Annotated in this window: 56 protein-coding genes; 27 read left to right on the forward strand and 29 right to left on the reverse strand. The window is 73.3% G+C overall.

The window, feature by feature from the left end:
• Positions 1–8 precede the first annotated feature (8 nt).
• Positions 9–224, forward strand: coding sequence for a hypothetical protein (locus tag IE94_RS39960; RefSeq protein WP_157849371.1), 216 nt, complete (start codon positions 9–11; stop codon positions 222–224).
• Between the two features lie 166 nt (positions 225–390).
• On the opposite strand, the gene IE94_RS0123310 is transcribed toward IE94_RS39960, so the two are convergent.
• Positions 391–1416, reverse strand: a complete 1026-nt coding sequence (locus tag IE94_RS0123310) for a lytic polysaccharide monooxygenase auxiliary activity family 9 protein (RefSeq protein WP_030187584.1) — start codon at positions 1414–1416, stop codon at positions 391–393.
• 177 nt (positions 1417–1593) lie between these two features.
• On the opposite strand from IE94_RS0123310, the gene IE94_RS0123315 reads away from it, so the two are divergent.
• The gene (locus IE94_RS0123315; RefSeq protein ID WP_030187587.1) at positions 1594–2061 is read left to right on the forward strand and encodes a GNAT family N-acetyltransferase; all 468 of its coding nucleotides are present in this window, start codon (positions 1594–1596) and stop codon (positions 2059–2061) included.
• Between the two features lie 24 nt (positions 2062–2085).
• Here the strand turns inward: IE94_RS0123315 and IE94_RS41570 are convergent, their stop codons facing one another.
• Positions 2086–2220, reverse strand: a complete 135-nt coding sequence (locus IE94_RS41570; protein WP_003977094.1) for a hypothetical protein — start codon at positions 2218–2220, stop codon at positions 2086–2088.
• 151 nt (positions 2221–2371) lie between these two features.
• Here IE94_RS41570 and IE94_RS0123325 point away from each other — a divergent pair, with 151 nt between their 5' ends.
• Complete coding sequence (locus tag IE94_RS0123325; RefSeq protein WP_030187589.1) at positions 2372–2989, forward strand: class I SAM-dependent methyltransferase; 618 nt, start codon at positions 2372–2374, stop codon at positions 2987–2989.
• 13 nt (positions 2990–3002) lie between these two features.
• Here IE94_RS0123325 and IE94_RS0123330 read toward each other — a convergent pair whose 3' ends face one another.
• Positions 3003–3503, reverse strand: coding sequence for a ribonuclease FAU-1 family protein (locus tag IE94_RS0123330; protein WP_030187592.1), 501 nt, complete (start codon positions 3501–3503; stop codon positions 3003–3005).
• Positions 3484–4410: a GNAT family N-acetyltransferase gene (locus IE94_RS0123335; protein ID WP_030187594.1), complete on the reverse strand. Its 927-nt coding sequence runs from the start codon at positions 4408–4410 to the stop codon at positions 3484–3486. The genes IE94_RS0123330 and IE94_RS0123335 overlap by 20 nt, the downstream gene beginning before the upstream one ends.
• 71 nt (positions 4411–4481) lie before the next feature.
• Here IE94_RS0123335 and IE94_RS0123340 point away from each other — a divergent pair, with 71 nt between their 5' ends.
• On the forward strand, positions 4482–4847 hold the full coding sequence (locus IE94_RS0123340) for a GntR family transcriptional regulator (RefSeq protein ID WP_030187598.1): 366 nt from the start codon (positions 4482–4484) through the stop codon (positions 4845–4847).
• Positions 4848–4927: 80 nt separating this feature from the next.
• On the opposite strand, the gene IE94_RS0123345 is transcribed toward IE94_RS0123340, so the two are convergent.
• Positions 4928–5698, reverse strand: a complete 771-nt coding sequence (locus IE94_RS0123345) for a DUF72 domain-containing protein (RefSeq protein ID WP_030187602.1) — start codon at positions 5696–5698, stop codon at positions 4928–4930.
• A 20-nt stretch (positions 5699–5718) separates the two neighbouring features.
• Positions 5719–6813 (reverse strand): DUF5925 domain-containing protein, encoded by a 1095-nt coding sequence (locus tag IE94_RS0123350; RefSeq protein WP_030187604.1) that lies wholly within the window; start codon positions 6811–6813, stop codon positions 5719–5721.
• 186 nt (positions 6814–6999) lie between these two features.
• Here IE94_RS0123350 and IE94_RS0123355 point away from each other — a divergent pair, with 186 nt between their 5' ends.
• Positions 7000–7806: an SGNH/GDSL hydrolase family protein gene (locus tag IE94_RS0123355; RefSeq protein WP_030187607.1), complete on the forward strand. Its 807-nt coding sequence runs from the start codon at positions 7000–7002 to the stop codon at positions 7804–7806.
• Positions 7807–8973: 1167 nt separating this feature from the next.
• Positions 8974–9243, forward strand: a complete 270-nt coding sequence (locus IE94_RS0123360; RefSeq protein ID WP_030187618.1) for a hypothetical protein — start codon at positions 8974–8976, stop codon at positions 9241–9243.
• Between the two features lie 215 nt (positions 9244–9458).
• Here IE94_RS0123360 and IE94_RS0123365 read toward each other — a convergent pair whose 3' ends face one another.
• Positions 9459–10289 (reverse strand): ABC transporter permease, encoded by an 831-nt coding sequence (locus IE94_RS0123365; protein WP_030187622.1) that lies wholly within the window; start codon positions 10287–10289, stop codon positions 9459–9461.
• Positions 10286–11311, reverse strand: coding sequence for a daunorubicin resistance protein DrrA family ABC transporter ATP-binding protein (locus IE94_RS0123370; RefSeq protein ID WP_030187627.1), 1026 nt, complete (start codon positions 11309–11311; stop codon positions 10286–10288). The genes IE94_RS0123365 and IE94_RS0123370 overlap by 4 nt, the downstream gene beginning before the upstream one ends.
• 63 nt (positions 11312–11374) lie before the next feature.
• Here IE94_RS0123370 and IE94_RS0123375 point away from each other — a divergent pair, with 63 nt between their 5' ends.
• Positions 11375–12079 carry a TetR/AcrR family transcriptional regulator gene (locus IE94_RS0123375; RefSeq protein ID WP_030187628.1) on the forward strand — a complete coding sequence of 235 codons (705 nt, stop codon included), beginning with the start codon at positions 11375–11377 and terminating at the stop codon, positions 12077–12079.
• A 28-nt stretch (positions 12080–12107) separates the two neighbouring features.
• Here IE94_RS0123375 and IE94_RS0123380 read toward each other — a convergent pair whose 3' ends face one another.
• The 3 genes from IE94_RS0123380 to hmgA are packed head-to-tail and all read right to left on the reverse strand — an operon-like array spanning position 12108 to position 15392.
• Positions 12108–13268 carry a type ISP restriction/modification enzyme gene (locus tag IE94_RS0123380; RefSeq protein WP_030187630.1) on the reverse strand — a complete coding sequence of 387 codons (1161 nt, stop codon included), beginning with the start codon at positions 13266–13268 and terminating at the stop codon, positions 12108–12110.
• A gap of 22 nt (positions 13269–13290) precedes the next feature.
• Positions 13291–14040, reverse strand: coding sequence for a GntR family transcriptional regulator (locus IE94_RS0123385; protein WP_030187631.1), 750 nt, complete (start codon positions 14038–14040; stop codon positions 13291–13293).
• 26 nt (positions 14041–14066) lie between these two features.
• Positions 14067–15392 (reverse strand): homogentisate 1,2-dioxygenase, encoded by a 1326-nt coding sequence (gene hmgA / locus IE94_RS0123390; RefSeq protein ID WP_030187632.1) that lies wholly within the window; start codon positions 15390–15392, stop codon positions 14067–14069.
• A 191-nt stretch (positions 15393–15583) separates the two neighbouring features.
• Between hmgA and IE94_RS0123395 the strand changes: the two genes are divergently transcribed.
• The 9 genes from IE94_RS0123395 to IE94_RS0123435 all read left to right on the forward strand — a co-directional run bounded on the left by IE94_RS0123395 (position 15584) and on the right by IE94_RS0123435 (position 26591).
• Positions 15584–16153: a hypothetical protein gene (locus IE94_RS0123395; protein ID WP_030187633.1), complete on the forward strand. Its 570-nt coding sequence runs from the start codon at positions 15584–15586 to the stop codon at positions 16151–16153.
• 103 nt (positions 16154–16256) lie between these two features.
• Positions 16257–16874 (forward strand): TetR/AcrR family transcriptional regulator, encoded by a 618-nt coding sequence (locus IE94_RS0123400; protein WP_030187636.1) that lies wholly within the window; start codon positions 16257–16259, stop codon positions 16872–16874.
• A 154-nt stretch (positions 16875–17028) separates the two neighbouring features.
• The gene (locus IE94_RS0123405; protein WP_030187638.1) at positions 17029–19272 is read left to right on the forward strand and encodes a molybdopterin-dependent oxidoreductase; all 2244 of its coding nucleotides are present in this window, start codon (positions 17029–17031) and stop codon (positions 19270–19272) included.
• A 123-nt stretch (positions 19273–19395) separates the two neighbouring features.
• Entirely contained in the window at positions 19396–20880 is a 1485-nt protein-coding gene (locus IE94_RS0123410) for a CitMHS family transporter (RefSeq protein WP_030187640.1), read from the forward strand.
• A gap of 57 nt (positions 20881–20937) precedes the next feature.
• Complete coding sequence (locus IE94_RS0123415; protein WP_030187642.1) at positions 20938–22206, forward strand: MFS transporter; 1269 nt, start codon at positions 20938–20940, stop codon at positions 22204–22206.
• 2 nt (positions 22207–22208) lie between these two features.
• On the forward strand, positions 22209–22400 hold the full coding sequence (locus IE94_RS0123420) for a hypothetical protein (protein ID WP_030187643.1): 192 nt from the start codon (positions 22209–22211) through the stop codon (positions 22398–22400).
• 222 nt (positions 22401–22622) lie between these two features.
• Positions 22623–23960, forward strand: coding sequence for an ABC transporter ATP-binding protein (locus IE94_RS0123425; RefSeq protein WP_030187644.1), 1338 nt, complete (start codon positions 22623–22625; stop codon positions 23958–23960).
• Positions 23961–24082: 122 nt separating this feature from the next.
• The gene (locus tag IE94_RS0123430) at positions 24083–25471 is read left to right on the forward strand and encodes an aldehyde dehydrogenase family protein (protein WP_030187645.1); all 1389 of its coding nucleotides are present in this window, start codon (positions 24083–24085) and stop codon (positions 25469–25471) included.
• A 22-nt stretch (positions 25472–25493) separates the two neighbouring features.
• Complete coding sequence (locus IE94_RS0123435; protein WP_030187648.1) at positions 25494–26591, forward strand: zinc-binding dehydrogenase; 1098 nt, start codon at positions 25494–25496, stop codon at positions 26589–26591.
• Positions 26592–27010: 419 nt separating this feature from the next.
• Here the strand turns inward: IE94_RS0123435 and IE94_RS0123440 are convergent, their stop codons facing one another.
• Both IE94_RS0123440 and IE94_RS0123445 read right to left on the reverse strand, forming a co-directional pair.
• Entirely contained in the window at positions 27011–27985 is a 975-nt protein-coding gene (locus IE94_RS0123440) for a DMT family transporter (protein WP_425337980.1), read from the reverse strand.
• A gap of 78 nt (positions 27986–28063) precedes the next feature.
• Positions 28064–28771 carry an ArsR/SmtB family transcription factor gene (locus IE94_RS0123445; protein ID WP_030187659.1) on the reverse strand — a complete coding sequence of 236 codons (708 nt, stop codon included), beginning with the start codon at positions 28769–28771 and terminating at the stop codon, positions 28064–28066.
• Positions 28772–28916: 145 nt separating this feature from the next.
• On the opposite strand from IE94_RS0123445, the gene IE94_RS0123450 reads away from it, so the two are divergent.
• Together IE94_RS0123450 and IE94_RS0123455 are read left to right on the forward strand one after the other, a co-directional pair.
• The gene (locus IE94_RS0123450) at positions 28917–29747 is read left to right on the forward strand and encodes an alpha/beta fold hydrolase (RefSeq protein WP_037923348.1); all 831 of its coding nucleotides are present in this window, start codon (positions 28917–28919) and stop codon (positions 29745–29747) included.
• A complete protein-coding gene (locus tag IE94_RS0123455; RefSeq protein ID WP_037923351.1) occupies positions 29725–31119 on the forward strand; it encodes a SpoIIE family protein phosphatase in 1395 nt (464 codons plus the stop codon). Before IE94_RS0123450 ends, IE94_RS0123455 begins: the two co-directional genes overlap by 23 nt.
• On the opposite strand, the gene IE94_RS0123460 is transcribed toward IE94_RS0123455, so the two are convergent.
• The gene (locus IE94_RS0123460; RefSeq protein WP_030187667.1) at positions 31103–31744 is read right to left on the reverse strand and encodes a TetR/AcrR family transcriptional regulator; all 642 of its coding nucleotides are present in this window, start codon (positions 31742–31744) and stop codon (positions 31103–31105) included. The two genes, IE94_RS0123455 and IE94_RS0123460, sit on opposite strands and share 17 nt — an antisense overlap.
• A gap of 103 nt (positions 31745–31847) precedes the next feature.
• Between IE94_RS0123460 and IE94_RS0123465 the strand changes: the two genes are divergently transcribed.
• The 3 genes from IE94_RS0123465 to IE94_RS0123475 all read left to right on the forward strand — a co-directional run bounded on the left by IE94_RS0123465 (position 31848) and on the right by IE94_RS0123475 (position 34091).
• The gene (locus IE94_RS0123465; protein ID WP_030187670.1) at positions 31848–32999 is read left to right on the forward strand and encodes an acyl-CoA dehydrogenase family protein; all 1152 of its coding nucleotides are present in this window, start codon (positions 31848–31850) and stop codon (positions 32997–32999) included.
• 75 nt (positions 33000–33074) lie between these two features.
• Entirely contained in the window at positions 33075–33389 is a 315-nt protein-coding gene (locus IE94_RS0123470) for a YiaA/YiaB family inner membrane protein (RefSeq protein ID WP_030187672.1), read from the forward strand.
• A 60-nt stretch (positions 33390–33449) separates the two neighbouring features.
• The gene (locus IE94_RS0123475) at positions 33450–34091 is read left to right on the forward strand and encodes a TetR/AcrR family transcriptional regulator (protein WP_030187673.1); all 642 of its coding nucleotides are present in this window, start codon (positions 33450–33452) and stop codon (positions 34089–34091) included.
• On the opposite strand, the gene IE94_RS0123480 is transcribed toward IE94_RS0123475, so the two are convergent.
• Positions 34088–34549 carry a MaoC family dehydratase gene (locus tag IE94_RS0123480; protein WP_030187674.1) on the reverse strand — a complete coding sequence of 154 codons (462 nt, stop codon included), beginning with the start codon at positions 34547–34549 and terminating at the stop codon, positions 34088–34090. The genes IE94_RS0123475 and IE94_RS0123480 overlap by 4 nt on opposite strands.
• A gap of 130 nt (positions 34550–34679) precedes the next feature.
• On the opposite strand from IE94_RS0123480, the gene soxR reads away from it, so the two are divergent.
• Complete coding sequence (soxR, locus tag IE94_RS0123485; RefSeq protein WP_030187675.1) at positions 34680–35207, forward strand: redox-sensitive transcriptional activator SoxR; 528 nt, start codon at positions 34680–34682, stop codon at positions 35205–35207.
• Positions 35208–35394: 187 nt separating this feature from the next.
• Here soxR and IE94_RS0123490 read toward each other — a convergent pair whose 3' ends face one another.
• Both IE94_RS0123490 and IE94_RS0123495 read right to left on the reverse strand, forming a co-directional pair.
• Entirely contained in the window at positions 35395–36132 is a 738-nt protein-coding gene (locus IE94_RS0123490; RefSeq protein WP_030187676.1) for a 3-keto-5-aminohexanoate cleavage protein, read from the reverse strand.
• 95 nt (positions 36133–36227) lie between these two features.
• Entirely contained in the window at positions 36228–36830 is a 603-nt protein-coding gene (locus IE94_RS0123495; protein WP_030187679.1) for a hypothetical protein, read from the reverse strand.
• Positions 36831–37052: 222 nt separating this feature from the next.
• Here IE94_RS0123495 and IE94_RS0123500 point away from each other — a divergent pair, with 222 nt between their 5' ends.
• Positions 37053–39860, forward strand: a complete 2808-nt coding sequence (locus IE94_RS0123500) for a penicillin acylase family protein (RefSeq protein ID WP_030187681.1) — start codon at positions 37053–37055, stop codon at positions 39858–39860.
• Between the two features lie 16 nt (positions 39861–39876).
• Here the strand turns inward: IE94_RS0123500 and IE94_RS0123505 are convergent, their stop codons facing one another.
• The gene (locus IE94_RS0123505) at positions 39877–41139 is read right to left on the reverse strand and encodes an exo-beta-N-acetylmuramidase NamZ family protein (RefSeq protein ID WP_030187682.1); all 1263 of its coding nucleotides are present in this window, start codon (positions 41137–41139) and stop codon (positions 39877–39879) included.
• A 172-nt stretch (positions 41140–41311) separates the two neighbouring features.
• Between IE94_RS0123505 and IE94_RS0123510 the strand changes: the two genes are divergently transcribed.
• Genes IE94_RS0123510 through IE94_RS0123520 form a run of 3 tightly spaced genes read left to right on the forward strand, consistent with a single transcriptional unit; the run spans position 41312 to position 44376 of the window.
• Positions 41312–42082, forward strand: a complete 771-nt coding sequence (locus tag IE94_RS0123510; protein ID WP_030187685.1) for an SDR family oxidoreductase — start codon at positions 41312–41314, stop codon at positions 42080–42082.
• Positions 42079–43749, forward strand: coding sequence for a class I adenylate-forming enzyme family protein (locus IE94_RS0123515; protein WP_030187687.1), 1671 nt, complete (start codon positions 42079–42081; stop codon positions 43747–43749). Before IE94_RS0123510 ends, IE94_RS0123515 begins: the two co-directional genes overlap by 4 nt.
• A 33-nt stretch (positions 43750–43782) precedes the next feature.
• On the forward strand, positions 43783–44376 hold the full coding sequence (locus tag IE94_RS0123520; RefSeq protein ID WP_030187693.1) for a TetR/AcrR family transcriptional regulator: 594 nt from the start codon (positions 43783–43785) through the stop codon (positions 44374–44376).
• A 48-nt stretch (positions 44377–44424) separates the two neighbouring features.
• Here the strand turns inward: IE94_RS0123520 and IE94_RS0123525 are convergent, their stop codons facing one another.
• From IE94_RS0123525 to IE94_RS0123570, 10 genes are all read right to left on the reverse strand, one after another.
• The gene (locus tag IE94_RS0123525; RefSeq protein WP_030187696.1) at positions 44425–45639 is read right to left on the reverse strand and encodes an acyl-CoA dehydrogenase family protein; all 1215 of its coding nucleotides are present in this window, start codon (positions 45637–45639) and stop codon (positions 44425–44427) included.
• Positions 45640–45645: 6 nt separating this feature from the next.
• Positions 45646–46671 (reverse strand): phosphotransferase family protein, encoded by a 1026-nt coding sequence (locus IE94_RS0123530; protein ID WP_030187700.1) that lies wholly within the window; start codon positions 46669–46671, stop codon positions 45646–45648.
• Positions 46672–46807: 136 nt separating this feature from the next.
• A complete protein-coding gene (locus IE94_RS0123535; RefSeq protein ID WP_030187701.1) occupies positions 46808–47137 on the reverse strand; it encodes a DUF202 domain-containing protein in 330 nt (109 codons plus the stop codon).
• A 2-nt stretch (positions 47138–47139) separates the two neighbouring features.
• A complete protein-coding gene (locus tag IE94_RS0123540; protein WP_030187702.1) occupies positions 47140–47532 on the reverse strand; it encodes a YidH family protein in 393 nt (130 codons plus the stop codon).
• A gap of 279 nt (positions 47533–47811) precedes the next feature.
• On the reverse strand, positions 47812–48327 hold the full coding sequence (locus IE94_RS0123545) for an NUDIX hydrolase (protein WP_030187710.1): 516 nt from the start codon (positions 48325–48327) through the stop codon (positions 47812–47814).
• A 31-nt stretch (positions 48328–48358) separates the two neighbouring features.
• A complete protein-coding gene (locus IE94_RS0123550; protein ID WP_030187711.1) occupies positions 48359–49258 on the reverse strand; it encodes a DMT family transporter in 900 nt (299 codons plus the stop codon).
• A gap of 189 nt (positions 49259–49447) precedes the next feature.
• Positions 49448–50512, reverse strand: coding sequence for an L-idonate 5-dehydrogenase (locus IE94_RS0123555; RefSeq protein WP_030187716.1), 1065 nt, complete (start codon positions 50510–50512; stop codon positions 49448–49450).
• Positions 50509–51270 (reverse strand): SDR family oxidoreductase, encoded by a 762-nt coding sequence (locus IE94_RS0123560; RefSeq protein ID WP_030187719.1) that lies wholly within the window; start codon positions 51268–51270, stop codon positions 50509–50511. Before IE94_RS0123560 ends, IE94_RS0123555 begins: the two co-directional genes overlap by 4 nt.
• A 39-nt stretch (positions 51271–51309) precedes the next feature.
• Positions 51310–52707 carry a GntP family permease gene (locus tag IE94_RS0123565; protein WP_030187721.1) on the reverse strand — a complete coding sequence of 466 codons (1398 nt, stop codon included), beginning with the start codon at positions 52705–52707 and terminating at the stop codon, positions 51310–51312.
• A gap of 91 nt (positions 52708–52798) precedes the next feature.
• Positions 52799–53326 carry a gluconokinase gene (locus IE94_RS0123570; protein ID WP_030187725.1) on the reverse strand — a complete coding sequence of 176 codons (528 nt, stop codon included), beginning with the start codon at positions 53324–53326 and terminating at the stop codon, positions 52799–52801.
• 136 nt (positions 53327–53462) lie between these two features.
• Between IE94_RS0123570 and IE94_RS0123575 the strand changes: the two genes are divergently transcribed.
• Positions 53463–54164, forward strand: a complete 702-nt coding sequence (locus IE94_RS0123575; RefSeq protein WP_030187728.1) for a FadR/GntR family transcriptional regulator — start codon at positions 53463–53465, stop codon at positions 54162–54164.
• Between the two features lie 31 nt (positions 54165–54195).
• On the opposite strand, the gene IE94_RS0123580 is transcribed toward IE94_RS0123575, so the two are convergent.
• Positions 54196–54570, reverse strand: a complete 375-nt coding sequence (locus IE94_RS0123580; RefSeq protein ID WP_030187730.1) for a YchJ family protein — start codon at positions 54568–54570, stop codon at positions 54196–54198.
• Between the last annotated feature and the right edge of the window lie 15 nt (positions 54571–54585).

Genomic DNA, 54585 nt, shown 5'->3' on the forward strand with positions numbered 1-54585 from the left:
TGAGGCGGGTGCCGTCGGCCGGGAGGAGGTCCTCCACCTGCCTCACCGGCGAGCTGCTGATCACCCTCGAAGGCGAACCCGTGCGCGGGCCGATCGCCCTCGAAGGCGAACCCGTGCGCGGCCCGATCGCCCTCGAAGCAGCAGCGACGACGCCCTCGTGGACGTGCTGCGGGAGACCGCCGGCCGCGGCGAGCGTGCAGCGCGGCGGTCAGGGCGGCGGGTGACCAACGCCCCCACCCCGGCGCACGCCACGCCCACCACCTGCGCCTCGGTCGTCGGCTGACCGGTGACCGAGGCACCCCGGCCCGCACCACGCGGGCCCGCCCGGCCTGAGCCGCCGGACGGGCCCGGCGTTCCCCCGCGTTCCCTCGCGTTCCCCCGTGCTCCGGGTCAGCGGCCGGTCGTCGCGCGCCGGCGGACCGACGCGAACAGGACGGCCGCGCCGAGGGCCAGGGCGGCGGCGCCGCCGACGGCGAGGTAGGGCGTGCCGCTGTCCCCACCGGTCTCGGCGAGGTTCTCGGTGCCCCCGCCGGCGGCCTTGACCCGGTGGGGTTCGGCGGCGCTGCCGGGGGCCTCGGCCGGGGCGTCCGTCGGGTCCGCCGTGGTCCGCGCGTCCTGGTCGCCGTGACCGTGGTGCTCGATCGTCGACTTGTCGGCCGCGGCCGCCAGTTGCTCCTCGGACGGTGCGGAGGCCTCCGGCGCGGGCGCGGCGCCCCCGGCCGTGTCGCCGGACGCGGGGGCGCCACCGGTGGCCGCACCGGCACTGCCGCCGTCCCCGAAGGAGATGTCCGAACAGGAGTAGAACGCCTCCGGGCTGTCCGAGCGCTGCCACACCGCGTACAGCAGGTGCTTGCCGGACCGCTCGGGCAGCGTGCCGGAGAACGTGTAGAAGCCGCCCGAGGCGACCGGGTCGGTGGCGGTCGCCACCGGCGCGGACAGATCGAGGTCGTCCCAGCCGAGCGGCTGCGCCGGGTCGTAGCCGGGCTTGGTGACGTACACCTTGAAGGTGCCCTTGTGCGGGGCGGTCACGCGGTACTTGAAGGTGTACGAGCCGCTGCTCACGCCGGTCGCGGGCCAGTCGGCGCGGGCCAGGTCCAGGCCCTTGAAGGCCGGGTCGCCCGCGCTGCACAGCTTGCCGTCCGGGATCAGTTCCCGGTGCTTGCCGTCGGCGTTGCCGATGCGGATGCCGTTCCAGTCGTAGAGCGCCTGCGTGCCGCCCGCCGCCACCGCCGCCCTGCACGCGGCCGACCTCGGGTTCTCGGGTCCCTCGGCGTGGCACTGCGACACCCGGCTGACCGGGTCGCCCATCGAGCCGTGCGCCGAGGCGGGAGCGGCGGCCAACGTGGTCAGGGCGAGCGGGGCGAGACCGGCGACGGCGACGGCTGCGACCCTGCGGGGCGCGGACGGTGCGGGCATGGGGAACTCCTCGAACGGTCACTGGGGATGCGGCAACTCGGGCCGGAACCCGTGGGGTTGATCGGCAAGCTAGCCCCAGGAGACCGCGAAATCGCCTGCTGGAGGCGGGTGACGGAGATCCTTATGGTCGCGTTAAGGGAGTGCTCAGGCTGGGCTGAGGTAGCTACCGTTCGCGGCATGGAACGACAGCGCGTGCGACCGGCCGCCCTCTCGGACGTCCCGGCGGTGAAGGCCGTGACCGACGCCGCCTACCACCCCTACGTCGAGCGCATCGGGGTGGTGCCGCAGCCCATGGAGGCGGACCACGCGGCGAACGTGGCGGCGGGGAAGGTCTTCGTCACCGACGAGCCCGGCTCGGGCCGGGCGGGACCCGTGGGCCTCGTCGTCGTGGAGGCGCGCGCGGACCACCTCTTCCTCGACAGCGTCGCCGTCCACCCCGACGCGCACGGCAGGGGAGTGGGGCGGCGGCTGCTGCGGTTCGTGGACGCGCACGCGCGGGCGCTGGGCCTGCGCGAGGTCAGGCTCTACACGAACGCGATGATGTGGGAGAACCAGGAGATCTACCCGAAGTACGGGTACGAAGTCGTGGAACGCAGAGTGGACGGGCCCTACGACCGCGTCCACTACCGCAAACGGCTGCTCTGAGGCGTCTCATGCCCGACCTGCCGGTCAGCTCTCCGGCCACCAGGTGCGCGCGATGTCCTTGCGGACCTCCGGGCGCCCCGAGGGGCGCTCGTCGATCTCCTCGCGGACTCGGCGGGCGTCGGTCTTCTTCAGGGGCTTCTGCACGGTCAGACGGCGCATGGCTGCCTCCTTACGGATCCACCGGGTTCCGCGTTCTCACGGAGGTAGACCCTTTCCCCGAGACTCACTCATCGATGCATCCCTGTCAGTGGCGGTTGTCACGTTCTGCCGCCCGGACTCCGTTGTCAGTGGCGGGTGTCACCCTGGGCGCATGAGTGGGAACAGTGACGAAGCGACCGCGCCCGGTGCCGACTGGGACGCGCTGGCCGCCTCCTTCGACGACGAGCCGGACCACGGCCTGCGCGACGCGGACGTACGCCGGGCCTGGGCCGCCCGGTTGGCCTCCTGGCTGCCCCGGCAGCCCGGTGACGTCCTCGACCTGGGCTGCGGCACCGGCAGCCTGTCACTCCTCGCCGCCGAGCAGGGGCACCGCGTCACCGGGGTCGACCTCTCCCCGCCCATGGTGGAGCTGGCCAGGGCCAAACTCGCCGGTCGTGACGCGGTGTTCCTCGCCGGTGACGCCGCGGCACCGCCCGTGGGCGAGCAGCGCTTCGACGCGGTGCTGGTGCGGCACGTCCTGTGGACGCTGCCCGATCCCGGCCGGGCCCTGCGCCACTGGCGGCAGCTGCTGCGCCCCTCGGGGCGGCTGGTCCTGGTCGAGGGCGTGTGGGGGAGCGTCGCCCCGGTCGGGATACCCGCCGACCGGCTCACCGCCCTGCTCGGCCCGCTCGCCGGGCAGGTGCGGGTGGAGCGGCTGTCGGACGACCCCTCGCTGTGGGGCAAGGAGGTGACGGACGAGCGGTACGCGGTGGTCGCGACGTACGGGTGAGCCGCGCGCCGGGCTATGCCAGCAGGCCGGTGAAGCCGTCCCCGCGGGCCAGCCGCTCCAGGGCGTCAAGGGCGGCCACCGCGGCGGCGGCGGCCCCGGGGTCCCGGTCCGCCAGCCCGCTCCCGGCGAACTCGTCCTCGTCCAGGCGTCGTACGTCCGTGCCGTCGGCGGAGCGCCACAGGTCCAGGTCCAGGTCCTCGACGACCAGTTCCGTGCCGGTCAGGACGGCGGGGCGGGTGATGTCGCAGTACCAGCCCTTCAGCACCCCGGCCCCGGTCCGGACCTCCTTCACCGCGTACCACCGGTCGCGCCAGTAGTACTCGGTGAAGACGTCCCCGGCCTCGAAGCGCACGAAGCCGAAGTCGCGCACGCCGTCCCCGGCCCAGGGGGCGCGGACGGCGAGGCGGGTGCCGTCGTCGTGCAGCAGCGTCGCCGCGTACCGGATCTTCGTACGGCCCGCCTTGACCAGTACGACGCTCACCTCGGTCGTGGGCTCAGCCGAGTTCGCGGACATGGCGCACCTCCGTCGCGCAGATCTCGTACCCGAGCCACCTGTTGATGGCGAGCATCGGGCCGTTGTCGGTGTCGTTGCCGGTGAGCGCCTCCGTGTACCCGGCTGCGCGGGCCCGGTGCAGGGATGCGGTCTTGGCGAGCTTGGCCAGGCCCCGGCCGCGCCGCGCGCGGACCGTGCCCGTCATCGCGGTGGAGTACCGGGTGCCGTCGGTGTAGGCGACGCTGAAGGCGGCCGGGCGGCCGTCGACGACCACGACCGTGGTCAGTCCACGGTCGAGCAGCGGGTGCCGCCAGGTCTCCGCGAGCCAGGCCTCGTAGTCCGTGAACTCGACGTCGACGTCGCCCGGTTCGTCCGCCACCGTCTCCGCGTCCAGCTCGAACAGGGGCCGGGGGTCGACCGCGAAGTCGGCGGCGGTGCGCAGTTCGACGCCCGGGGGAGGGGACCCGAGGGGAGGGAGCGCGGCGTTGGCCAGGTCCAGCCGGAGGAAGTGCGCGGCGCGTCTGCGCGCGTAGCCGTGCCGCTCGGCGAAGGCCAGGTGGGCGGGAGCGTCCAGCACCCAGGAGTACAGCTTCGTGGCGCCCTCGCCGGTCAGGTACTCCTCGGCCGTACGCACCAGCAGGCCACCGGCTCCCCGCCGGACCCGCTCCGGATCGACGTAGACGTTCAGGAAGGCCTGACCGGGCTCCGGGCTGTCGTGCACCAGTCCGATCTGGGCCGTACCGATCACCTCCCCGTCCTCCTCCGCGACCAGGGACCGACTCCGGGCGTCCGGGTGGGTGTGGACCAGCCGGTGCACGACGGCTTCGGGCGTCCACAGGATGAACGGCAGGGCCCGGTGGCGGACCCGGGCGAAGGCCGTGACATCGGCGGGATCGTCGGAACGCAGGTCGCGTACAAGAACGGTCATGGGGGCGCACGCTACGGCTGCCGGACGGTCGGGTGCCTCTCATTTTCGCGGGGATACGGGACAATCGCCGGGTGACCTTGAAGATCCGTATCGACGACGGCACGCCGCCCTACGAGCAGGTGCGCGCGCAGATCTCCGAGCAGGCGCGGTCGGGCGCGCTGCCGGTCGGGTACCGGCTGCCCACCGTGCGCGGCCTGGCCGAGTCCCTGGGGCTCGCCGCGAACACGGTCGCCAAGGCGTACCGGGCGCTGGAGGCGGACGGGGTGATCGAGACGCGGGGGCGCAACGGCACGTTCGTCGCTGCCGCGGGCTCCGCGGCTCAGCGGGAGGTTGCCGCGGCGGCCCGGGGGTATGCCGAGCGGGCTCGGCGGCTCGGGCTCAGCGAGGGGGACGCGCTCGCCGCGGTGCGGGATGCCCTGCGGGCGGCTTACGGGTGAGCGCTGTTCGGATTGGGGTTGTTCGTCGGCCGCGGGCTCGCTGTGGCTGGTCGCGCCCGCGCGGCGGAGCCGCAAATGTCTCAGTCCCGCGCCCCCTCAGGGCGCGTTCTGGTGACCCTCAGGTGTGAAGCGCGGGCCAGTTCGGCGAACAACGCCGCGTCTGTCACCGCTGCCGCGTTCGGGTCGTTGTTGAAGTAGGCGTAGACGTCGCTCGTGTCCGGCCAGGTGGTCGCGATGCGGTCGATCCACGTGGCCAGGGAGCGGCGGCCGTAGTGCGGCCAGGGGGTGGCGCGGCCCTCGTGGAAGCGGACGTAGCCCCAGTCGGCGGTGCGCCACAGCGGCGTGGCCGGGCGGGCGCGGACGTCCGCCCAGCACAGGGCCGCGCGCCGGGAGGCGAGGACCTCGCGGACCTCGGGCGTCCACCACGAGGCGTGCCGGGGTTCCACCGAGACCCGGGTGCCGGGCGGGAAGCAGGCCAGGCAGGTGTCCAGGAGGTCCGGGTCGGCGCGCAGGGTCGGCGGCAGTTGCAGCAGGACGGGGCCGAGGCGGTCGCCCAGGCCGGCCGCGTGGGTCATCAGGCGGTCGACCGGTTCCGCCGGGTCGCGCAGGCGCTTGATGTGCGTCAGGTAGCGGCTCGCCTTGACCGCGACCGTGAAGTCCCGCGGCACCCGCTCGCGCCATGCCGCGAAGGTCTCCCGGGCCGGCAGGCGGTAGAAGGCGTTGTTGACCTCGACCGTCGCGAAGGCGGCCGCGTAGTGCTCCAGCCAGAGCCGGACGGGCAGACCGGGCGGGTAGAGGGCCTCCCGCCAGTCCCGGTACTGCCAGCCCGACGTGCCGACGAACAGGGTCATACCCCCATCAAAGCACCGGGCTACAGGTACAGCCCGGCGTCCGCGCCCGCCCGCGGTTCCGGCAGCGCGGTCGGCGAGGTGCCCCGGCGCAGCGCGTACAGCTCCGCCAGGGTGGCGCCCTCGCGGGCGATCCCTTCCTCCGTGCCGAGCCAGTCCACCGCCTCCCGCCGGGTCAGCGGGCCGACCTCGATGCGGGCCAGGCAGCGGCCGGGGCGGACGACGGCGGGGTGCAGCCGCTCCAGGTCCTCGTTGGTGGTGACGCCCACCAGGACGTTGCGGCCCTGGCCGAGGAGCCCGTCGGTGAGATTCAGCAGACGGGAGAGCGCCTGGCCCGCCGTGTGCTTGGCCTCGCCCCGGATCAGCTCGTCGCAGTCCTCCAGCAGCAGCAGCCGCCAGCGGCCCTTGCCCGCCGCGTCCTCCTCGCCGATGGCGATGTCCATCAGATAGCCGACGTCGGAGAAGAGCCGCTCCGGGTCGAGTACGCAGTCCACCTGGCACCAGTCCCGCCAGGAACGGGCCAGCGTGCGCAGTGCCGAGGTCTTGCCGGTGCCCGGCGGCCCGTGCAGGAGCAGCAGCCGGCCCGCGATGTCCTCCGGCGTCGTCTTCATCAGGCCGTCCATCGCCTCCGCGACCGGCGCCGTGTAGTTGGCCCGGACCTCGTCCCAGGTGCCCGCGGCGATCTGGCGGGTGGTGCGGTGCGGGCCGCGCCGCGGGGAGACGTACCAGAAGCCCATCGTCACGTTCTCCGGCTGCGGCTCGGGTTCGTCCGCCGCCCCGTCCGTCGCCTCGCCGAGCACCCTCTCGGCGAGGTCGGCGGTGGTCGCGGTCACCGTGACGTCGGCGCCCCGGCTCCAGCGCGAGATCAGCAGCGTCCAGCCGTCGCCCTCCGCCAGCGTGGCGCTGCGGTCGTCGTCGCGGGCCATCCGCAGCACCCGCGCGCCGGGCGGCAGCAGCGTGGCACCGGACCGTACGCGCTCGATGTTCGCCGCGTGCGAGTAAGGCTGCTCACCCGTGGCGAAACGGCCGAGGAACAGCGCGTCGACGACATCGGACGGGGAGTCGCTGTCGTCCACGTTGAGCCGGATCGGCAGGACTTCGTGCGGGTTCACGGACATGCCGCCATGATCCGGCACCCGGCCCCCGCGTGCACCCGCTTTCCGGGGCACACGCGCGGCAGGACGTCCGCACCGACTTTCGTCCGAACTTGAACGAGTGTCAGCCATTTTTTGGCATGAGCACTTCCAGTCAACGCGCGTAGCCGCTACCAAGGTTCTCGCAGCAATCCTGCTAAGGGAGGTTCCATGAGACGTTCCCGACTTGTCGGCTTCCTGAGTTCACTCCTCCTCGCCGCCGGCGCCGCCCTCACCGGCGCCGCGACCGCCCAGGCGGCCCAACCGGCCGCAGCCGACGGCTATGTGGCCCTCGGCGACTCCTACTCCTCCGGGGTCGGAGCCGGCAGCTACATCGGCTCCAGCGGCGACTGCAAGCGCAGCACCCAGTCCCACCCGTACCTGTGGGCGGCCGCCCACTCACCCTCCAGCTTCGACTTCACCGCCTGCTCCGGCGCCCGTACGGGTGATGTTCTCGCCGGACAACTCGGCCCGCTCAGCTCCGCCACCGGCCTCGTGTCGATCAGCATCGGCGGCAACGACGCCGGGTTCGCCGACGTCATGACGACGTGTGTGCTCCAGTCCGAGAGCACATGCCTGTCGCGGATCGCCACCGCGGAGGCCTACGTCGACTCGACGCTGCCCGGCAACCTCGACGGCGTCTACTCGGCGATCAGCAGCAAGGCCCCCAACGCCCACGTCGTCGTCATCGGCTACCCGCGCTTCTACAAACTCGGCACCACCTGCCTGGGCCTGTCCGAGGCCAAGCGGACGGCGATCAACAAGGCCTCCGACCACCTCAACACCGTCATCGCCCAGCGCGTCGCCGCCCACGGCTTCACCTTCGGCGACGTCCGTTCCACCTTCACCGGCCACGAGCTGTGCTCCGGCAGCCCCTGGCTGCACAGCGTCAACTGGCTGAACATCGGCGAGTCGTACCACCCCACCGCGGCCGGTCAGTCCGGCGGCTACCTGCCGGTCCTCAACGGCGCCGCCTGACCCGAAGCGGAAGCAGGAACGGAAGCGGAAGAGGAGGGGGAGGCCCCGCCCGTCGGGGTCTCCCCCTCCGCGCACCTCCACGCGTACGGAGCCCTCGAACGCGCCGCCGTCGTCGTGCGTCGGCACCACCACGGTGTCCCGGCGCGAGAGCAGTCGGGAAGGACGGCGTCCGCCACCCCGGGTCCAAGACCGCCCCGTCCGCGGTCACCCGGCGGCAGCCGGCCTCCGCGGCCAGCCGCCCCAGCGTGAACGTCGCCGTGAAGACGGGCGCCCGGTCGTGCGGCGGCGGACACTCCCCGAGCAGTGGGTGCGCGCGCCCGCCATGGACACCTCCACCGACTGCGGCGCGGAACCGCTCTCCCCGCTGCCCTTCCCGGACGAGGCCGACGGGCTCGGCTCTCCGCCGCTGCCACCCGTCGCCGCGGACGTGGCCCCCGGCTCCGGGCGCCCGCCCGCACCCCCCGTACCGCCACCGTCGTCCGAGCGGTCCGGCGGCGAGTACGTCGGTCCGCCAGAGCCGGCACCAGCACGGCCAGCCCCGGCACCAGCACGGCACGGGCCCGCCGGTCCCGGCCCCCTGCCGCGGCGGGCGCGGCCGGAACCCCGGTCGTCGGCAGGGGCGGGCGCGGCCGGAACCCCGGTCCTCGGCAGGGGCGTCGGCGGCGTCGGTGCGGTGGACGCCCCCGGGTGGGCCGCAACCCGCACGTGAGATCGCCCACGTTCCCGCCGCCCCGGACGTCCGTGCGGCGCGTGGTGCGGGCGGGGTGGTGGTGGTGGTCGCCGCCGCGTCCAGGGGGGGCGTGCGGTGGTGACCCTGAGCGGATACGGCGCGTCGCCGGGCGACCGCGCGCGCCCGCCGCGGCCGATGCGCCCCGGCGCCGAGCCGCGCTCCCTCGGGCTCTTCGACGGCGACACACCCCTGATCGCCTCCGGGCCGGGCCCGCTCCGCCTCGTCACTCGCGGTGACGGCCGGACCCGGTCAGGGCCCGGAGCCGCCCACGCGTGCGCCGGTCGTCCAACTCGCCCTGGAATCTGTTGGATTCGGAGAGTAATCGTCAACCCCCTTACGGGGAAGGTGAATCCTGTGACTGCGATACACGCATGCCGTACCGGGGCGATAGGGTTACCCTGCCCGGGCCGGGTGGACTCGTACGGGTGGGGAGTGACATGGAACAGATAACAGTGCGCAGCAGGGCAAGGGTCCCTGCGATCACCTGCGGGAGCAGCGCGACCAGCTCGCGCCTCGACCGTCATCTCGCGGTACTCGGAGGGCCCGCCCTCCCGCCGCGGGAGACCGTGGAGGCGACGTCGCTGATGCGTGAGCTGACCGCGCGTGAGCCCGCGCACAAGCGCAGCAACAGGGGCGCCAGGGTGCGCGGGGTCTCGTTGTTCGCGCCACTGCGTCGACTGCGCCGCTCGCTGTTCGGCGGCAACTGAGGCCCGCGCTCAGGAGGCCACACCTCCCGGCGCGGCGCCGCGGCACTCGTCCGTCATCCCCACGGCACGCAGCGGCGCCCCGGTGTGCTTCCGAGCGCGGGTCGTTTCTCCCGTCGTACCCGACTCCCTCCGTCCGTCCCGCACGCGTTCGCACGTCGGCCCTCGAGCGTTCCGTCCCGCCGCTTCCCCACCGGCGGTGACGCGACCCGGGCCGGTCAGCGGTTCCCGTGCGCGTACCGGCGCACCGCGAGCGGGACGAACACCGCGAGCAGCACCGCACACCAGGCCAGCGACCCGGCGACGGGATGCGTCACCGGCCAGGCGGCCCCCTCCGGCACCGGCGCGTTGCCGAAGAGGTCCCGCAGCGCCGTGGTCACCGCGCTGATCGGGTTCCACTCCGCGACCGTGCGCAGCCAGCCCGGCAGCCCGTCGGTCGGGATGTACGCGTTGGACAGCAGCGGGAGGATGAAGGTCGCGCCGCCCAGTTGACCGGCGGCCTCCTCGCTGCGGGTGAGCAGCCCCAGGAAGATCCCGATCCACGTCGTCGCGAACCGGAACAGCAGCAACAGCCCCAGCGCGCTCGCCGCCCCGAGCGCACCGCCCTCCACCCGCCAGCCCACCGCGAGCCCGACGAGCAGCAGGGGCACCGTCCCCGCGGCCGTCACGAGCACGTCGGCGACCGACTGCCCGAGCGGCACGGCGGCCCGGCTCACCGGCAGCGTCCGCAGACGGTCCGTCACGCCCCGGTGGGTGTCCTGGGCGGCCTGGAACATGCCCGTCATGATGCCGTTCGCCGCCGTGGCGACCAGCAGCCCGGGCACCAGGAAGGCGCGGTACTCCTCGCCCGGCATGGCCAGCGCGCTGCCGAAGACGTAGCCGAAGAAGAGCAGCATCGTGATCGGCATGCTCTGGGTGAGGATCAGCAGGCCCGGGTTGTTCCGCACCCGCCGCAACTGACGGCCCAGCATGGCCGCCCCGTCGTGGACCAGACCGTACGCCGAGCCGTACGCCGAGCGGTACGGTCCCGTCGTCGTTGCTGTGCTCATGCCACCAGCTCCCTGCTGTCGTTGCTGCTGTCATCGTTGCCGTTGCCGTTGCCGTTGCCGTTGCCGTTGCCGTTGCCGTTGGCGTCGTCGCCGATGCCGTCGGTCAGGCGGAGGAAGACGTCGTCGAGGGTGGGCGGACGCAGGCTCGCGTCCACCAGCGGCACGCCCGCCGCGTCGAGTTCGCGCACCAGGCGGGGCAGGGTCAGCGTCGGATCGGTGCTGACGGCGCCGACGGTGCGCCGCTCGCGGTCCAGCACCGGCTCGCCGCCGGTCAGCCGGTCCAGGATCCCCGCCGCCCGGGCCAGGGCGTCCGCGTCCGCGACGACGGCCTCCGCGTACGCCCCCACCAGCGCCTTGAGTTCGGCCGGCGACCCGGTGTGGGCGACCCGGCCCCGGTCCACCAGGGCGATGTCGTCGGCCAGACGGTCGGCCTCCTCCAGGTACTGCGTGGTCAGCAGCACGGTGGTCCCGTCCGCCTTCAGGGCGCGCACGGCGTCCCAGATCCGGGTGCGGCTGGCCGGGTCGAGCCCGGTCGTCGGCTCGTCCAGGAACAGCACCTTTGGGCGGCGCACCAGGCTCGCGGCCAGGTCGAGGCGGCGCCGCATGCCCCCGGAGAGGGTGGCGGCGGGCCGGTCGGCGGCGTCCGCCAGGCCGAAGCGGTCCAGCAGTTCGTCGGCGCGCGCCGCCGCGTCCCGCACCCGGTGCAGCCGGGCGAACAGCCGCAGGTTCTGGCGTCCGGTGAGGTCACCGTCCACCGACGCGTACTGCCCGGTCACCCCGATCAGGCGACGCACCGCGGCGGCCTCCCGCACCAGGTCGTGCCCGGCGACCCGGGCCGAGCCGGCGTCCGGCCGCAGCAGCGTCGTCAGCAGCCGGACCGCCGTGGTCTTGCCCGCCCCGTTCGGCCCCAGCAGGCCGCAGACGGTGCCCTCGGCCACCGTGAGATCCAGTCCACGCAGCGCGTGCACGGCGCCGAAGCGCTTCTCCAGACCTTCACTAAGTACAGCGTACGTAGTAGTCATGTGCTGACCATAGCGCACTACGTACGCTGTACGTAACTAGGATGGTGGCCGAGGTGATGCACGATGGCGGGCCGAGCGGCCGTACCCGAAGTGATCTGGGCGCGCCCCGAGCGCACCGGTCGCGGGCCGAGACCGGCGTACACGCGTGCCGACATCGCCGCCGCCGCGGTGCGGATCGCCGACGCCGAGGGCCTGGACGCGGTCTCGATGCGCCGCGTCGCCGGCGAGCTGGGCTGCGGCACCATGTCGCTCTACAACTACGTCCCCCGCAAGGAGGACCTGTACGAGCTGATGATGGACGCGGTCAGCGGCGAGCACGAGCTGTGGGAACCGTGCGGCGACTGGCGCGCGGACATGATCCGGGTCGCCCACCAGACCCGCGACCTGATGCACCGCCACACCTGGCTGCCCCGCCTGATGTCCCCCGTCTACGGCTTCAGCCCCAACGCCCTGCGCTACCTGGAGCACTGCCTGGCCTGCCTCGACCCGTTCGAGGCGCCGTACGGCACCAAGATGGAGCTGGTCGCGATGGTGAACGGCGTGGTGACGACGTACGTCGGCAACGAGATCGCCACCGTCGAGCGCACCCGTTCGCTGCCCTGGTCCCAGGAGCAGGAGAACGCCGTGCGGATCGCCTACCTCGGCCGGCAGGTGGCGAGCGGCGCCTACCCGCGGCTGGCGGCGTCCTTCGCCGAGGCCGCGGGGCCGATCGACCTGGAGGGCGTCTTCGAGCGGGCGCTGACGCGGGTGCTGGACGGCTTCGCCTGAGCGGGGGCCGCCGCGACCCGGCCCGGGGTCACAGCAGCGCCAGCTGCCCCTCCGGCCCCTCCTCGCGGGCGTCCAGGACGGAAGCGGGCCGGCGGGCCGACGCCGGGACCGGCAGGACGCCCGCCCCGCGCAGCTCGGTCGCGGTGATGGCCTGCGTGACCGTCAGCTCCCGGCACTCGCGGCGCACCTCGTCGAGCAGGGCGAGGACCGTGATCAGTTCCAGCAGTTCGGAGGTCCACGTCTGCGGCCAGCCGACCGGACGGAGCGCCGTCAGCGTGCCCGGCTCGCCCTCGGCCGTGCGGGCCGCGAACCACTGCTCCAGCACCCGCACCCCGCCCACCTCGAAGTCCCAGGCGCCGGGCGGCACGGGGGAGATGCGGCCCTCGTCCAGGAAGAGCGCCTCCTCCTCCCGGTCGTAGCGCAGGGTCAGCGGGCGCGGCGGCAGCGGGGCGCGGACGTACGGGCGGCGGCCGCCGGGCAGCTTGGGGCGCTCTCCGTCGCGGCGCATCAACCACAGGGCCCGCCGGCCCAGTCCGACCCCGCGTTCCCACAGCACGGGGTCCGCGGTGAGCGGGACCAGCGAGCCGGACCGCACGGCCGCCACCGACCAGGCGAGCACGTCCAGCGGGCCGGGCCGCAGACCGAGCCGCGCGGCCAGATGGTCCAGGAGGCCCGGGGCCAGGTTGGGCTCCGCGCCGCCGGGGCGCCGGTACAGCGGGCGGACGCGGGCCGGGCCGAACAGCGGCAGGAGCGAGGTCGCCAGGAGCAGCGGCCCGCCGGCCGTCTCGGGCACCTCCACCACGAACACCTGCCGTTCGTCCGCCACCCGCCACAGCTCCGGACGGGCCGCGTCGATCAGCCGGTGGTCGGGGATCAGCCACTGCTCGTCGAAAGGCGCCCGCAGCACCCGGACCGGCTCGGGACAGGGCCCCGTGGCGCGCGCCAGCCGTTCGGTGCCCCCGGCGCCGCCGGGCAACCGCCCGACCGCCGAGTCCGGCGTACGCGAGCGGGTCGACTCGAACAGGGCCGCCCGGTCGGGTCCCTCGGCCTTGAGCAGGGCGTCCCAACGGGCCTTGAGGGACGCCGCGTCGGGAGCCGCCGGCCACCCCCGGCCGAGCCGCGGCGGTGCGACGGACCACGGCATGAGGTCCGCCAGCGGCGGGGCGTCGTCGTGCGTCACGCCCGGCATCGTACGACGGGGCGCCACGGCCTCACGTGGCATCCAGGGTGACCGTGAAGGAGAAGCGGTCGCCCCGGTAGTGGATGACCGCCACGTCCAGCACCCGCCCCGCGGCGTCGTAGGTGATGCCCGTGTAGTGCAGGATCGGGCTGAGCAGCGGGACTTCGAGCAGCCGTGCCGTCTCCGGGTCCGCGAGCCGGGCCTCCACGGTGTCCGTGATCCGGCTGATGTCCATGCCCACCACGTCCCGCAGCACCTTCGTCATCGGCCACCGGGCGAGGTCGTCCGGGTCGATGCGCCCGGCCAGTTCGGGACGGACGTAGTTGCGGGCGTGGTTGGTCGGCTCGCCCGTCTTCTCGTCGCAGCGCAGCCGGTGGTACGTCGCCACCTCCGGCACCTGCGGGAAGAACTCGGCGAGTTCGGAGGGCACGGCAGCGGTGCCGTGGTCCAGCAGTTGCGCCTTCATGCCGGACTGCTGCGCCACGATCGCGTCCACCGAGCCGAGCAGCCGCACCGGGGCGCCCCGCCGGGCGTGCGGCTCGATGAACGTGCCCCGCCGGCGGTGGCGGGTGATCAGGCCCTCGTCCTCCAGCTCCTTCAACGCCTGCCGCATGGTCAGCACGCTCACCCCGTAGTGCCCGGCCAACTGCTCCTCGGTGGGCAGGCGCAGCGGGTCCCGGGGCGAGCGGCCGAGTATGGAGGCGCGCAGCGACTGCGACACCTGGTACCAGAGCGGCAGCTTGCGGTTCAGGACGATGGAGTCCGGGGCGAAGGAGGTCACGGGCCATCCGTACCGGTAGGCGATCCTCAGTGCAAGGGGCGGAAGTGACGCTCCAGGCCCTGCCAGACGTCGTCGTAGCGGGGCTGGAGGTGCTCGGCGCGGGCCGCCTGGGGCGTGAGGGTCACCGGCCACCGGGTCTCGAACATGAACGCCAGCCCGTCCTCGATCCGCTGCGGCCTCAGCTCGGCGGCGCTCGCCCGGTCGAAGGTCTCCCGGTCCGGGCCGTGCGCCGACATCATGTTGTGCAGCGAGCCGCCACCCGGTACGAAGCCCCCCGGACCGGCGGTCTTGGCGTCGTAGGCGCCCTCGATCAGGCCCATGTACTCGCTCATCACGTTCCGGTGGAAGTACGGCGGCCGGAAGGTGTCCTCGCCCACCAGCCAGCGTGGCGCGAAGACCACGAAGTCCACGCCCGCCAGGCCCGGCGTGTCCGACGGGGAGGTGAGCACGGTGAAGATCGACGGGTCCGGGTGGTCGTACGAGATGCTGCCGATGACGTTGAAACGGCGCAGGTCGTAGACGTACGGCACATGGTTGCCGTGCCAGGCGACGACATCGAGCGGGGAGTGGTCGTACTCGGCGGTCCAGAGGTTGCCGCAGAACTTGTTGACCACCTCCACCGGGCCGTCCTGCTCCTCGTAGGCGGCGACCGGCGCGCGGAAGTCCCGGGCGTTGGCGAGGCCGTTGGCGCCGATCGGGCCCAGGTCGGGGAGCTGGAAGGGAGCGCCGTAGTTCTCGCAGACGTAGCCGCGGGCGTCCTCGTCCAGCAGCTCCACGCTGAAGCGCACCCCGCGCGGGATCAGCGCCACGTGTCCCGGCTCGGCGTGCAGGAGCCCGAACTCGGTGCGCAGCAGCAGGCCGCCGCGCTCGGGGACGATCAGCAGCTCGCCGTCCGCGTCGCTGAAGACGCGCTCCATGGACGCGGTGGCGTGGTAGAGGTGCACGGCCATGCCGGTGCGCTGGGTCACGTCGCCGTTGCCGCCGAGCGTCCACAGCCCCTCGACGAAGTCCGTCGCGGGCCCGGGCACCGGCAGCGGGTTCCACCGCAGCCGGTTCGGGTCCGGCACGGCCTGGTTGAAGGGCGCCGTGCGGATCGTGCCGTTGCCCGACCGGGTGAACGCGGGGTGCGCGGCCGACGGGCGGATCCGGTACAGCCAGGAGCGCCGGTTGCGTGTCCTCGGCTCCGTGAACGCCGTGCCGCTCAGCTGCTCCGCGTACAGGCCCAGCGGCGCCCGCTGCGGTGAGTTCCGGCCCTCGGGCAGCGCGCCGGCCACGGCCTCCGAGCTGTGCTCGTTGCCGAAACCGGACAGATAGGCCAGCCCCTCCGCGGTCTTCCGCGCGTCCCCGCTCATCGACAGCTCCCTCGCAGCCCGAATCCCGTCCCATTCCTATGGCACACCGTAGAATTGCGTTTTCCGGTGCGCAAGGGGGCACAAGAGGACTTCCCCGTTCCGCGCGCCTTCGCGGTCGTACGTCGTGAGGATGACCGGAACACGACCCCCGGGGGATCCGGAGTGTCGGACCCGTGTTCTAGTCTCGCGTCATGTCGTGGACGCGGGGAGTGCTCGCCGGGCTCGCGGTCTGCGTCCTGCTGTTGACGGGATCGGCGGGCTGCGGCTCCGGTGGCGTGGAGGAACCGGAGGCCGGTGATTCGGCCGCACCGGTGGGCCGGCTGATCGACGGCACCGACGAGGAGGGCCGGCGCTACCGGGAGGTGGACGCCGAGCACGCCCCCGAGGTCGGGATCGAGGTGCAGCCGGAGGCCGACGACAGCTGGGACGTCCGCCTGACCGTCCGCGACTTCCGGTTCTCGCCGGACGGGACGGAGGCGAGGGCGGTGGCCGGCCGCGGCGTCGCCCACCTGTTCCTCGACGGCGACCTCCTCGCCCGCCTGCGCGGCCCCCGCTACCGCATCGCCGCCGGGCTGGTCCCGCGCGGCACGCACCAGGTCACGGTCCGCCTGTACGCCGACGACGACACCGTCTGGACCGTCGACGGCAAGCCCGTCGAGAGCACGGCGGACATCACCGCGTCGGACGCCGAACCGACCGGGGCGACGCAGCCGGAGGAGATCGAGGGGCTGACGGTCACCGAACCGGCGGCGGACCGGTGAGGCGGGCCGCCGTGCCCACCGGGTGCCCCGGAGGACCGGGCCCAGGCGGCGCCCCCGGCCGCAGGGGAGGCGCCGGTTCACCCGGCCGGTCCCGGAGGGCATCATGAGGACCGTGTCCCACACGACCCCGCTCCGCCGCGCCCCCGTGCAGCGGCGGAGCGCCGAACGGCTGACCCGGATCCTCGACGCCTGCGCCGACCTCCTCGACGAGGTGGGTTACGACGCCCTGAGCACCCGGGCCGTGGCGCAGCGCGCGGACGTCCCCATCGGGTCCGTGTACCGCTTCTTCGGCAACAAGCGGCAGATGGCCGACGCCCTGGCCCAGCGCAACCTGGAGCGCTACGCCGAGCGCGTGGCCGAACGGCTGACCGAGGCGGGCGACGGCGGCTGGCGCGGTGCGCTGGACGCCGTACTCGACGAGTACCTGGCGATGAAGCGGACCGCGCCCGGCTTCTCCCTCATCGACTTCGGCAACCAGATCCCGGTCGGCGACCGCCACGCCGTCCCCAACCACCGCGTCGCCGAGCGGCTCACCGAACTGCTCTCCGGCCATCTGGGCCGCCGCCCCGACGACGACCTGCGCCGCGTCTTCCTCGTCGCCGTGGAGACCGCCGACACCCTCGTGCAACTCGCCTTCCGGGTCGCACCGGACGGCGACGAGAAGATCATCGAGGAGGCCCGGGAGCTGCTGCGGGCCTACCTGGGGCGCGTGCTCGACTGACCCGGCACAGCCGCGCGACCGCCCGAGCGGTCCTGCCGCCGTCCACCCCCTCCCCAACATGCCTACCGGTCGGTATGCTCGCCGGGCAGAGAGCGCCACCGCCGCCTAGAGCGGACCGCCGCCTAGAGCGGACCGCCGCCTTCCGGGAGGACCCGTGCCCCGCACCGCCCTGCGTATCTGCCCCCTGTGCGAGGCCACCTGCGGCCTGGCCCTCACCGTCGACGGCAGCACGGTCACCGCCGCCCGCGGCGACCGCGACGACGTCTTCAGCCGCGGCTTCATCTGCCCCAAGGGCGCCTCCTTCGGGGCCGTCGACTCCGACCCCGACCGGCTGCGCACGCCCCTGGTGCGCCGGGGCGGCGCACTGCGCGAGGCCACCTGGGAGGAGGCGTTCGACGCGGTCGCCGCCGGCGTCCGGCCCCTCGTCGAGCGGTACGGCCCGCACTGTGTCGGCGTGGTCCTCGGCAACCCCAACGTCCACACCGTGGCCGGTGCCCTCTACCCGAACGTGCTGCTCGGCGCCCTCGGCAGCCGCAGCCTCTTCACCGCGTCCACCCTCGACCAGATGCCCAAGCACGTCTCCAGCGGGCTGCTCTTCGGCGACGCGAACGCCATCGCCGTGCCCGACCTCGACCGCACCGACCACCTGCTCCTCCTCGGCGCCAACCCGCTGGAGTCCAACGGCAGTCTGTGCACCGCGCCCGACTTCCCCGGCCGGCTCAAGGCGCTCAGGGCCCGCGGCGGCACCCTCACCGTCGTCGACCCGCGCCGCACCCGCACCGCGAAGCTCGCCGACCGGCACGTGGCGATCCGCCCCGGCACCGACGCGCTGCTGCTGGCCGCGATGGTCCACGTGCTGTACGAGGAGGACCTGGTCGACCTCGGCGCACTCGCCCCGCACGTCGAGGGGGTCGACGAAGTCCGGGCCGCCCTGCGGGACTTCACCCCCCGGTCCGTCGCCGCCGCCTGCGACGTGGACGCCGACGTGACGCGCGCCCTCGCCCGCGAGCTCGCCGCCGCCCCCACCGCCGCCGTCTACGGCCGCATCGGCAGCTGCACCGTTCCGCACGGCACCCTCGCCAGCTGGCTCGTGGACGTCCTCAACATCCTCACCGGCAACCTGGACCGGCCCGGCGGCGCGCTCTTCCCGCAGGCCGCCACCGACCGGACCCCGCGCCCCGTGGGACCCGGCCGCGGGTTCGCGCTCGGGCGCTGGCACTCCCGGGTGAGCGGACACCCCGAGGCGAAGGGCGAACTGCCCCTGTCCGCCCTCGCCGAGGAGATCGACACCGCGACCGACACGGGCGAGCCCGTCCGCGCCCTGCTCACGATCGCCGCCAACCCGGTCCTGTCCGCGCCCGACGGCGACCGGCTGGACAAGGCGCTGGACTCCCTCGACTTCATGGTGAGCGTCGACCCCTACCTCAACGAGACCTCGCGCCACGCCCACGTCGTCCTGCCGCCGCCCCCGCCGGCCCAGAGCCCGCACCACGACTTCGCCCTCAACACCCTCGCCGTGCGCAACCAGGTCCGCTACACCCGCCCCGCCGTCCCGCTGGAGCCCGGCAGGATGGCCGAGACGGAGATCCTCGCCCGGCTGACCCTGGCCGTCACCGGCGCGCACGGCACCGACCCCCGTGCCGTCGACGCCCTGGTGATCGAGCAGACCCTGGCCAAGGCCGTGAGCGAACCGCACTCACCCGTGCACGGCCACGACCCCGGCGCGCTCACCGCGCGCCTCACCGGCGAGAACGGCCCCGAGCGGCGCCTCGACCTCATGCTCCGCCTCGGCCCCTACGGCGACGGCTTCGGCGCCCGGCCGGACGGGCTGACCCTGGAACGCCTCCTCGCCCACCCGCACGGCATCGACCTCGGCCCACTGCGCCCGCGCCTGCCGCAGCCGCTGAAGACCCGCAGCGGCAAGGTGGAGCTGCTGCCGGGGCCGATCGCCGCCGACCTGCCGCGCCTGGTGCGGGCCCTGGCCGAACGCCCCACCGGACTGGTCCTGGTGGGCCGCCGCCACCTGCGCTCCAACAACAGCTGGATGCACAACGTCCCCGCCCTGACCGGCGGTTCCAACCGCTGCACCCTGCACGTGCATCCCGAGGACGCCGCACGGCTGGGTGTGCGCGGGGCGCAGCCGGTGCGCGTGAAGGGGCCCGGGGGAGCGGTGACCGTCCCCGCCGAGGTCACCGACGCCGTCCGGCCCGGCGTGGTCAGCCTCCCGCACGGCTGGGGCCACGACCGGCCCGGCACCCGCCAGACGCACGCCGCCGCCGATCCCGGCGTCAACGTCAACCAGCTCCTCGACGGCAGGACGCTCGACCCGCTCTCGGGCAACGCCGTCCTCAACGGCGTACCCGTCACCCTCACTCCGCTGACCGGCGCAGAGCTGTGACCTGGAGTTCTGCGCTTATTGCTCGCATGTCAACGTCTTGTTAACGCTCCCTCGCGCCACCTAACGTCGCTCGCACCGCCTGCCCCGGTGGGATGTTCAAGGGCGAACGTTAGGTACTCACTCATGCTGACCATCCTCGGCTTCGCCATGATCGCGACCTTCCTGGTCCTGATCATGATGAAGAAGATGTCGCCGATCGCGGCGCTCGTGCTGATCCCCGCGCTGTTCTGCGTGCTCGTCGGCAAGGGCGCCCATCTCGGCGACTACGTCATCGACGGCGTGTCCAGCCTCGCCCCCACCGCGGCGATGCTCATGTTCGCGATCGTCTACTTCGGTGTGATGATCGACGTCGGGCTCTTCGACCCGATCGTCCGGGCCATCCTGAGGTTCTGCAAGGCCGACCCGATGCGCATCGTCGTCGGCACGGCCCTGCTCGCCGCGATCGTCTCGCTGGACGGCGACGGCTCCACCACCTTCATGATCACGGTCTCGGCGATGTACCCGCTGTACAAGCGGCTCAAGATGAGCCTGGTCGTGATGACCGGCGTCGCCGCGATGGCCAACGGCGTGATGAACACGCTGCCCTGGGGCGGCCCCACCGCCCGCGCCGCCACCGCGCTGAAGGTCGACGCCACCGACATCTTCGTCCCGATGATCCCGGCCCTGGCCGTCGGCCTCGTCGCGGTCGTCGTCCTGGCGTACGTGCTCGGCCTGCGCGAGCGCCGGAGGCTGGGCGCGCTGTCGCTGGACGAGGCGCTGGGCCTGGGCCGGGAGACCGAGACGGTGCCGGAGACCGAGACGGTGCTGGTCGGCGCGGGTGCGGGTGCGGGTGCGGGTGCCGGTGCGGGTGCCGGTGCCGGTGCGGGTGCGTCCGGTGCGCGTTCCGGTGCCGGTACCGGCGGCGCTCACGGCGGCGCGGGCGGCTCCGGCGCGGCGGCCGGCACGGTCGGCGAGCCCGAGGACGACTTCAAGGGCCTCGACCCCGACCGGCCCACCCTGCGTCCCCAGCTGTACTGGTTCAACGCGCTGCTCACCGTCGCGCTGCTCACCGCCATGATCACGGAGCTGCTCCCGATCCCGGTGCTCTTCCTGATCGGCGCCGCGCTCGCCCTCACGGTCAACTTCCCGCACATCCCCGACCAGAAGGCCCGCCTCGCGGCCCACGCCGACAACGTCCTGAACGTCTCCGGCATGGTCTTCGCCGCCGCCGTCTTCACCGGCGTCCTCACCGGCACCGGGATGGTCGACCACATGGCCAACTGGCTCGTGGACACCATCCCCGACGGCATGGGCCCCCAGATGGGCCTGGTCACCGGCCTGCTGAGCCTGCCGCTCACCTACTTCATGTCGAACGACGGCTTCTACTTCGGCGTCCTGCCGGTGCTCGCGGAGGCCGGCCAGGCACACGGCGTGTCGACGCTGGAGATCGCCCGCGCCTCGATCGTGGGCCAGCCGCTGCACATGTCCAGCCCGCTCGTCCCGGCCGTGTACGTCCTGGTGGGCATGGCCAAGGTCGAGTTCGGCGACCACACGCGGTTCGTGGTGAAGTGGGCCGTCCTGACGAGCCTGGTGATCCTCGCGGCGGGCATCCTGTTCGGCATCATCTGACCGTCGGAGAACATCTGACCGTCGGAGAACATCGGATCATCGGAAGGGGACGCGATCATGGCGCCCGGTGGGAACCGCGGCTGGCTGCTCCGCCTCGTCATCGCCTTCGGCTTCGCGCAGGGGGCGGTGTCGATGGCCCGGCCCGCGGTCTCCTACCGGGCCCTCGCGCTGGGCGCGGACGAACGGGCCATCGGTGTCATCGCCGGGGTGTACGCGCTGCTGCCGCTGTTCGCCGCGGTTCCGCTGGGCCGCCGTACCGACCACGGCCGCTGCGCCCCGCTGCTGCCCGTCGGGGTCGTGCTCATCGCCGGGGGCTGCGCGCTGAGCGGTGTCGCCGGGTCCCTGGGGACGATGGCCCTGTGGAGCGGCGTCATGGGCCTCGGGCACCTCTGCTTCGTCATCGGCGCCCAGTCCCTGGTCGCCCGCCAGTCCGCGCCGCACGAACAGGACCGCAACTTCGGCCACTTCACCATCGGCGCCTCCCTCGGCCAGCTGATCGGCCCCATCGCCGCGGGCGCGCTGATCGGGGGCCCCGACATGGCCGGCAGCAGCGCGCTGGCCCTGGTGGTGGCGGGCGCGGGCGCGGCGGTCGCCTTCACCTCCCTGTGGCGCATAGAGCACCCCGGAGCCGCCGGGTCCGGAAAGGAACGGGGCGCGCGCGTCCCCGTGGTGAGCATCCTGCGGGCCCGCGGCGTGCCCGCGGGGATCCTGATCAGCCTCTCCGTGCTCTCCGCGACCGACATCCTCACCGCCTACCTGCCGGTGGTCGGCGAGCACCGGGGGATCTCCCCGGCCGTGGTCGGCGTACTGCTCAGCCTGCGGGCCGCCGCCACCATCGCCTGCCGGCTCGTGCTGACGCCCCTGCTGCGGCTGCTCGGCCGTACGCCGCTGCTCACGGCGACGTGTCTGCTGGCCGCGCTGCTGTGCGCCGGGGTCGCGCTGCCGGTGCCGGTGTGGGCGCTGGCGCCGATGCTGGTCGTCCTCGGCTTCTGCCTGGGCGTCGGCCAGCCGCTGTCCATGACCACGGTCGTGCAGGCGGCGCCCGACGAGGCGCGCTCCACGGCCCTGGCCCTGCGCCTGACCGGCAACCGCCTCGGCCAGGTCGCCGCACCCGCCGCCGCGGGCCTGATCGCGGGCGTCGCGGGCGTGGCCGCGCCGTTCGTGATGCTGGGCGGCCTGCTCCTGCTCTCCTCGGGCATCGCCCTGCGCTCGCCGTCGACCGGTGCGGGCGACCGGGGGGCCGGCCACCGGCGGGGGGCGGTCGGGCAGGATGGCCCGGACCGGGCCGGCGACACCCGCCCCCCGTGCCGGGAAGCGAAGGGTTGAGCATGATCCTGATCGTTCTGTCCGTCGTCCTGCTCCTCGTCGTCGGCGGCTGCGCCTGCGTCGTGCGGGCCTCCCGCGGCGGCCCGACCTGGACGCGCGCGGTGGCGGCGGCGACCCTGGCGGCGGGCGAACTGGTGCGCTCGTCCGGCCGCTCCCGCGGCAGCCGCGCAGGGAGCGGCGACGCGGACGGCTGACCGCACGACGGTCCGATTCGATCACCGCGTGAGACGCTCCGCGCCCTGAATCCGGCCGTCCGCCTTCTCACCAGATGGACGTTCGCGCCGAGTTGTGGTCCAGCGTCTTCCCTCCGCCGGGCACGGTCCGTTAACTTCCGTGACTCACACGCCCCGTACGACCCGCACGTGGGCGTCCGACCGCGGAGCACCAGAGCCCAGTGAGCCCCCGGGGGCACCTGAATGACACGCGCCATCTCCCTGCACGACGTGAGCAAGGCCTACGCGCGAGGCGTCCGCGTGGTGGACCGGCTGTCGCTGGACATCGCGCCGGGCGAGTTCCTCGTCCTGCTCGGCCCCTCCGGGTGCGGCAAGTCGACCGTACTGCGCATGATCGCCGGACTGGAGGAGATCACCGAGGGCGAGCTGACGCTGGACGGCGCGTACGCCAACGACCTGCTCCCCGCCGAACGGCGCATGGCGATGGTCTTCCAGAATTTCGCCCTGTACCCCAACATGACCACCCGCGGGAACATCGGCTTCCCCCTGCGCGTCGAGGACCCGCAGAGCGACCCCCGCCCCCGCGTGGACGCCACCGCCCGCATGCTGGGCATCGAGGACCTCCTCGACCGGCTCCCCGCCCAGCTCTCCGGCGGTGAACGCCAGCGGGTCGCGATGGGGCGGGCCATCGCCCGCCACCCCAGCGCCTTCCTGATGGACGAGCCGCTGTCCAACCTCGACGCCAAGCTCCGCAACCACCTGCGCGCCGAGATCACCAGACTGACCCGGGAGCTCGGGGTCACCACCATCTACGTCACCCACGACCAGTCCGAGGCCATGTCGCTGGGCGACCGCGTCGCGGTCCTGCGCGGCGGGGTCCTTCAGCAGGTGGACACCCCGCGCGCCGTCTACGCCCTGCCCCGCAACGTCTTCGTCGCCGCCTTCATCGGCACCCCGCGCATCAACCTGCTGCGCGGCCTCGTGCGCGCGCCGCTCGACGGGGCGATGACGATCAGTCTGGGCAAGCAGTTCCTGCGCCTGCCCGAACCGCTCTCGCTGGACCACCAGTTGCTCCGCGTCCAGCAGGGCCGCGAGGTGATCGTGGGCCTGCGCTCGGAGGCCGTACGGATCGCGAAGCCCGCCTCCGCCCGCCCCGGCGAGGTGCTGCTCACCGGGCTGGTGGAGCACGTCGAGTTCCAGGGGCACGAGGTCCTCGTGCACTTCAACACCGGTTCCCGGCCGGCCGTCGTGCCCGACCTGGAGGCCCCGCGCCCGGTCGCCCGCCCGGCGCGGCGCCGCCGCCGCGACGGCACGGTCCTGGACCGGCTGCGGGAACGGGCGGGTGCCCTGCGCGCCGGACCGGTCGTCGTCATGGACGAACCGGAGGAGCCCGAACCCGCGGTCGCGCCGCCGGACGGCCGCCTCCCCGGCGACCTCATCGTCCGGACCACCCCCGACATCGACCTCCGCCACGGCATGCAGGTGCCGCTCCTCGTCGACCTCGCCCACCTGTTCGTCTTCGACCAGCACGGCGACCGCATCTGCCCCGCCCCGGCGCGGCTGCCCGACCTGGAGGAGTGATCCCGGCCCGACCGCGCACTCCGGGAGGGTGAGCCGCGCCACCATCGGGGGAGCCCCTGGTGCCGTAAAACTAACGGCGCTAGTTTGGGGTCGGACGACGAGGCCCGCCCGGAAGGAACGCCATGAAGGCACACGACGGCATGTACATCGACGGAGCCTGGCGCCCCGCCGACGGCCGGGACACGATCGAGGTCGTGAACCCGGCCGACGAGCAGGTGATCGGCCAGGTCCCCGCCGGCACCGCCCTGGACGTCGACAGCGCCGTACGGGCCGCCCGCGCCGCCCTGCCGGGCTGGGCCGCCACCCCGCCCGCCGAGCGGGCCGCGCGCCTGGCCGCGCTGCGGGACGTCCTGGTGGCCCGCAAGGACGAGATCGCCGAGACGGTCACCGCCGAACTGGGCTCCCCGCTGAAGTTCTCGCAGGCCGTGCACGCCGGCGCCCCCATCGCGGTCGCCGGCTCCTACGCGGAGCTGGCGGCGACCCACAGCTTCGAGGAGAAGGTCGGCAACTCCGTCGTCCACCACGAGCCGGTCGGCGTGGTCGGCGCGATCACTCCCTGGAACTACCCCCTCCACCAGATCGTCGCCAAGGTCGCCCCGGCGCTCGCGGCCGGCTGCACCGTCGTGCTCAAGCCCGCCGAGGACACCCCGCTGACCGCGCAGCTCTTCGCCGAGGCGGTGCACGAGGCGGGCGTCCCGGCGGGCGTCTTCAACCTGGTCACCGGCCTCGGCCCGGTCGCCGGCCAGGCCCTCGCCGAACACCCCGGCGTCGACCTGGTCTCCTTCACCGGCTCCACCGCCGTCGGCCGCCGGATCGGCGCCACCGCGGGCGCCGCCGTCAAGAAGGTCGCCCTCGAACTCGGCGGCAAGTCCGCCAACGTGATCCTCCCGAGCGCCGACCTGGCCAAGGCCGTCAACGTCGGCGTCGCCAACGTCATGTCCAACTCCGGCCAGACGTGCAGCGCCTGGACCCGCATGCTGGTCCACCGCGACCAGTACGACGAGGCGGTGGGGCTGGCCGCCGAGGCCGCCGCGAAGTACGGCGACCGGATCGGCCCCGTCGTCAACGCCAAGCAGCGGGAGCGGGTGCGCGGCTACATCGAGAAGGGCGTCGCCGAGGGCGCGCGCCTGGTCGCGGGCGGCCCCGAGGCCCCGCGCGAGCAGGGGTACTTCGTCAGCCCGACGGTCTTCGCCGACGTGCGCGAGGACATGACCATCGCCCAGGAGGAGATCTTCGGCCCGGTCCTGTCCCTCCTCCGCTACGAGGACGAGGACGACGCCCTGCGGATCGCCAACGGCACGGTCTACGGCCTCGCCGGTGCCGTCTGGGCCGGGGACGAGGCCGAGGCGGTCGCCTTCGCCCGCCGGATGGACACCGGGCAGGTCGACATCAACGGCGGCCGGTTCAACCCGCTGGCGCCCTTCGGCGGCTACAAGCAGTCCGGCGTGGGCCGCGAACTGGGCGCGCACGGCCTGGCCGAGTACCTCCAGACCAAGTCCCTCCAGTTCTAGCCCGCAGGGGAGTCCCCACCTCATGGCCGTCCGTACCGCAGTCCGTGCCGCCGTCGTACCCGCTGTCGGAGCCCCCCTGGAGGTCACCGGGATCGAGCTGCCCGAGCCCGGCCCCGGCCGGGTCCGGGTGCGGCTCGCCGCCGCCGGGGTCTGCCACTCCGACCTGTCCCTGTCCAACGGCACCATGCGCGTGCCGCTGCCCGCCGTCCTCGGCCACGAGGGCGCCGGCACCGTCGTCGCCGTCGGCGAGGGCGTCAGCCACGTCGCGCCCGGCGACGCGGTGGTCCTCAACTGGGCCCCGTCCTGCGGCGCCTGCCACGCCTGCTCGCTCGGCGAGGTCTGGCTGTGCGCGAACGCCCTGGCCGGCGCCGCCGACGTGCACGCCCGCCGCGCCGACGACGGCACCGACCTGCACCCCGGCCTGAACGTCGCCGCGTTCGCCGAGGAGACGGTTGTGTCCGCTTCCTGCGTCCTGCCGGCCCCCGAGGGCATCCCCCTCACCGAGGCGGCGCTGCTCGGCTGCGCCGTCCTCACCGGCTACGGCGCCGTCCACCACTCGGCGAAGGTCCGCGAGGGCGAGACGGTCGCGGTCTTCGGCGTCGGGGGAGTGGGCCTCGCCACCCTCCAGGCGGCCAGGATCGCGGGCGCGTCGACGATCGTCGCGGTCGACGTGTCCCCGGAGAAGGAGGAACTGGCCCGCGCCGCAGGCGCCACCGACTACCTCCTCGCCTCCGACACCACCGCCCGCGAGATCCGCGCGCTCACCGGAAAGCAGGGTGTCGACGTCGCCGTGGAGTGCGTCGGCCGCGCGGTCACCATCCGCACCGCCTGGGAGTCCACCCGGCGCGGTGGCCGCACCACGGTCGTCGGCATCGGAGGCAAGGACCAGCTGGTCACCTTCAACGCCCTGGAGATCTTCCACTGGGGCCGCACCCTCTCCGGCTGCGTCTACGGCAACGCCGACCCCGCCCGCGACCTCCCGGTCCTCGCCGAACACGCCCGCGCCGGCCGCCTCGACCTCGGCGCCCTGGTCACCGAGCGCATCGCCCTGGACGGCATCCCGGCCGCCTTCGAGAACATGCTGGCGGGCAAGGGCGGACGGGCCCTGGTGGTCTTCTAGACCCCGCTCCCGTAAAGGGGCCGGAGCCGGGGGTCCGCACCGCGCGGGCGACCGGGTCGCCCGGGATACGGGAGCCCGCACCACACAGGCCGCCTCACGGCAGGGCGCGGGCGGCTCGGGCGTGGGTGGCTCGGGTGTGTGCGGCTCGGGCGTGGGACAGGCCCTGGGTGCTGACCCGGGCTCCGGGGTGGGTTTCTGGGCTCGGGGGATTCATGGGGCCCGGGGTGGGTGCCGGGGCGTCGGGCGGTGCCTGGGACCCGGGTGCTCACCCGGGCTCCGGGGTGGGTTTCCGGGCCCTGGGGGTTCCTGGTCCAGGGTGCGTGCCGGGCTCTCCGGCGGTGCCAGCCCCTCCGGTGGTGCCGGGGTCGCCGCGCGGGCGGTCCGCTCGGCATCCCCGCGCCGGGACCTACGGGCGGGTTCTAGACGCGGCCCGCGTCCTCGCGTCGCCGCTCCGCCGTGGGCTCGGCCTGACCGGGGATCGCGGCCGTGCGCCTGCGCGAGCGCGACACCGCCACGCCCGCCAGACACAGCGCGCCGCCCGCCAGGGTGAGCAGCCCCGGTACCTCGCCCAGCGTCAGCCACGACATCAGCACGACCAGCGCGGGTACGGCGTACGTGGTCGCGCCCATGCGCCCGGCGGTCGTGCGGGCCAGGGCGTAGGCCCACGTCGTGAACGCCAGCGCGGTCGGGAACACGCCCAGGTACACCATGTTGAGCGTGGCGGAGACCGGCGCCTCGGCCGCATCGTGCACCAGCTGCCCGGCGAACGGCAGGCACAGCACCGCCCCCACCAGGCACCCGAACGTCGTCACCTGAAGGGCGCTCGCGTGCGCCAGCGCGGGCTTCTGGGCCACCACCCCGCCCGCGTACGCCATCGCGGCGAGCAGGCACAGCACCACCCCGAGCAGCGAGGAACCGCCCCCGCCCGACATGGACAGGCCCACCGTCACCGCACCGGCGAACGACACCGCCATCCCCGCCAGCAGCCGCGGCGGCAGCGCGTCGCCCAGCAGCCGCGCGCCGAGCAGCGCGATGAGGATCGGGCCGACGTTGACCACGAGGGCGGCCGTACCGGCGTCCACCTGCTGCTCGCCCCAGTTCAGGACGACCATGTAGAAGCCGAACCACAGCACCCCCGATATCGCGATCCCGCGCCAGGCCGAGCGCGGCGGCACGCCCTCCCGGCGCAGCAGACAGATCACGCCGAGGGCCAGCGCGCCGGACAGCAGCCGCCCGAGGGCCAGCGCGCCCGGCGAGTACGCCTCGCCCGCGCTGCGGATGGAGACGAACGCGGACGCCCACAGCACGACGGTGACGGTGGCGGCTCCGGCCGCGAGCAGTTCCGGACGGCGGTGCGGGGGGAGGACACGGGACGACGCGGGGGCGGTGCTCATCATGCTCCAGAGGCTAGGCGGCGGAAACGGGTGTGTGCTCGCGGATTTCGGACGGGGAGCAGGGGCGGGGCACGGCCCTCAGCGCAGCGCCGCCGGGTCGATGCCCAGCAGTCCGGTCAGCGCGTCCTCGCCCGCCGGTGTCACCTTCACCGCCCGCTCCGAGCCGATGCGCACGCACCAGCCCTCGTCCAGGGCGTGCCGGCACAGCGCCGCGCCCGCGACACCCGCGAGGTGGGGGCGGCGCTCGGTCCAGTCGAGGCAGGCCCGGGCCAGCGGTCTGCGCCCGGTACGCCGCAGGGGGATCCCGGTGGCGTCGAACCAGGTGAGCCCGGCGTCGGTGAGTGCGAAACCGGTGTCCTGGCGCAGCAGTCCGCGCACGGTGAGCGCGTCGGTGACCGCGATCCCGAGCCGTCCGGCGAGATGGTCGTAGCAGGTGCGGCCCGCGGCCATCGCCGACCCGGCGCTGGAGGCCCGCAGCGTGCGCGGACGTCGTGCCTGGGGCGCCACCTGCGCGGCCAGGTCCTCCACCAGCTGCGCGACCCGTTCGTCGGCGAGCCGCACGTACCGGTGCCGCCCCTGCCGCTCCTCGGCGAGCAGCCCGCCCGCGACGAGCTTGCCGAGGTGCTCGCTCAGCGTCGACGCGGCCACCCCCGCGTGCCGGGCGAGCTCACCGGCGGTCCACGCCCGCCCGTCGAGCAGTGCCAGCAGGCACGCGGCCCTGCTCTCGTCGGCGATCAGCCCGGCCAGTCGCGCCAGTCCGGGTGCGCCCGGGTCCTTCGAGGTCATGCCCCCAGCATGCGTCACGGACGGTTCGGCGAGCACCGAAGCGTCCGGGCCGGGAAGGCGGGCACCAGGAAGGCGGAGGAAATAATGGTGTTTGTCTCTTTATTCTTACCTTGAGGGGCGAAAGCGTGTGCGAGCAGGAGGCGGCATGGTGGAGGCGGAGGTACGGCACCGGAACAACGTGACGGTGACCGGCGACCCCGACGGGCCGGTGGTGGTGCTGGCCCACGGATTCGGCTGCGACCAGAACATGTGGCGTCTGGTGGTGCCCAGGCTGGCCGGGCGCTACAAGGTCGTCCTGTTCGACTACGTCGGTTCGGGCGGGTCCGACCTGTCGGCCTGGGCCCCGGAGCGGTACGCGTCGCTGGAGGGGTACGCGCAGGACGTGGTCGACGTTCTGCGGGCGCTGGACCTGCGGCGGGTGACGTTCGTCGGGCATTCGGTGAGCGCGATGGCCGGGGTCCTGGCCGCCCGCACCGCACCCGAGCGGATCGGATCCCTGGTCATGGTCACCCCCTCCCCGCGCTACATCGACGACGACGGGTACCGCGGCGGCTTCACGGCGGCCGACATCGAGGAACTGCTGGCGTCCCTGGACTCGAACTACCTCGGCTGGTCGTCCGCGATGGCCCCGGTGATCATGGGCAACCCCGACCGGCCGGAGCTGGGCCAGGAGCTGACCGACAGCTTCTGTGCGACCGACCCGGCGATGGCCCGGGTGTTCGCGCGCACCACGTTCCTCTCGGACAACCGTGAGGACCTGGACGGGGTGACGGTGCCCACGCTGGTCCTCGAATGCGCCGAGGACGCCATCGCTCCCCGGGGGGTGGGTTCGTTCGTGCGGTCGCGCGTCCCCGGGGCCCGGCTGGTCACACTGGACGCCACCGGGCACTGCCCCCAGCTCAGCGCTCCCGAGGCCACCGCCGACGCCGTACTCGACTTCCTGGACCGTGTCCATGGCTCCCGGCCGGACTCCTGACCCCGCCCCCGGCGACGACCCGGGTGGACGAGTGCCCCCGTCCGGCGTGCCCGTCCCGGAGGACAGCGCCGAGGAACTCTACGACGCCGCGCCCTGCGGCTTCCTGTCCACGGCCATGGACGGCACCGTCACCAAGGTCAACGCCACGCTGCTGGACTGGCTCGGCCTCGAGCGGCGCGAGGTGGTGGGCCTGATGCGCTTCGCCGACCTGCTCACCGTCGGCGGGAAGCTCTACCACGAGACCCACTTCGCCCCCCTGCTGAGCCTGCGGGGCGAGATCGGCGGCATCGCGCTGGAGATGCGGACGGCCACGGGCGGACGGCTGCCGGTGCTCGTCTCCGCCGCGGTCAAGAAGGACGCGGACGGCGAGCCGGTACTGATCCGCACCACGGTCTTCGACGCCTCCGACCGACGCGCCTACGAGGAGGAACTGCTGCGCCGCAGGAGGGCCGCCGACGAGGCCCGCGAGCTGGCCGAGGCGGCGCGGCGAGAGGCGGAGGCGGCGCGGCGGGAGGCGGAGGCGGCACGGCGGGGGGCGGAGGCGGCGCGGCGGGAGGCGGAGGCGGCGCGCTCCCGCTCCGAGGCGGACCGGGCCCGGCTGACCGACGCCCTCGTCGTGCTCCAGCAGGCCCTGCTGCCCGCCGAACTCCCCACCGTCCCGGGCCTGGACGTGGCCTCCTACTACTACACGGCCTCGCCCGACCGGCTCGGCGGCGACTTCTACGACCTGTTCGCCCTCGGCGCGGGGCGCTGGGCCTTCTTCCTCGGCGACGTGAGCGGCAAGGGCCCCAAGGCCGCCGCCGTCACGTCCCTCACCCGCTACACCCTGCGGGCGGCCGTCTTCCACGACTCCGACCCGGTCAGCGCCCTGGCCACGCTCAACGCCGTCCTCTACGACCGCTACGGCCTCAAGGCCGACCCCCGCCACTGCACCGCCGTCGTCGGCGTCGTCGAACCGGACGACGACCGCGGCCGCACGACGGTCCGCCTCGCCTCCGGCGGGCACCCGCCCGCGCTGGTGCTGCGGGCCGGTGCCCCGGTCGACGGTCCGGGGCGGGCCGACTACCTCACCACTCCCGGCGGCATGCTGGTCGGCGCGCTGCCCGACGCCGTCTTCACTCCCGCCACCGCCGTCCTCTACCCCGGCGACACCCTGCTGCTCTACACCGACGGCCTGACCGAGGCCCGCACGGACCCCGAGCGCACCACCCTCTACGGCGACGAACGGCTGCGGGACTTCGCCGCCCGGCAGGCGTCCACGGCACCCGGGGACGTGATCGCCGCCGTGGCCGCCCTGCTGGAGAAGCTCGGCGACGGTGTCGACGACGACACCGCCCTGCTCGCCCTGGGGGCCCCTAGCCGTCCCGACTGAGCCGCTCGTACTGCTGCGCGAGCCCGTCCAGCAGCGCCGTCAGGCCGGTGTCGAAGGCGCGCTCGTCGATCTTCTCCTGCTGCTCCGCCAGGAGGTGGGCCTGCTGGAGGTGCGGGTAGTCCGCGGGATCGTAGGCACCCGCGTCGTCCACGAAGCCGCCGGCGAAGGAGCCGAGCGCCGAGCCCATGATGAAGTAGCGCATCAGCGCGCCGATGGACGTGGCCTGCGCCGGGGGCCAGCCCGCCCGGACCATCGCGCCGTAGACGGCGTCCGCGAGGTGCAGCGCGGCCGGGCGGCGGCCCGGGCCGTGGGCCAGCACCGGGACGATGTTGGGGTGCTCGCGCAGCGCCGTCCGGTACGAGACCGCCCAGTCGTGCAGCGCGGTCCGCCACTCCCGGCCGTCCTCGAACATCGACAGGTCGACCCGCGCGCTCACCGAGTCGGCGACGGCCTCCAGGATCTCGTCCTTGGTGCGGAAGTGGTTGTAGAGCGAGGGCCCGCTGACGCCCAGTTCCGCGGCCAGCCGGCGGGTGGAGACGGCCGCGAGACCCTCCGTGTCCACCAGAGCGCGGGCCGTCTCGACGATCCGGTCGGTGCTGAGCAGGGGCTTGCGCGGTCGGGCCATGGCGCACATAGTAGGGCTGCGGCTTTAAACTAGCAGTGCTAATTTATGGCTCGGGCCCCGGTGGTCCGCCGTTCAAGGTCCGTCTTCTGTGGGGTGACTCGGCATGAATCTGGAGCTCAGCGAGGAGCAGGGCGCCGTACGGCAGCTCGCCCGGGAGTTCGTGGCGCGCGAGATCGCCCCGCACGTGGTCGCCTGGGACCGCGCGGAGGAGGTGGACAGGTCGATCGTGAAGAAGCTCGGCGAGGTCGGCTTCCTCGGGCTCACGATCGACGAGGAGTACGGCGGGTCCGGCGGCGACCACCTCGCGTACTGCCTGGTCACGGAGGAGCTGGGGCGCGGCGACAGCTCCGTGCGCGGGATCGTCTCCGTCTCCCTCGGCCTGGTCGCCAAGACGATCGCCGCCTGGGGGGACGAGGAGCAGAAGCGGCGCTGGCTGCCGGGGCTCACCTCCGGCGCGTACATCGGCTGCTTCGGCCTCACCGAGCCGGGCACGGGATCCGACGCGGGCCACCTCTCCACCCGCGCGGTGCGCGACGGCGACGACTTCGTGATCAACGGCACCAAGATGTTCATCACCAACGGCACCTGGGCCGATGTCGTCCTGCTCTTCGCCCGCTCCACCGACGCCCCGGGCCACCAGGGCGTCTCCGCCTTCCTCGTCCCCACCGACACCCCAGGACTGACCCGCCGCACCATCCACGGCAAGCTGGGGCTGCGCGGCCAGGCCACGGCCGAACTGGTCCTGGAGGACGTCCGCGTCCCCGCCTCCGCCATGCTCGCTCCCGAGGGCAAGGGCTTCTCGGTGGCCATGTCGGCCCTCGCCAAGGGGCGGATGTCGGTCGCGGCCGGCTGCGTGGGCATAGCCCAGGCCGCGCTGGACGCGGCCGTGAGGTACGCGGGGGAGCGGGAGCAGTTCGGGAAGACCATCGCCCACCACCAGCTGGTGCAGGAGCTGATCAGCGACATCGCCCTCGACGTGGACGCGGCCCGGCTGCTGACCTGGCGGGTCGCCGACCTGATCGACCGCGGGCAGCCCTTCACCGTCGAGTCCTCCAAGGCCAAGCTCTTCGCCTCGGAGGCCGCCGTGCGCGCCGCCAACAACGCCCTCCAGGTCTTCGGCGGCTACGGCTACATCGACGAGTACCCGGCCGGCAAGCTGCTGCGCGACGCCCGCGTGATGACCCTCTACGAGGGCACCAGCCAGATCCAGAAGCTGGTCATCGGGCGCGCGCTGACGGGCGTGTCGGCCTTCTGAGTGCCGGGCTTTGAGTAGCCGGACTGAGTACGACGGCGGATGCGGCCCCGGCCGCGTCCGCCGACCCTTGTCCCCATGAGTGACACACCCGTCAAGCAGCAGAACACGGCGGCCTTCTACGGGCAGGCCGTCGCCTCGTTCTCGGTGGCCATGGCCGCCACCGCCATCGGCATCTACCAGTTGCAGGCCGACGCCTGGGTACGGGCCTTCCTCGCGATCGCCGTCCTGTACCTCGTCACCTCGGCCTTCACGCTGGCCAAGATCATCCGGGACCGCCAGGAGGTCGGCCAGATCGTGAGCCGGGTCGACCAGGCGCGGCTCGACAAGATCCTCGTCGAGCACGACCCCTTCCTGAAGCCCGGTGGCGCCCCCGCCGGACAGCGCCCCTAAGCGACCGCTCAGCTTCGGCGGTATGGTGGTGCTCCTGTCACCGAGAGGGGCGAACCAGCGATGAGTACGGCGGCCGAGACGACGGGCGGCGACATCGAGCCGTGGGAAGAGGTCACGCCTGACGCGGCCCGGCGGCTTCTGGTCGCCGCCGTGGAGGCGTTCGCCGAACGCGGGTACCACGCGACCACGACCCGCGACATCGCCGGGCGGGCCGGCATGAGCCCGGCCGCGCTCTACATCCACTACAAGACGAAGGAAGAGCTGCTCCACCGCATCAGCCGCATCGGTCACACCCGGGCGGTGGCCATCCTGCGCTCCGCGGCCCAGGGCGAGGGCGGCGCGACCGAGCGGCTCGCCGACGCCGTGAGCTCCTTCGTCCGCTGGCACGCCGGACGGCGCACGACCGCGCGGGTCGTGCAGTACGAGTTGGACGCGCTCGGTCCCGAGGCCCGGGAGGAGATCCTCACCCTCCGCCGGCAGTGCGACGCCGCGGTGCGCGGCATCATCGACGACGGCGTGGCGACGGGCGAGTTCGACGTGCCGGACGTCAAGGGCACCACGCTCGCCGTGCTGTCGCTCTGCATCGACGTGGCCCGCTGGTTCAACGTGAACGGCCCCCGCACACCCGACGAGGTCGGCGCGCTCTACGCCGACCTCGTGCTCAGGATGGTGGGAGCCCGGGGCCGCTCCGACGCCTCCTAGACGTAGTAGCGCGAGACGGACTCGGCGACGCACACCGGCTTGTCGCCGCCCTCGCGCTCCACGGTGAAGGCGACGCTCACCTGGATGCCGCCCTTGACGTCCTCGACCCCCGTGATCGTCGCCGTGGCGCGCAGGCGCGAGCCGACCGGGACGGGGGAGGGGAAACGGACCTTGTTGGTGCCGTAGTTGACGCCCATCTTCACGCCCTCGACCCTGATCAGCTGCGGCCCGAAGAGGGGGAGGAGCGACAGGGTCAGGTAGCCGTGGGCGATGGTGGTGCCGAACGGCCCGGCGGCGGCCCGCTCAGGGTCCACGTGGATCCACTGGTGGTCCCCGGTCGCCTCCGCGAACAGGTCGATCCGCTTCTGGTCGACCTCCAGCCAGTCGGTGTGTCCCAACTGCTCGCCCACCGCCGCCTTCACCTCGTCGGCGGACGCGAAGATCCTCGGCTCTGCCATGTTCCGGCCTCTCTGCTCGCTCGACCTGTGCGCTCGACTCTAAGCGACTGCTTAGTATGGTCGCCCGCGGAGTCCCTGTCAACGGACGTGACCCGTCCGTGCGGGTGAGCGGGTCGGTAGGGTCTGAGGAGTGCCTCAGATTCCCGAGAAGATCCAAGAGCTCACGGTCGGCCAGCTCGCCGCGCGCAGCGGCGCCGCCGTCTCCGCCCTGCACTTCTACGAGTCGAAGGGCCTGATCAGCAGTCGCCGGACCTCGGGCAACCAGCGCCGCTTCAGTCGTGACGCGCTGCGCCGGGTCGCCTTCGTCCGGGCCGCGCAGCGGGTCGGCATCCCGCTGGCCACGATCCGCGAGGCGCTCGCCGAACTGCCGGAGGAGCGCACACCCACGGAGGAGGACTGGGCCCGGCTCTCCCGGTCCTGGCGTTCCGAACTGGACGAGCGGATCAAACAGCTCAACCGGCTGCGCGACCACCTCACCGACTGCATCGGCTGCGGCTGCCTGTCCCTGGAGACCTGCGTCCTGTCCAACCCAGACGACGCCTTCGGCGAACGCCGTTCCGGCTCGCGCCTGCTCGTGGAGCGCCGCGGCCCCGCCACCAACGGCGCGCAGCCGAGCCGCGCCGATGGTGGCGGGGAAGCGCCGTGCTGCGACGAATGACGCTCCGGTGACCCGGACCCGGTCGCCAGGGCTCGTCCCGGTGCGCCGAGGGAGCCGATCCGGGTCGCCCGGCCCGCCCGGCCGTGGGCAACACCGGCCGGGGCCGCCGTTTTCGCCGTGCAGCGGGGCCGGTCGGTGCCGCCGTGCCGCGGCGAATGAGGGTCCGGCGATACGGGCCGCCCGGTCGTCAGTGGGCGTCGCGGTGGGGCGTGGTGAACTCCCTCAGTGCCGTGGTGACCAGGGCGGCGTTGGACGCGGCCCGGCTGCCGTCGGGGAGGAGGAGGGTGTCCTCCAGGCCGATCCGGGTCGCCAGGCCCAGCCGGCCGGCCAGGCGCAGCACCGGCCAGGCGCCGCCGTCCTCGCCGTGCAGCAGGACCGGGCGGCCGTGGGCCGGGCCGAGGGCGCTCAGCAGGGCGCGCGCCGAGTCCGGGGCGGTCGCCGGGTCGGTGTCCGTGACCTCCGCCAGCACCCGCAGCACCTTCGGCCCGAGCGGTGAGCGCAGGAACAGGGCCGCGCCGTCCGTGCCGGACCAGACGCCCGCCTCCACGCCCACCCCGCGCTCGATCAGGGCCGCGGCAGTCTCCTCGGCGCCGGGCTCGTGCCAGTTGACCGACGCGTGGTCGGGCAGCACCGTCCAACTCCGTATCCGCGCCGCCCGGGACGCGGGGTCGGGCTCGGCCCAGGCGCCCGTCGTGACACCGACCGGCACCGACGCGGGGCCCCGCGCCCTGATCGCCTCCAGCGTCACCGCGAGCACACGCGGGGACAGCGTGTCCCGCCCGCACGGTGTCTTCGGGTGGACGTGGACGTCCGTGGCCCCGGCGGCGACCGCCGCGGCCACCGAGTCGGCGACCGCCTCCGGCGACAACGGCACCACCGCGCCGTCCGCGCTGCCCCGCGCCCCGTTCACACACAGTTGCACCATCTCCCCATGGTGCCGGGCGCCACCGACAACGCCCGTCGGGTCCGGTGCCGCACCGGCCACCGGGGTGCGGCATCCCCGGCGCACCCCGCGGCCGGCTACGCCGACATCAGCAACCGCCCCCGCCGGGCGTCCGCGCGCGCCGCGGGAGTGAGGACGGGCCGCGGCACGAGGATGCCGCAGTCCGAGCAGACGGGACCCGTCGAGGGCTCGTGGTCCAGGTCGTACTTCCAGGCGAGGCGCTCCCCGTCGCACACCGGGCACACGGAGCCCGGCTCACGCTCCAGCGCCGAGATCAGCCGGCGCAGCACCTCCGCCAGCGGTCCGTCGGGATGGACCCGGGGATCGTCGCACCAGGCCACCCCGAACCCGCCCCAGGTCAGCCGGTGCCAGTCGTCCACGCTGCCCGGCCTGCGCAGCCCGTCGTGCTTCTCCTTCCTGCGCCGCTCGGCGAACTCGACCTCGTAGGCCAGCCACACCGAACGCGCCTCCTCCAGCTCCTCCAGTGCGGCCACGAGCCGCGCCGGGTTGGGGGAGCGGTCCTCGGGACCGAATCCGGCCCGGGAGCAGAGATGGTCCCAGGTCGCCCTGTGCCCGTAAGGGGCGAAACGCTCAAGGCACTTGCGCAGCGAATAGCGCCGCAGCGCCAGGTCGCACCGTGGATCGCGGACCTGTCTCGCCAGACTTCGGAAACCGGCCATCGCCCTGCACCTCCGTCACACCTGCACCTGTACTTGGGTCACTCCGGCGTCGTCGTACGGACGTCGCCAAATAGACGTATCGACAACCGATTCGGCTCCATCCGATTTCCGATGCCCTCCATAAGCCGATCCACCCGCTCCCAAAAAGTGACGCATGTTCACCTTCCCACTCGGGGATACCGGCGGTAACGTCCCGCCACACCCCCGTCGGGAGGAGCTGCCATGCCACGGCGCACCCCACGCAACGCCCTCGACAGACTGAGAACTCCCCGCGGCTTCCACGGGTTCCTGAAGACCGCATCCGTATGCGCGCTCATTGCCGGAGTTTTGTCACCGCTTTCCCCGGCGATGGCCGCCGGGGACACGACCGCCGAGGTCACGGCCGCCGAGGCCGCCGCCAACGACCACTGCGGCGGGCAGTGTTCCGACATCCTGCCGCCCGGCCAGAACGGCAACGCCACCCTCGCCCAGATCCTCCTCAACCAGGCGTTCGGCACCCAGCCCGCGCACGCCGAGGACCAGCTCGGCCCCTACGCGAAGCTCGCCACCGGCTACTCCGGCCTCACCAACGACAAGATCAACGACTTCTTCAACGACGCCTCCTTCGGCGTCCCGGACGGCCAGGCCGCCTCCACCGTCCGCCCCGCGGGACGCGACGACGTCACCATCGTCCGCGACAAGAAGACCGGCGTGCCGCACATCACCGGCACCACCCGCTACGGCACCGAGTTCGGCGCCGGCTACGCCGCGGCCCAGGACCGGCTGTGGCTCATGGACCTCTTCCGGCACGTCGGACGCGGCCAGTTGACCCCCTTCGCGGGCGGCGCCCCCGCCAACCAGGGCCTGGAGCAGCAGTTCTGGCGCAGCGCCCCCTACACCGAGGACGACCTGGAGGCGCAGATCGAGAGCGCCGCCGCCAAGGCCGGTGAGCGCGGCGAGCTGGCCCTGGCCGACGTGGACGCCTACGTCGCCGGGGTCAACGCCTACATCGACGCCTCCGACAAGGGCCGCTACTTCCCCGGCGAATACGTCCTGACCGGCCACAAGGACGCCATCACCAACGCGGGCACCATCGAGCACTTCAAGCGCAGCGACCTGATCGCGCTGGCCTCCGTCATCGGTTCCCTCTTCGGCGCCGGAGGCGGCGGCGAGGTGAACAACGCGCTCTCCCTGCTCGCGGCCCAGGAGAAGTACGGCGTCGCCGAGGGCACCGAGGTCTGGGAGTCCTTCCGCCAGCGCAACGACCCCGAGGCCGTCCTCACCCAGCAGGACGGCAGCTTCCCGTACCTGCCCACCCCGGACGACCCGCAGGGCCGCGCCCTGCCCGACGCCGGGTCGGTCGAGCCGGAACCGCTGGTGTACGACCGTACGGGCAGCGCCGGCGCCGCGGGCGCGACCGGGGCATCGGCCAAGGCGGCGGACACCGCCGTGACCTCGGCACGGCGCGGCATGTCCAACGCCCTCGTCGTCAGCGGCGAGCACACCGCGAGCGGCCACCCGGTCGCCGTCTTCGGACCCCAGACCGGCTACTTCGCCCCGCAGCTGCTCATGCTCCAGGAGCTCCAGGGCCCCGGCATCAGCGCCCGCGGCGCCTCCTTCGCGGGTCTGAGCATGTACGTCGAACTCGGCCGCGGCCAGGACTACGCCTGGAGCGCCACCACCTCCGGCCAGGACATCATCGACACCTACGCGGTCGAGCTGTGCCAGGACGACTACCACTACCTCTACCGCGGCACCTGCACGCCCATGGAGAAGGTCGAGCGGCGCAACGCCTGGAAGCCGACGGTCGCCGACTCCACCGCGGCCGGCTCCTACACGATGCGTGTCTGGCGCACCAAGTACGGCCCCGTCGAGTCCCGGGCCACGGTCGGCGGCAAGAAGGTCGCCTACACCACCCTGCGCTCCTCCTACCTCCACGAGGCCGACTCCATCATCGGCTTCCAGATGCTGAACGACCCGGACTACCTCAACGGCCCCGAGCGCTTCAAGGGCGCCGTCCAGCACATCAACTACACCTTCAACTGGTTCTACGCCGACTCCGAGCACACCGCGTACTACAACAGCGGCGACAACCCGGTGCGCGCGAACGGCGTCGACGCCGAGTTCCCGGTCTGGGCCCGGCCGGCGTACGAGTGGCAGGGCTGGGACGCCGCCGCCAACACCGCCCGGTACACCGGCCCGTCCGCCCACCCGCAGTCGGTCGACCAGGACTACTACGTCTCCTGGAACAACAAGCAGGCCAAGGACTACCCGGCCGCCTCCTGGGGCAACGGCTCCGTCCACCGCGGAAACCTCCTCGACGACCGGGTGAAGAAGCTGGTCGCCGCGGGCGGCGTCACCCGCACCGCGCTGGTGAAGGCCATGGCCGAGGCGGCCCTCGCCGACCTGCGGGCCGAGGACGTCCTGCCCGACCTGCTGAGGGTGGTCGAGTCCGCGCCGGTCACCGATCCCGCCGCGAAGACGGCCGTGGACCGGCTCAGGGCCTGGCTGTCCGCGGGCGGTCTGCGCACGGAGACCTCGGCGGGCGCCAAGAAGTACGCCCACGCCGACGCGGTCCGCACTCTGGACGCCTGGTGGCCGCTGCTGGTGAAGGCCGAGTTCGAACCAGGGCTCGGCACCGACCTGTACACCGCCTTCACCCGCAACCTGCCCGTCGACGAGTCCCCGTCCGCCGCCCACGGCCCGACCGGCGCCCACGCCGGCAGCGCCTTCCAGTACGGCTGGTGGAGCTATGTCGACAAGGACATCCGGTCCGTGCTCGGCGAGTTCGTCAAGGGCCCGCTGGCGCGGCCGTACTGCGGCGGCGGCGACCTCGCCGCCTGCCGGGACACCCTGGTCTCCACCCTGAAGGAGGCGGCGGGCCGCACGGCCGCCCAGGTCTATCCCGGCGACGACAACTGCTCGGCCGGGGACCAGTGGTGCGCCGACTCGGTGATCCACCGCACCCTCGGCGGCGTCAAGCACGGCGGCATCAGCTGGCAGAACCGGCCCACCTACCAGCAGGTCGTGGAGTTCACGTCCCACCGGTGAGCGGCCGGCCCGCAGGTCACCTGTAGAGGAGGTACTGGCGGCGTGTCCTTCTGAACGCCGCCAGTTCCGCCTCCCAGCCGGCCACCACCTCGTCGGTGTCCGCGCCCGCGTCGATCATCGTGCGCACCCGGGTGGACCCGGTGAGCTTGTCGATCCAGTTGTCCGACCGCCAGGCGAAGCCGTCCCAGGTCCGCTTGGCGGTCACCAGGAGGGCGATTCCGGTGCGCACCGGGTCGAACGCGGCCCGGTCGTGCACGTGGAGCTGCACCCCGCCGACGGTCCTGCCCTGGAACTTGGAGAAGGTGGGCGCGAAGTACGCTTCCCTGAAGCGCACACCGGGCAGACCGAGTCCGTTCGCGGCGGCGGCCCAGCGCCCGTCGATCCCCTCCGCGCCCAGCAGCTCGAACGGCCGGGTGGTACCGCGGCCCTCGGAGAGGTTCGTGCCCTCGAACAGACAGGTCCCCGAGTACACCAGCGCGCACTCCGGCGTCGGCATGTTCGGGCTCGGCGGCACCCAGGGCAGCCCGGCGGCGTCGTAGAACTCCGAGCGCTTCCAGCCCGTCATCGTCACCGTCTCCAGCGGCACCGGGGCGGTCAGGAACTCGCCGTTGAAGAGCAGCGCCAGCTCGGCGACCGTCATGCCGTGCGCCTGCGCGATCGGCTGCCGCCCCACGAAGGTCGCGAACTCCCTGTGCAGGACCGGGCCGAGGGCCGCCCGCCCGGTCACCGGGTTCGGCCGGTCCAGCACCACGAACCGCTTCCCCGCGAGCGAGGCCGCCTCCATGCAGTCGAACAGCGTCCAGATGTACGTGTAGACGCGCGCGCCCACGTCCTGGATGTCGAAGACGACGGTGTCCACGCCGGACGCGGTGAACACGTCCGCGAGCGGCTGCCCGCTCTTCAGGTAGGTGTCGTAGACCGGCAGCCCGGTCGCGGGGTCGTCGTAGCGCCCCTCGGAGCCGCCCGCCTGCGCCGTGCCGCGGAAGCCGTGCTCGGGGCCGAAGACGGCGGTCAGCTCCACGCGGTCGTCGGCGTGCATGACGTCGACGATGTGGCGGACGTCCCGGGTGATGCCGGTCGGATTGGTGACGACGCCGACCTTCTGCCCCCTGAGCGGCGCGTAGCCGCCGTCGGCGAGGCGCTCGAAGCCGGTGCGCAGTCGGCGGCCCCCGTCTCCGGCGGGCGCGGCCCGCGCCGTGCCCGCCGACGCGGCGGCGGCCGTGGTGCCGGCCGCCACCGCGGCCGTCGTGGCGAGCAGGTTCCGTCCGGACAGCGTCATGCGGTGACCTCCGTGATCGCGGCGGGTGTCATGCGCACGCACGCTAACCCCGCGCCCGGGCCGCAGGGAATGGTGTAGACCGCGGTTCACCTCTTCCGCCGAACATACCGACTGGTTAGTCTGGCGCTGCAACGGGAAGCGAGCCGTGCCCGAGCCGTGTCGAAGGAGACCGATGGTGGAAGCCGTGCAGAACGCCGGAGTCGTCGTCACCGGGGCGGGAGGCGGCATCGGCGCCGCGCTGGCCCGCCGCTTCGCCGCCGAGGGAGCCCGGGTCGTGGTCAACGACCTGGACGCCGGCCGGGCCAAGGCCGTCGCCGACGAGATCGGCGGCATCGCCGTCCCCGGCGACGCCTCGGCGATCGTCACCGAGGCCCGCGACGCGCTGGGCGGCAGCGTCGACGTGTACTGCGCCAACGCGGGTGTCGGCTCCGGGGGTTCGCAGGCCGCGGCGGAGGCCGTCTGGGCGCTCGCCTGGGACGTCAACGTCATGGCCCACGTGCGGGCGGCCCACGAACTGCTCCCCGACTGGCTGGAGCGCGGCAGTGGCCGCTTCGTCTCCACCGTCTCGGCCGCCGGACTGCTCACCATGATCGGCGCCGCCCCCTACAGCGTCACCAAGCACGGCGCCTACGCCTTCGCCGAGTGGCTGTCCCTGACCTACCGCCACCGCGGGATCAAGGTCCACGCCATCTGTCCGCAAGGGGTGCGCACCGACATGCTCACCGCGAGCGGCAGCGCGGGCGAACTGGTGCTCCGGCCCACCGCGATCGAACCGGGGGACGTCGCGGACGCCCTCTTCCAGGGCATCCACGAGGACCGCTTCCTGATCCTGCCGCACCCCGAGGTGGCGCAGTACTACCAGGCCCGGGCCACCGAACCCGACCGCTGGCTGCACGGCATGAACCGGCTCCAGCGGCAGTGGGAGGAGGCGACGGCCCGGTGACCGGTTCCCCCTACGCGGCCAAGCCCTGGCTCGGCCTGCTGACCGACGCGCAGAAGGCCCCGCTCGACCCCGACGCCTCCCTCGTGCACGCCCTGCGCCGGGCGGCCGCCGAGGCACCCGACCGCGTCTTCCTCGCCTACTTCGACGGCCGCCTCACCTACCGCGAGGTGGACGAGCTGAGCGACTCCGTCGCCGGGTACCTCGCCGCGCGCGGCCTGGAGCGCGGCGACCGGGTCGCGGTCCTGCTCCAGAACTCCCCGCACTTCGTGCTCGCCGTACTGGGCGCGTGGAAGGCGGGCGCGGTCGTCGTGCCCGTCAACCCGATGTACAAGTCGCGGGAGGTCGGCCACGTCCTGCGGGACGGCGAGGTGGCCGCGCTGATCTGCTCCGACCGCGCCTGGGAGTCGTACCTGCGCGAGACGGCGGCCGGCTCGCCGGTGCGGATCGTGCTCACGGGGTGCGAGTCGGACTTCCAGACCCGCCAGGACGCACGCGTGCTGCCGTTCGAGCGGCTGCCGGACGCCCCCGACGCCGACGACCTGGCCCGGGAGGCCCGCGCCGGCCACCGGGCGCCCGAGGGCCGCGACCCGGAGCCCGGCGACACCGCGCTCATTAGCTACACCTCGGGCACCAGCGGCACGCCCAAGGGCGCCACCAACACCCACCGCAACATCATGTACAACGCCGAGCGGCAGCGCACCGGGCTCGGCCTGCCCGAGGCACCGGTCTACTTCGCGCTGGCCCCGCTGTTCCACATCACCGGCATGGTCTGCGAGTTCGGCGCCTGCCTGAACAGCGTGGGCACACTCGTCCTGGCCTACCGCTTCGAGGCGGGCGTCGTCCTGGACGCCTTCGCCGAGCACCGGCCGCACTACACGGTCGGCCCGTCCACCGCCTTCATGGCGCTCGCCGCCCACCCCTCCGTCACCCCGGAGCACTTCGCGTCCTTCGCGAACATCTCCTCGGGCGGCGCCCCGCTGCCGCCCGCCCTGGTGGAGAAGTTCCGCGCGGGCTTCGGCCCGTACATCCGCAACGGCTACGGGCTCACCGAGTGCACCGCGCCCTGCGCGTCCGTACCGCCGCACCTGGAGGCCCCGGTGGACCCCGTCTCCGGGACCCTGGCGGTCGGCGTGCCCGGCCCCGAGACCGCCGTGCGGATCGTCGACGACCAGGGCGCGGAGGTGCCCTTCGGGGAGCAGGGCGAGATCGTCGTCAGCGGCCCCCAGGTCGTCCCCGGCTACTGGCGCCGCCCGGACGCCACCGCCGAGACCTTCCCCGGCGGCGAACTGCGCACCGGGGACATCGGCTTCATGGACGCCCAGGGCTGGCTCTACGTCGTCGACCTCAAGAAGGACATGATCAACGCCTCTGGCTTCAAGGTCTGGCCGCGCGAGGTCGAGGACGTGCTCTACACCCACCCCGCGGTGCGCGAGGCCGCCGTCGTCGGCGTGCCCGACGGGTACCGCGGCGAGACCGTCAAGGCGTACATCAGCCTCCGGCCGGGCGCCGCCACGGACCCGGACGCACTCGTCGCGTACTGCGAGGAGAGACTGGCCGCCTACAAGTATCCGCGCCAGGTGGAGATCCTGCCCGACTTGCCGAAGACGGCGAGTGGGAAGATCCTCCGTCGGGAACTGCGTTCCGGCGGCAACGGAACGCAGCAGTGAACGGACAGTGACACGGAAAGGCAGGTGACGGCAGTGCCCAGGACCACGGACGGGGACGGCACTCCGGTGCCGCAGCGGCTCCTGGCCGCCGCCACCCGGCTCTTCGCCGAGCAGGGCTACGACCGCACCTCGGTACAGGAGATCGTCGAGGCGGCAGGCGTCACCAAGGGGGCGCTCTACCACTACTTCGGCTCCAAGGACGACCTGCTGCACGAGGTGTACGCGCGCGTGCTGCGCCTCCAGCAGGAACGCCTGGACGCCTTCGCGGACGCCGACGCGCCGGTCGAGAAGCGGGTGCGGGACGCGGCGGCCGACGTCGTCGTGACCACCATCGACAACCTCGACGACGCGTCGATCTTCTTCCGCTCCATGCACCAGCTCAGCCCGGAGAAGAACAGACAGGTGCGCGCCGAGCGCCGGCGCTACCACGAGCGCTTCCGCGCGCTCATCGAGGAGGGCCAGCGGACCGGCGTCTTCACCAAGGAGACCCCGGCCGACCTGGTGGTGGACTACCACTTCGGATCCATCCACCACCTGTCCACGTGGTACCGCCCCAACGGCCCGCTCAGCCCGCAGGAGGTCGCCGACCACCTCGCCGACCTGCTGCTGCGGGCCCTGCGTCCCTGAGACGCCCCCAGGCGACGGGCCCCCGGGGCCCCCGGGGGCGTCGCCCGCTCAGAGGTACTTCTTGATCTCCCGGCGGGCCAGCGAGCGCTGGTGTACCTCGTCCGGGCCGTCGGCGATCATCAGCGTCCGCGCCCCCGCGTACAGCTCGGCCAGCGGGAAGTCCTGGCTCACGCCGCCCGCGCCGTGCAGCTGGATCGCCCGGTCGATGATGTCGACCACCGCGCGAGGCGTGGCGATCTTGATGGCCTGGATCTCGGTGTGCGCGCCCCGGTTGCCGACGGTGTCCATCAGCCAGGCGGTCTTCAGCACCAGCAGCCGCAGCTGCTCGACGGTGACCCGGGCGTCCGCGATCCAGTTGTGGACCACGCCCTGCTGGGCCAGCGTCTTGCCGAAGGCGTCGCGGGACACCGCGCGGCGGCACATCAGCTCGATCGCGCGCTCGGCCATGCCGATCAGCCGCATGCAGTGGTGGATCCGGCCGGGACCGAGCCGGGCCTGCGCGATGGCGAAGCCGCCGCCCTCCTCGCCGATCAGGTTCGACACCGGCACGCGCGCGTGGTCGAAGGTCACCTCGGCGTGGCCGCCGTGGTAGTGGTCCTCGTAACCGAAGACCTGCATGGCCCGGTCGACCGTCACCCCGGGCGTGTCGCGCGGGACCAGCACCATCGACTGCTGGCGGCGGATGTCCTCGCCGTCGGGGTCCGTCTTGCCCATCACGATGAAGATCCGGCAGTCCGGGTTCATCGCCCCGGAGATGTACCACTTGCGGCCCGTGACGACGTACTCGTCGCCGTCGCGCTCGATGCGCGTGGTGATGTTCGTGGCGTCCGAGGAGGCCACGTCCGGCTCCGTCATCGCGAAGGCGGAGCGGATCTCCCCGGCGAGCAGGGGTTGCAGCCACTGCTTCTTCTGCGTCTCGTCGGCGAACTGGGCCAGCACCTCCATGTTCCCGGTGTCCGGCGCCGCGCAGTTCGTCGCGGTCGGCGCCAGCTGCGGGCTGCGGCCGGTGATCTCGGCGAGCGGGGCGTACTGGAGGTTGGTGAGACCGGCGCCGTGCTCGGCGTCGGGCAGGAACAGGTTCCACAGGCCCTGGCGACGGGCCTCGGCCTTCAGGTCCTCCACGACCCGCGGGGTCTCCCACGGGGAGGCGAGCCGGGCGCGCTGCTCGTGGGCGACCTGCTCGGCCGGGTAGACGTACTCGTCCATGAAGGCGAGCAGCCGGGCGCGGAGTTCCTCGGTGTGTGCGTCGTACGCGAAGTCCATGTGGTCTCAGCCCTCCTGAAGGGTGGTCAGGCCGTGCTCGATGAAGACGGGGACGAGGTCGCCGATGCGGTCGAAGCCGCGGCCGACGGTCTGGCCCAGCGTGTACCGGTAGTGGATGCCCTCCAGGATCACGGCGAGCTTGAACCACGCGAACGCCGTGTACCAGGCGACCGTGGAGACGTCGCGGCCCGAGCGGGCGGCGTACCGCTCGATCAGCTCGGCGGGAGCGGGGTGGCCGGGTGCCTGGGCGGTGGTGGAGACGGGGGAGTCGGGCATGCGGAGCGGGCTGCTGTACATCACCAGCAGGCCCAGGTCGGTCAGCGGGTCGCCGAGGGTGGACATCTCCCAGTCGAGGATCGCCCGGATCTCGTCGTCCGCGCCGCCGATCAGGACGTTGTCCAGGCGGTAGTCGCCGTGCACCACCGTCGGGGCGGGGGAGCGGGGCAGCTCCCGGCCGAGGGTGGCGTGCAGTTCGTCGATGCCGGCCAGGTCGCGGTTGCGGGAGGCGTCGAGCTGCTTGGCCCAGCGGCGGAGCTGGCGGTCCAGGAAGCCCTCGGGGCGGCCGAAGTCGGCGAGGCCCACCTCGGCGGGGTCCACGGCGTGCAGCCCGACCAGCGTGTCGACGAGGTTCAGCACGGCCGCGCGGGTGCGGTCGGGCCCGAGGGGGGCGAGCTGTTCCGCGGTGCGGTACGGGGTGCCGTCGACGAACTCCATCACGTAGAAGGGCGCCCCCAGCACCTCCGCGTCCTCGCACAGCAGCACCGGGCGCGGCACGGGCACCTCGGTCGGGTGCAGGGCGCTGATGACGCGGTGCTCGCGCCGCATGTCGTGCGCGGTGGCCAGGACGTGGCCGAGCGGCGGGCGCCGTACGACCCAGCGGGCCGTGCCGTCCGAAACGGCGTAGGTGAGGTTCGACCGTCCGCCCTCGATCAGCCGGCCGGACAGCGGGCCGGTCACCAGGCCGGGGCGCTCGCGGTCGAGCAGGACGCGCAACCGGTCGAGATCGAGTCCGGGCGGGTGGTCGGGGCTCATCGTCGCTCCCTGGGACGGGTGAACAGTACCCGACACATGATGCCGACCGGTCGGTATGCCGTCCAGTGGGCGGACCGAACGTGATCGGCGCGACGGCGGTCGGTCCCACGGGCGTTTCCGGGCCTCGGAGGACGCCTCAGAGGACGAGGAACGCTCCGCAGACGGCGAGGGCCAGCATGCACAGGGTCGCGGCGGCGGCGTGCGGCGGGGTGAGGGCGCGGGGTCTGTTCGCCGCGGCGAGGGTGGTGATCCGGCCGTGGGCGATCCGGAGGAAGGCCAGCCAGAAGACGCAGCACAGGGCGGCGGCGAGCACCGAGACGGGCGACGCCCCGCCGTGCAGCGCGGTCTTCGCGGCGAGTACGGCGACGACGGTGCCGGACAGAGTGGTGCGACGCCAGGCGAGCCGGGTGCGCTCGGGCTGGAGCCCGGGGTCGCGGTCGGAGGGGGCCGCGTCGGTGCCGCTCACGCTCAGCCCTCCCAGCCGACGAGGACCACGACGACCATCACCACGGCGACCACGGCGACGACCAGGCTGAGCAGCGCCGGGAAGCGGGAGACGGGGAGGTCCTCGCCCCGGCGCATGGCGCGTTCGCAGCGCGCCCAGTGGTTCACGGCCCGCAGCGAGCACAGCACACCTGCGGCCAGCAGCGCGAGCGCGAGCCCGACCCGCCAGCCCCAGCGCAGGTCGGGCAGGAACTGGTCCACGGCGAACCCGCCGCCGATCAGGGCGAGGGCGGTACGCAGCCAGGCGAGGAACGTCCGCTCATTGGCCAGCGAGAAGCGGTAGTCGGGGGTACCGCCCTCCTGCCGCACCTCCTCGGGCACGAACCACAGCCGAACGTTCCGCACGAAATCGATCACCCGGGGACCCTATCCGGCTCCCCGCCGCGGGTGCCTGCGGCGGCCTGCGCGCGTTTGGTGGGGGTGCGGGTGGCGCCTGTGCGGCTCCGGTGGGGGTGCGGGTGGCGCGGTGGGTTCGGTGGGGGGTCGGGGCCGCGCCGGGGGGTGTCCGTCCTCGGAACGGCGCGGAATCGGTGGGACAGAGGTACCCCCAGGCCGCACGGGTGGGCGCAGCGGCACCCCGGCAGCGCCGGGCTGCGTCCCCACCCCGCGCCCGCACCCACGCCGGGCGACGCCGGTTCAGTGAACGGCCCGCCAAGCCCGCAGCCGCGCGTACGCCGACAGACCGTCCGGCACGAACTCCCACTCCCCGAGCCGTCCCTCCAGCTCCTCCTCCGGCAGGAACCCGTGCCACGCCACCTCCTCCACCTGGGGAGACACCGCCCCCGCCACCCGCACCTCGTACACCGCCGACCACCAGGTCCGCCCCGCCCCGTCGTCGTACAAGAACGTAAACAGGTACTTTGGCCGCGGCAGCCCGCTCACCCCCAGCTCCTCCTCCGCCTCCCGCAGCGCCGCGTCGTCGTAGGACTCACCCGCGCCCACCACCCCGCCGACGAACATGTCGTACAGCGCGGGGAACACCAGCTTCGACGCCGTCCGGCGGTGGACGAAGACCCGGCCCTCCGGGTCGCGGGCCCACACGAACACGCAGCGGTGCCGCAGCCCCCGGGCGTACGCGTCTCCCCGCCGGGCCTGCCCGACGACGCGGTCGTGCTCGTCGACGATGTCCAGAATCTCGTCAGCAGAACTCATCCGCCCATCCAAGCAGTGGACACCGCGGCCCTCAGCGCCGCTCCAGCGCCGGTTCACGCCCGCTCTCGCCGGTCCCCGTCCCCTGCGGCATCGCCGGGTGCAGGCCCAGCAGGACGATGCCCGCCACGACCGCCGCGAGGCCGCCCGCCTGCCACGCGAGCGCCCCGGCGTCGGTGCGCAACCGGTCGCCGAGGAAGCCGACCCCGCAGGCGATGCCCGCGAGCGGCTGGGCCGCCGTCAGCGCGGGCAGCGACCTGCGCAGCGGCGCCGTCTCGAAGGCGCTCTGGACCAGGACCAGGCCCGTCACCCCGAGCACCACCACGGCGTACGGCTGCCAGCCCGTCAGCAACTCCGCGAGGCCGCCCGCCGAGAAGCGCCGGCCGCTCACCCGGGTCAACGCGTCCTGCACCCCGTACAGCAGACCGGCGGCCAGGGCCAGCAGAGTCGGGCCCCAGGTCAGCCGCAGGCGCCCGGCGCACAGCGTGAGCACGAGGGCGAGGCCCAGCATCACCCCGACGATCAGCCAGTGCCGCAGCGGACCGGTCACCGCGCTGCCCCCGCACGGCTCGCCCGCCAGGATGAACGCGGTCACCCCGCCCGCGAGCAGCGCGAGGCCGGCCCAGCCCTGGCGGCCCAGCGGCTGCCGGGTCTGGATGCGGGAGAGGGCGAGGGCGAACAGGAGGTTCGTCGCCAGGAGGGGTTCGACGAGGGTCAGTTCGCCGCCGCCCAGCGCGAGCGCCCCCAGCACCATGCCGGCCACCATCAGTCCCATGCCGGCCAGCCAGCGCGGCACCCGCAGGAGGTCGAGCAGGAGGCGGGGCGAGAGGAAGTCGCCCAGCGGGGCGCGCTCGGCCGCGTTCTGCTGGAGGACGAAACCGAGACCCAGACAGCACGCGGCGCACACGGCGAGGACCAGAACGAGAACCGACACGCTGCGTACCTCGATCATCAGTCGGGTCACGGGGGCGTCGGGGACGACTCTAGTGCGGGTGGGTGCCCTGTGCCGGACGGGTGGCGCATTAGGGGGCCGGAACGGGGGCGGCTGTCCGTGACGACGGCAGTGGGCCGATACGTCGTGACAAGTCTCCCTGTTGGATGGGGAGTTGCAGGGTTTTGGGGCTCAGGCGGCTGTCGGGGGCGCGTCGAAGTCCAGCAGCACCTTGCAGGACCGGCTCCGGTCCGCGGCCAGTTCGAAGGCGGACGCCGCCTCCCGCACCGGCACCACGGCGCTGACCAGGGCGTCGAACGCGGGCTCGGCCGCGAGCAGACGCAGCGCGTCGTCGAACTCGCCGTCGAAGCGGAACGCCCCGCGCAGCTCGATCTCCCGGCTCACCAGCAGGTTCCCCGCGAAGGGACTCTGCCCCGGGGGCAGCATGCCGAGCTGGACGACTGTGCCGCCGCGCCGCACCAGCCGCAGACAGGTGTCGAGGCCCGCGGCCACACCGGAGGCCTCGATCGCCGTGTCGACGTCCACCGGCCGGCCGGGGTCGTCCGGGTCGTCCGCCCGGACGAGGGTGTCGGCACCGGCGGCCCGCGCGTACTCCAGGGCCGCGGGCAGCAGGTCCGTCACCGTCACGTGTGCCGCACCCGCCGCCTTCGCCGCCGCGACCGACAGGCAGCCGATCGGCCCGGCCCCGGTGACCAGCACATGACGCCCCGCCAGGTCCCCGGCCCGGCGCACGGCGTGCGGGGCGACGGACAGCGGCTCGGCCAGCGCGCCCCGGCGCGGGTCCAGCCCGGTCGGGAGGGCGCGCACCTGTCCGGCGGGGACGACGATCCGCGCCGCGAAGCCGCCCTGGACGTGCGGGAAGCGGGCCGCACTGCCCAGGTACCGGGTGTCCCGGCAGACATTGCGCCGCCCGTCCACGCACTCCGGGCACACCCCGCACGGCGTCGCCGGGTGCACCGCGACGGACGTACCGGCCGCCGGACCGGCGGTGTCCGGGGAGCCGTACGACAGGACCGTGCCGACCACCTCGTGCCCGAGCAGCATCGGCTCCCGCAGGCGGAAGTCGCCGACGCCGCCGTGCCGCCAGTAGTGCAGGTCGGAGCCGCAGACGCCGCCGTAGCGCACGGCGACCAGCGCCTCACCCGGGCCCGGGCGGGGGACGGGCACGTCCTCGACCCGCAGGTCGCCCGCGCCGTGGATCACACAGCCCGGCGCAAGGGCCTTCCCGGCGCTCACAGGACGCTCGTCATTCCGCCGTCGACGTACAGGATCTGTCCGCCGACGAAGTCCGCGGCGGGCGAGGCGAGGAACAGCAGCCCGCCCACCAGGTCCTCCGTACGGCCCCAGCGGCCCGCCGGAGTGCGTCCGCGCACCCAGGCGCTGAACTCCTCGTCCTCGACGAGCGGCCGGGTCAGCTCGGTCTCGATGTAACCGGGGCCGAGACCGTTGACCTGGACACCGAGCGGGCCCCAGTCGGCGCACATGCCCTTGGTGAGCATCTTCAGCGCGCCCTTCGTGGCGGCGTAGGGCGCGATGCCCGGGCGGACCACCTCGCTCTGCAGCGAGCAGATGTTCACGATCTTGCCGTGGCCGCGTTCCGTCATCCGGCACGCGGCCTCCCGCCCCACGAGGAAGGCGCTGGTGAGGTTGGTGTCCAGGACGCGGTGCCAGTCGGCGTCCGCGAACTCCAGCAGGGGCGCCCGCAGCTGCATCCCGGCGTTGTTGACCAGGATGTCGAGCGGGCCCACCCGCTCCTCGGCCTCGGCGATCCCGGCGGACACGGACGGACCGTCGGTCACGTCGAACACCGCCGTGTGGACCTCGCCGGGGAGCCCTGCGGCGGCCCTGGCGAGGCGGTCGCCGTCGCGTCCGTTCAGGATCACCCGGCAGCCGGCCTCCGCGAGGCCCCGGGCCAGCGCCAGCCCGATGCCCCGGCTGGAGCCGGTCACCAGGGCGGTGCGCCCGCCGATGTCGAAGAGGGGGTGGGCCGTCATCGTCGTACTCCCGTTCCTGCCGACTGGTGTGGGGTGCGGCTATATGACCAGGGACAACAGCAGGACCAGGGCACCGGCGACCACCGAGATGATGGTCTCCATGACGGACCAGGTCTTGATGGTCTGACCGACGTTCAGCCCGAAGTACTCCTTCACCAGCCAGAACCCGGCGTCGTTGACGTGGCTGAAGAACAGCGAGCCGGCGCCGATGGCCAGGACCAGCAGTGCGGCGTGCGTGGTCGACATGTCGGCCGCCAGCGGCGCGACCAGACCGGCCGCCGAGACGGTCGCCACCGTCGCCGAACCGGTCGCCAGCCGGATCACCACCGCGATCAGCCAGGCCAGCAGCAGCGCCGGGATCGACCAGTCCTTGGAGATGTCCAGGACCATCTGGCCCACGCCCGAGTCGATCAGCGTCTGCTTGAAGCCGCCGCCCGCACCGACGATCAGAAGGATGCCGGCGATGGGCGCCAGCCCCTTCTCGACCAGGCCGGACAGGCGGTCCTTGCCGAACCCGGCGGGCCGCAGCAGCGTGAAGATGCCGACGATCACCGAGACCAGCAGGGCGATCAGCGGGTTGCCGATGACGTCGAAGGTGCGCTGCACCACGTTCTCCGGGTCGTCGACGATGATGTCGACGAGCGCCTTCAGCAGCATCAGCACGACCGGCAGCAGGATCGTGGACAGGGTCGCGCCGAAACCGGGGCGCTTGTCCAGCTGCTCCGAGGCGCGCTCGGGGATCATGCGGTCGGGAGCCTGGACGTCCACCCAGCGGGCCGCGTACTTCGAGAACACCGGACCGGCGATGATCACCGTCGGGATCGCGATCAGCACGCCCAGCGCCAGGGTCACACCGAGGTTGGCGCCCACCGCGTCGATGGCCACCAGCGGACCGGGGTGCGGCGGGACCAGGCCGTGCATCACGGACAGACCGGCCAGCGCCGGGATGCCGATCCGCATCAGCGAGTAGTTGCCGCGCTTGGCGACCATGAGGACGACCGGGATCAGCAGCACGATCCCGACCTCGAAGAACAGCGGCAGTCCGATGACCGAGGCGATCAGCACCATCGTCCACGGCATGGAACGCGGCGTCGCCTTGGCGAGGATGGTGTCCACGATCTGGTCGGCGCCGCCGGAGTCGGCGAGCATCTTGCCGAGGATCGCGCCGAGGGCGATCAGGACGCCGACGCCCGCGACGGTGGAGCCGAGCCCGGCGGTGAAGCTGGTGATGACCTTGTCCAGCGGCGCACCGGCGAACGCGCCGAGCGCCAGTGACCCGATGGTCAGCGACAGGAAGGCATGCAGCTTGAACTTGGTGATGAGCAGGACGATGACGGCGATGCCCAGGAGCACGGCGATGCCCAGCTGAGCGTGGCCCGCCGAGGTGATCGGCTCGACGGGGTCCGCTGCCAGCATCTCGACGCTGAGTCTGGTCACGGTGGTTCCCTTGCGGTGATGGGGATTCGGGGGAGTACGGGGCCGCGCGCGCGGGAGGCGGCACGACCCCGGGGGATGTGGGTGCGGGGGGTTACCGAGCGGGCTCGGGGAGGTCCTTCAGGGCGTCGAGCGCCCGTGCGGTGATCTCCTCGGGGGTGCCGGCGACGTCCACCGCGACTCCCGCCTCGTCCGGCTGCAGCGGCTGGAGCGTGGCGAACTGGGAGTCGAGCAGGGCCGTCGGCATGAAGTGGCCCTGCCGGTGCGACATCCGGTCCTCGATCAGCTCACGGCTGCCCGTGAGATGCACGAAGACGACACCGGGAGCGGCGGCCCGCAGCCGGTCGCGGTACGAGCGCTTCAGCGCCGAACTGCTCACCACCCCACCGAGCCCGGCCCGCCCGTGCGCCCAGCCGCCGATGGCGTCCAGCCAGGGCCAGCGGTCCTCGTCGGTGAGCGGGGTGCCGGCCGTCATCTTGGCGATGTTGGCCGGGGGGTGGAAGTCGTCGCCCTCGGCGTAGGGAACGCCGAGCCGGGCCGCGAGCAGGGGACCGATGGTGGTCTTCCCGGTGCCCGCGACACCCATGACCACGACGACGTGGGGGGTGTGCAGTTGCTGCATCGCACTCTCGCTGTCTGCTGTCTTCGTCGACACCTGATGTCGACGCAACTGAAACTCATTAGTAGGACAACTTCAAGAGTCTGTGACATATAAGTCTGACTTTTTGTTCCAGTGACGTGCCCCGTACGCTGAGTGCATGAGCACACCGGGCCGGGGCCTGCACGGCCGCGTTTTGGACACCCTCGGCCCCGCGATCACAGCGGGCGCATACCCCGCGGGCAGCGTTCTGCGCACGGACGAACTCGCCCAGCGCTTCGAGGTCTCGCGCTCCGTGATGCGGGAGGCGGTCCGGGTGCTGGAATCCATGCACCTCGTCGAGTCGCGCCGCCGCGTCGGCGTCACCGTCCTGCCCGAGTGCGAGTGGAACGTCTACGACCCGCAGGTCATCCGCTGGCGCCTGGCCGGCTCCGAACGCCCCCGGCAGCTGCGCTCCCTGACCGTGCTCAGGTCGGCCGTCGAGCCGGTGGCGGCGGGCCTGGCCGCACGGCACGCCACGGCGGAGCAGTGCGCCGAGCTGACCGAGTGCGCGCTCGGCATGGTCGCCAACTCACGCGGTCACCGACTGGAGGAGTACCTCTTCCACGACGTGGCCTTCCACCGCGTCATCCTCACCGCGTCCGGCAACGAGATGTTCGCCCGCCTCGGCGGCGTCGTCGCCGAGGTCCTGGCCGGCCGCACCCACCACGACGTGATGTTCGAGGACCCCGACCCGGCCGCCGTCACCCTGCACGTCCAGGTCGCCGAGGCGGTCCGCGCCCGTGACGCGGAGCGCGCGGAGCGGCTGACCCGGGAGATCACGGAGGGCGCGCTTCAGGAGCTGGACATCCTGGCGCCGTAGGCCGCCGGGGTTCGTTCCGGGGGCGGCGTCGTCAGCCGAGGATCTCGCCGTCGACGTACACCCACGCCCCGTCCACCCGCTCGAACCGGCTCCGCTCGTGCAGCGAACCGCCGCGGTAGGACGCCCGGAACGTCACGGTCCCGGTGGTGTGGAAGGCGGAGGCGTCGGCCGTGTCCAGGATCTCCAGGCCGGTCCATCGCATGCCCGGGTCCAGATCGAGCCGCGTCGGCCGGGTCCGCGGGTGCCAGGTGCGCAGCAGATAGCCCGCGTCCCCCTTCACGAAGGCGCTGTAGCGCGAGCGCATCAGGGCCTCGGCGCTCGGTGCGGCGGCGGTCCCGGCATGGAAACGGCCACAGCACCTCTCGTACGGCTCGGGTCGTCCGCAGGGACAGGCAGGGGTGCTCATGGCGCCCACTGTAGT

Origin of the sequence: Streptomyces violaceorubidus, from assembly GCF_000717995.1 — a bacterium.
In the GTDB taxonomy this organism is placed as follows: Bacteria; Actinomycetota; Actinomycetes; order Streptomycetales; family Streptomycetaceae; genus Streptomyces; species Streptomyces violaceorubidus.

What these genes read in the sequence shown, in the direction of transcription:
- hmgA (WP_030187632.1), bottom strand. Translation starts at nt 15,392, where the DNA reads ATGAGCGGGGACGCGCGGAAGACCGCGGAGGGGCTGGCCTATCTGTCC.
- IE94_RS0123365 (WP_030187622.1), bottom strand. Translation starts at nt 10,289, where the DNA reads ATGAGCACAGCAACGACGACGGGACCGTACCGCTCGGCGTACGGCTCG.
- IE94_RS0123325 (WP_030187589.1), top strand. Translation starts at nt 2,372, where the DNA reads ATGAGTGGGAACAGTGACGAAGCGACCGCGCCCGGTGCCGACTGGGAC.
- IE94_RS0123495 (WP_030187679.1), bottom strand. Translation starts at nt 36,830, where the DNA reads ATGGCCGGTTTCCGAAGTCTGGCGAGACAGGTCCGCGATCCACGGTGC.
- IE94_RS0123380 (WP_030187630.1), bottom strand. Translation starts at nt 13,268, where the DNA reads ATGCCGGGCGTGACGCACGACGACGCCCCGCCGCTGGCGGACCTCATG.
- IE94_RS0123580 (WP_030187730.1), bottom strand. Translation starts at nt 54,570, where the DNA reads ATGAGCACCCCTGCCTGTCCCTGCGGACGACCCGAGCCGTACGAGAGG.
- IE94_RS0123570 (WP_030187725.1), bottom strand. Translation starts at nt 53,326, where the DNA reads ATGCAGCAACTGCACACCCCCCACGTCGTCGTGGTCATGGGTGTCGCG.
- IE94_RS0123425 (WP_030187644.1), top strand. Translation starts at nt 22,623, where the DNA reads ATGACACGCGCCATCTCCCTGCACGACGTGAGCAAGGCCTACGCGCGA.
- IE94_RS0123315 (WP_030187587.1), top strand. Translation starts at nt 1,594, where the DNA reads ATGGAACGACAGCGCGTGCGACCGGCCGCCCTCTCGGACGTCCCGGCG.
- IE94_RS0123395 (WP_030187633.1), top strand. Translation starts at nt 15,584, where the DNA reads ATGTCGTGGACGCGGGGAGTGCTCGCCGGGCTCGCGGTCTGCGTCCTG.
- IE94_RS0123480 (WP_030187674.1), bottom strand. Translation starts at nt 34,549, where the DNA reads ATGGCAGAGCCGAGGATCTTCGCGTCCGCCGACGAGGTGAAGGCGGCG.
- IE94_RS0123375 (WP_030187628.1), top strand. Translation starts at nt 11,375, where the DNA reads ATGGCGGGCCGAGCGGCCGTACCCGAAGTGATCTGGGCGCGCCCCGAG.
- IE94_RS0123435 (WP_030187648.1), top strand. Translation starts at nt 25,494, where the DNA reads ATGGCCGTCCGTACCGCAGTCCGTGCCGCCGTCGTACCCGCTGTCGGA.
- IE94_RS0123475 (WP_030187673.1), top strand. Translation starts at nt 33,450, where the DNA reads ATGAGTACGGCGGCCGAGACGACGGGCGGCGACATCGAGCCGTGGGAA.
- IE94_RS0123335 (WP_030187594.1), bottom strand. Translation starts at nt 4,410, where the DNA reads ATGACCGTTCTTGTACGCGACCTGCGTTCCGACGATCCCGCCGATGTC.
- IE94_RS0123470 (WP_030187672.1), top strand. Translation starts at nt 33,075, where the DNA reads ATGAGTGACACACCCGTCAAGCAGCAGAACACGGCGGCCTTCTACGGG.
- IE94_RS0123460 (WP_030187667.1), bottom strand. Translation starts at nt 31,744, where the DNA reads ATGGCCCGACCGCGCAAGCCCCTGCTCAGCACCGACCGGATCGTCGAG.
- IE94_RS0123420 (WP_030187643.1), top strand. Translation starts at nt 22,209, where the DNA reads ATGATCCTGATCGTTCTGTCCGTCGTCCTGCTCCTCGTCGTCGGCGGC.
- IE94_RS0123415 (WP_030187642.1), top strand. Translation starts at nt 20,938, where the DNA reads ATGGCGCCCGGTGGGAACCGCGGCTGGCTGCTCCGCCTCGTCATCGCC.
- IE94_RS0123455 (WP_037923351.1), top strand. Translation starts at nt 29,725, where the DNA reads ATGGCTCCCGGCCGGACTCCTGACCCCGCCCCCGGCGACGACCCGGGT.
- IE94_RS0123355 (WP_030187607.1), top strand. Translation starts at nt 7,000, where the DNA reads ATGAGACGTTCCCGACTTGTCGGCTTCCTGAGTTCACTCCTCCTCGCC.
- IE94_RS41570 (WP_003977094.1), bottom strand. Translation starts at nt 2,220, where the DNA reads ATGCGCCGTCTGACCGTGCAGAAGCCCCTGAAGAAGACCGACGCCCGC.
- IE94_RS0123345 (WP_030187602.1), bottom strand. Translation starts at nt 5,698, where the DNA reads ATGACCCTGTTCGTCGGCACGTCGGGCTGGCAGTACCGGGACTGGCGG.
- IE94_RS0123360 (WP_030187618.1), top strand. Translation starts at nt 8,974, where the DNA reads ATGGAACAGATAACAGTGCGCAGCAGGGCAAGGGTCCCTGCGATCACC.
- IE94_RS0123440 (WP_425337980.1), bottom strand. Translation starts at nt 27,985, where the DNA reads ATGAGCACCGCCCCCGCGTCGTCCCGTGTCCTCCCCCCGCACCGCCGT.
- IE94_RS0123575 (WP_030187728.1), top strand. Translation starts at nt 53,463, where the DNA reads ATGAGCACACCGGGCCGGGGCCTGCACGGCCGCGTTTTGGACACCCTC.
- IE94_RS0123430 (WP_030187645.1), top strand. Translation starts at nt 24,083, where the DNA reads ATGAAGGCACACGACGGCATGTACATCGACGGAGCCTGGCGCCCCGCC.
- IE94_RS0123545 (WP_030187710.1), bottom strand. Translation starts at nt 48,327, where the DNA reads ATGAGTTCTGCTGACGAGATTCTGGACATCGTCGACGAGCACGACCGC.
- IE94_RS0123410 (WP_030187640.1), top strand. Translation starts at nt 19,396, where the DNA reads ATGCTGACCATCCTCGGCTTCGCCATGATCGCGACCTTCCTGGTCCTG.
- IE94_RS0123530 (WP_030187700.1), bottom strand. Translation starts at nt 46,671, where the DNA reads ATGAGCCCCGACCACCCGCCCGGACTCGATCTCGACCGGTTGCGCGTC.
- IE94_RS0123505 (WP_030187682.1), bottom strand. Translation starts at nt 41,139, where the DNA reads ATGACGCTGTCCGGACGGAACCTGCTCGCCACGACGGCCGCGGTGGCG.
- IE94_RS0123450 (WP_037923348.1), top strand. Translation starts at nt 28,917, where the DNA reads ATGGTGGAGGCGGAGGTACGGCACCGGAACAACGTGACGGTGACCGGC.
- IE94_RS0123370 (WP_030187627.1), bottom strand. Translation starts at nt 11,311, where the DNA reads ATGACTACTACGTACGCTGTACTTAGTGAAGGTCTGGAGAAGCGCTTC.
- IE94_RS0123490 (WP_030187676.1), bottom strand. Translation starts at nt 36,132, where the DNA reads ATGGTGCAACTGTGTGTGAACGGGGCGCGGGGCAGCGCGGACGGCGCG.
- IE94_RS0123350 (WP_030187604.1), bottom strand. Translation starts at nt 6,813, where the DNA reads ATGTCCGTGAACCCGCACGAAGTCCTGCCGATCCGGCTCAACGTGGAC.
- IE94_RS0123465 (WP_030187670.1), top strand. Translation starts at nt 31,848, where the DNA reads ATGAATCTGGAGCTCAGCGAGGAGCAGGGCGCCGTACGGCAGCTCGCC.
- IE94_RS0123525 (WP_030187696.1), bottom strand. Translation starts at nt 45,639, where the DNA reads ATGGACTTCGCGTACGACGCACACACCGAGGAACTCCGCGCCCGGCTG.
- IE94_RS0123310 (WP_030187584.1), bottom strand. Translation starts at nt 1,416, where the DNA reads ATGCCCGCACCGTCCGCGCCCCGCAGGGTCGCAGCCGTCGCCGTCGCC.
- IE94_RS0123445 (WP_030187659.1), bottom strand. Translation starts at nt 28,771, where the DNA reads ATGACCTCGAAGGACCCGGGCGCACCCGGACTGGCGCGACTGGCCGGG.
- IE94_RS0123560 (WP_030187719.1), bottom strand. Translation starts at nt 51,270, where the DNA reads ATGACGGCCCACCCCCTCTTCGACATCGGCGGGCGCACCGCCCTGGTG.
- IE94_RS0123400 (WP_030187636.1), top strand. Translation starts at nt 16,257, where the DNA reads ATGAGGACCGTGTCCCACACGACCCCGCTCCGCCGCGCCCCCGTGCAG.
- IE94_RS0123510 (WP_030187685.1), top strand. Translation starts at nt 41,312, where the DNA reads ATGGTGGAAGCCGTGCAGAACGCCGGAGTCGTCGTCACCGGGGCGGGA.
- IE94_RS0123330 (WP_030187592.1), bottom strand. Translation starts at nt 3,503, where the DNA reads ATGTCCGCGAACTCGGCTGAGCCCACGACCGAGGTGAGCGTCGTACTG.
- IE94_RS0123500 (WP_030187681.1), top strand. Translation starts at nt 37,053, where the DNA reads ATGCCACGGCGCACCCCACGCAACGCCCTCGACAGACTGAGAACTCCC.